Annotated in this window: 50 protein-coding genes, 3 tRNA genes and 5 pseudogenes (1 of these 58 cut by a window edge); 29 read left to right on the plus strand and 29 right to left on the minus strand. The window is 59.9% G+C overall.

Features of this window, described 5'->3' with window-relative positions:
• Positions 1-12: 12 nt before the first annotated feature.
• From BLW24_RS17435 to BLW24_RS17445, 3 genes and pseudogenes are all read left to right on the plus strand, one after another.
• Positions 13-735, plus strand: a complete 723-nt coding sequence (locus BLW24_RS17435; protein WP_244161188.1) for a PA1041 family peptidoglycan-binding anchor lipoprotein — start codon at positions 13-15, stop codon at positions 733-735.
• A gap of 157 nt (positions 736-892) precedes the next feature.
• Complete coding sequence (locus tag BLW24_RS17440; protein ID WP_394238893.1) at positions 893-1,234, plus strand: DUF1145 domain-containing protein; 342 nt, start codon at positions 893-895, stop codon at positions 1,232-1,234.
• A pseudogene (locus tag BLW24_RS17445) lies at positions 1,227-1,978 on the plus strand (collagen-like protein). Before BLW24_RS17440 ends, BLW24_RS17445 begins: the two are co-directional and overlap by 8 nt.
• A 52-nt stretch (positions 1,979-2,030) precedes the next feature.
• Here BLW24_RS17445 and BLW24_RS17450 read toward each other — a convergent pair.
• A complete protein-coding gene (locus BLW24_RS17450) occupies positions 2,031-2,495 on the minus strand; it encodes a CopD family protein (protein ID WP_090384837.1) in 465 nt (154 codons plus the stop codon).
• 191 nt (positions 2,496-2,686) lie between these two features.
• Here BLW24_RS17450 and dinG point away from each other — a divergent pair, with 191 nt between their 5' ends.
• Positions 2,687-4,831, plus strand: a complete 2,145-nt coding sequence (gene dinG / locus BLW24_RS17455) for an ATP-dependent DNA helicase DinG (protein WP_090384842.1) — start codon at positions 2,687-2,689, stop codon at positions 4,829-4,831.
• A 146-nt stretch (positions 4,832-4,977) separates the two neighbouring features.
• Here the strand turns inward: dinG and BLW24_RS17460 are convergent, their stop codons facing one another.
• Entirely contained in the window at positions 4,978-5,958 is a 981-nt protein-coding gene (locus tag BLW24_RS17460) for an IS5 family transposase (RefSeq protein WP_090375222.1), read from the minus strand.
• 215 nt (positions 5,959-6,173) lie between these two features.
• Positions 6,174-7,154, minus strand: a complete 981-nt coding sequence (locus tag BLW24_RS17465) for an IS5 family transposase (protein ID WP_090375326.1) — start codon at positions 7,152-7,154, stop codon at positions 6,174-6,176.
• A gap of 276 nt (positions 7,155-7,430) precedes the next feature.
• Between BLW24_RS17465 and BLW24_RS17470 the strand changes: the two genes are divergently transcribed.
• The 4 genes from BLW24_RS17470 (at position 7,431) to pdxH (ending at position 12,363) form a co-directional block, all read left to right on the plus strand.
• A complete protein-coding gene (locus BLW24_RS17470; protein ID WP_167360389.1) occupies positions 7,431-9,566 on the plus strand; it encodes a beta-agarase in 2,136 nt (711 codons plus the stop codon).
• A gap of 118 nt (positions 9,567-9,684) precedes the next feature.
• A complete protein-coding gene (locus tag BLW24_RS17475) occupies positions 9,685-10,830 on the plus strand; it encodes a serine hydrolase domain-containing protein (protein WP_090387782.1) in 1,146 nt (381 codons plus the stop codon).
• 193 nt (positions 10,831-11,023) lie between these two features.
• Positions 11,024-11,611: an OmpA family protein gene (locus tag BLW24_RS17480; protein WP_244161189.1), complete on the plus strand. Its 588-nt coding sequence runs from the start codon at positions 11,024-11,026 to the stop codon at positions 11,609-11,611.
• Between the two features lie 104 nt (positions 11,612-11,715).
• A complete protein-coding gene (pdxH, locus tag BLW24_RS17485; RefSeq protein ID WP_090384848.1) occupies positions 11,716-12,363 on the plus strand; it encodes a pyridoxamine 5'-phosphate oxidase in 648 nt (215 codons plus the stop codon).
• A 7-nt stretch (positions 12,364-12,370) separates the two neighbouring features.
• On the opposite strand, the gene BLW24_RS17490 is transcribed toward pdxH, so the two are convergent.
• A complete protein-coding gene (locus BLW24_RS17490) occupies positions 12,371-12,607 on the minus strand; it encodes a hypothetical protein (protein WP_090384850.1) in 237 nt (78 codons plus the stop codon).
• A gap of 175 nt (positions 12,608-12,782) precedes the next feature.
• Here BLW24_RS17490 and BLW24_RS17495 point away from each other — a divergent pair, with 175 nt between their 5' ends.
• From BLW24_RS17495 to BLW24_RS17540, 10 genes are all read left to right on the plus strand, one after another.
• Positions 12,783-13,244, plus strand: coding sequence for an outer membrane lipoprotein (locus tag BLW24_RS17495; RefSeq protein WP_090384856.1), 462 nt, complete (start codon positions 12,783-12,785; stop codon positions 13,242-13,244).
• A 327-nt stretch (positions 13,245-13,571) separates the two neighbouring features.
• Complete coding sequence (locus BLW24_RS17500; protein WP_090384863.1) at positions 13,572-16,364, plus strand: monovalent cation/H+ antiporter subunit A; 2,793 nt, start codon at positions 13,572-13,574, stop codon at positions 16,362-16,364.
• 1 nt (position 16,365) lies between these two features.
• Entirely contained in the window at positions 16,366-16,695 is a 330-nt protein-coding gene (locus BLW24_RS17505) for a Na+/H+ antiporter subunit C (RefSeq protein ID WP_090384871.1), read from the plus strand.
• Complete coding sequence (locus BLW24_RS17510) at positions 16,692-18,197, plus strand: monovalent cation/H+ antiporter subunit D (RefSeq protein WP_090384874.1); 1,506 nt, start codon at positions 16,692-16,694, stop codon at positions 18,195-18,197. The genes BLW24_RS17505 and BLW24_RS17510 overlap by 4 nt, the downstream gene beginning before the upstream one ends.
• Complete coding sequence (locus BLW24_RS17515) at positions 18,194-18,697, plus strand: Na+/H+ antiporter subunit E (RefSeq protein WP_090384876.1); 504 nt, start codon at positions 18,194-18,196, stop codon at positions 18,695-18,697. The genes BLW24_RS17510 and BLW24_RS17515 overlap by 4 nt, the downstream gene beginning before the upstream one ends.
• On the plus strand, positions 18,682-18,951 hold the full coding sequence (locus BLW24_RS17520) for a K+/H+ antiporter subunit F (RefSeq protein WP_090384879.1): 270 nt from the start codon (positions 18,682-18,684) through the stop codon (positions 18,949-18,951). The genes BLW24_RS17515 and BLW24_RS17520 overlap by 16 nt, the downstream gene beginning before the upstream one ends.
• A gap of 23 nt (positions 18,952-18,974) precedes the next feature.
• Positions 18,975-19,307 (plus strand): Na+/H+ antiporter subunit G, encoded by a 333-nt coding sequence (locus tag BLW24_RS17525; protein WP_090384882.1) that lies wholly within the window; start codon positions 18,975-18,977, stop codon positions 19,305-19,307.
• A gap of 151 nt (positions 19,308-19,458) precedes the next feature.
• Positions 19,459-20,364, plus strand: coding sequence for a DMT family transporter (locus tag BLW24_RS17530; protein ID WP_090384885.1), 906 nt, complete (start codon positions 19,459-19,461; stop codon positions 20,362-20,364).
• Between the two features lie 10 nt (positions 20,365-20,374).
• Positions 20,375-21,508 carry a PLP-dependent cysteine synthase family protein gene (locus BLW24_RS17535; protein ID WP_090387783.1) on the plus strand — a complete coding sequence of 378 codons (1,134 nt, stop codon included), beginning with the start codon at positions 20,375-20,377 and terminating at the stop codon, positions 21,506-21,508.
• A gap of 41 nt (positions 21,509-21,549) precedes the next feature.
• Positions 21,550-22,101 (plus strand): hypothetical protein, encoded by a 552-nt coding sequence (locus BLW24_RS17540; RefSeq protein ID WP_090384893.1) that lies wholly within the window; start codon positions 21,550-21,552, stop codon positions 22,099-22,101.
• 31 nt (positions 22,102-22,132) lie between these two features.
• On the opposite strand, the pseudogene tnpC reads toward BLW24_RS17540, so the two are convergent.
• Positions 22,133-23,490: pseudogene (tnpC, locus tag BLW24_RS17545) on the minus strand (IS66 family transposase); the annotation flags it as partial.
• A 78-nt stretch (positions 23,491-23,568) separates the two neighbouring features.
• Here tnpC and BLW24_RS17550 point away from each other — a divergent pair.
• Entirely contained in the window at positions 23,569-24,660 is a 1,092-nt protein-coding gene (locus tag BLW24_RS17550; protein ID WP_090376034.1) for an IS630 family transposase, read from the plus strand.
• 13 nt (positions 24,661-24,673) lie between these two features.
• Here BLW24_RS17550 and BLW24_RS17555 read toward each other — a convergent pair.
• Together BLW24_RS17555 and tnpB are read right to left on the minus strand one after the other, a co-directional pair.
• A pseudogene (locus BLW24_RS17555) lies at positions 24,674-24,874 on the minus strand (IS66 family transposase); the annotation flags it as partial.
• A gap of 18 nt (positions 24,875-24,892) precedes the next feature.
• Positions 24,893-25,288, minus strand: a complete 396-nt coding sequence (gene tnpB, locus BLW24_RS17560; protein ID WP_244161054.1) for an IS66 family insertion sequence element accessory protein TnpB — start codon at positions 25,286-25,288, stop codon at positions 24,893-24,895.
• Between the two features lie 34 nt (positions 25,289-25,322).
• Here tnpB and BLW24_RS17565 point away from each other — a divergent pair, with 34 nt between their 5' ends.
• Positions 25,323-25,667, plus strand: a complete 345-nt coding sequence (locus BLW24_RS17565) for an OmpA family protein (RefSeq protein WP_167360390.1) — start codon at positions 25,323-25,325, stop codon at positions 25,665-25,667.
• Between the two features lie 41 nt (positions 25,668-25,708).
• Here the strand turns inward: BLW24_RS17565 and BLW24_RS17570 are convergent, their stop codons facing one another.
• Positions 25,709-27,328 carry an NAD(P)/FAD-dependent oxidoreductase gene (locus BLW24_RS17570; protein WP_090384911.1) on the minus strand — a complete coding sequence of 540 codons (1,620 nt, stop codon included), beginning with the start codon at positions 27,326-27,328 and terminating at the stop codon, positions 25,709-25,711.
• Positions 27,329-27,464: 136 nt separating this feature from the next.
• A complete protein-coding gene (gene gap, locus BLW24_RS17575; RefSeq protein WP_090384915.1) occupies positions 27,465-28,472 on the minus strand; it encodes a type I glyceraldehyde-3-phosphate dehydrogenase in 1,008 nt (335 codons plus the stop codon).
• Positions 28,473-28,675: 203 nt separating this feature from the next.
• On the opposite strand from gap, the gene BLW24_RS17580 reads away from it, so the two are divergent.
• Positions 28,676-29,767, plus strand: a complete 1,092-nt coding sequence (locus BLW24_RS17580) for an IS630 family transposase (RefSeq protein ID WP_090375546.1) — start codon at positions 28,676-28,678, stop codon at positions 29,765-29,767.
• Here the strand turns inward: BLW24_RS17580 and BLW24_RS17585 are convergent.
• From BLW24_RS17585 to BLW24_RS17600, 4 genes are all read right to left on the minus strand, one after another.
• A complete protein-coding gene (locus tag BLW24_RS17585; RefSeq protein ID WP_244161190.1) occupies positions 29,712-30,431 on the minus strand; it encodes a COG3650 family protein in 720 nt (239 codons plus the stop codon). The genes BLW24_RS17580 and BLW24_RS17585 overlap by 56 nt on opposite strands.
• 131 nt (positions 30,432-30,562) lie before the next feature.
• Positions 30,563-30,892 carry a YegP family protein gene (locus BLW24_RS17590; protein ID WP_090384918.1) on the minus strand — a complete coding sequence of 110 codons (330 nt, stop codon included), beginning with the start codon at positions 30,890-30,892 and terminating at the stop codon, positions 30,563-30,565.
• 151 nt (positions 30,893-31,043) lie between these two features.
• Positions 31,044-31,328, minus strand: coding sequence for a hypothetical protein (locus tag BLW24_RS17595; RefSeq protein ID WP_244161191.1), 285 nt, complete (start codon positions 31,326-31,328; stop codon positions 31,044-31,046).
• Between the two features lie 435 nt (positions 31,329-31,763).
• Positions 31,764-32,744, minus strand: a complete 981-nt coding sequence (locus BLW24_RS17600) for an IS5 family transposase (RefSeq protein ID WP_090384923.1) — start codon at positions 32,742-32,744, stop codon at positions 31,764-31,766.
• A 199-nt stretch (positions 32,745-32,943) separates the two neighbouring features.
• Between BLW24_RS17600 and BLW24_RS17605 the strand changes: the two genes are divergently transcribed.
• Positions 32,944-33,633: a transposase gene (locus tag BLW24_RS17605; RefSeq protein WP_090384928.1), complete on the plus strand. Its 690-nt coding sequence runs from the start codon at positions 32,944-32,946 to the stop codon at positions 33,631-33,633.
• Positions 33,634-34,053: 420 nt separating this feature from the next.
• Here BLW24_RS17605 and BLW24_RS17610 read toward each other — a convergent pair whose 3' ends face one another.
• Positions 34,054-35,082, minus strand: coding sequence for an IS30 family transposase (locus BLW24_RS17610; protein WP_090375993.1), 1,029 nt, complete (start codon positions 35,080-35,082; stop codon positions 34,054-34,056).
• Between the two features lie 37 nt (positions 35,083-35,119).
• On the minus strand, positions 35,120-35,275 hold the full coding sequence (locus BLW24_RS26020) for a hypothetical protein (RefSeq protein ID WP_167360391.1): 156 nt from the start codon (positions 35,273-35,275) through the stop codon (positions 35,120-35,122).
• 173 nt (positions 35,276-35,448) lie between these two features.
• Between BLW24_RS26020 and BLW24_RS17615 the strand changes: the two genes are divergently transcribed.
• Complete coding sequence (locus tag BLW24_RS17615; protein ID WP_090384933.1) at positions 35,449-36,417, plus strand: integron integrase; 969 nt, start codon at positions 35,449-35,451, stop codon at positions 36,415-36,417.
• A gap of 98 nt (positions 36,418-36,515) precedes the next feature.
• Here the strand turns inward: BLW24_RS17615 and rimO are convergent, their stop codons facing one another.
• The 5 genes from rimO to BLW24_RS17640 all read right to left on the minus strand — a co-directional run bounded on the left by rimO (position 36,516) and on the right by BLW24_RS17640 (position 39,140).
• A complete protein-coding gene (gene rimO, locus BLW24_RS17620) occupies positions 36,516-37,838 on the minus strand; it encodes a 30S ribosomal protein S12 methylthiotransferase RimO (protein ID WP_090384937.1) in 1,323 nt (440 codons plus the stop codon).
• Between the two features lie 142 nt (positions 37,839-37,980).
• Entirely contained in the window at positions 37,981-38,532 is a 552-nt protein-coding gene (locus BLW24_RS17625; RefSeq protein WP_090384941.1) for a cytochrome b, read from the minus strand.
• Between the two features lie 135 nt (positions 38,533-38,667).
• Positions 38,668-38,744, minus strand: a tRNA-Met gene (locus tag BLW24_RS17630).
• A 122-nt stretch (positions 38,745-38,866) separates the two neighbouring features.
• Positions 38,867-38,943, minus strand: a tRNA-Met gene (locus BLW24_RS17635).
• 120 nt (positions 38,944-39,063) lie between these two features.
• A tRNA-Met gene (locus BLW24_RS17640) sits at positions 39,064-39,140 on the minus strand.
• A 205-nt stretch (positions 39,141-39,345) separates the two neighbouring features.
• On the opposite strand from BLW24_RS17640, the gene BLW24_RS17645 reads away from it, so the two are divergent.
• A complete protein-coding gene (locus BLW24_RS17645; protein WP_090384947.1) occupies positions 39,346-39,561 on the plus strand; it encodes a hypothetical protein in 216 nt (71 codons plus the stop codon).
• 23 nt (positions 39,562-39,584) lie between these two features.
• A complete protein-coding gene (gene dinB, locus BLW24_RS17650; RefSeq protein WP_090384954.1) occupies positions 39,585-40,646 on the plus strand; it encodes a DNA polymerase IV in 1,062 nt (353 codons plus the stop codon).
• A 73-nt stretch (positions 40,647-40,719) separates the two neighbouring features.
• On the opposite strand, the gene rhlB is transcribed toward dinB, so the two are convergent.
• From rhlB to BLW24_RS17675, 5 genes and pseudogenes are all read right to left on the minus strand, one after another.
• Positions 40,720-42,165, minus strand: a complete 1,446-nt coding sequence (rhlB, locus tag BLW24_RS17655) for an ATP-dependent RNA helicase RhlB (RefSeq protein ID WP_090387784.1) — start codon at positions 42,163-42,165, stop codon at positions 40,720-40,722.
• Between the two features lie 104 nt (positions 42,166-42,269).
• Complete coding sequence (locus BLW24_RS17660) at positions 42,270-43,433, minus strand: dipeptidase (RefSeq protein WP_090384960.1); 1,164 nt, start codon at positions 43,431-43,433, stop codon at positions 42,270-42,272.
• 128 nt (positions 43,434-43,561) lie between these two features.
• Positions 43,562-44,500 (minus strand): annotated as a pseudogene (locus tag BLW24_RS17665) (GGDEF domain-containing protein).
• 197 nt (positions 44,501-44,697) lie between these two features.
• A pseudogene (locus BLW24_RS17670) lies at positions 44,698-46,599 on the minus strand (acyl-CoA synthetase).
• 22 nt (positions 46,600-46,621) lie between these two features.
• Positions 46,622-47,281 (minus strand): alpha/beta hydrolase, encoded by a 660-nt coding sequence (locus BLW24_RS17675; RefSeq protein ID WP_090387785.1) that lies wholly within the window; start codon positions 47,279-47,281, stop codon positions 46,622-46,624.
• 477 nt (positions 47,282-47,758) lie between these two features.
• Here BLW24_RS17675 and BLW24_RS17680 point away from each other — a divergent pair, with 477 nt between their 5' ends.
• From BLW24_RS17680 to BLW24_RS17695, 4 genes are all read left to right on the plus strand, one after another.
• Positions 47,759-48,787, plus strand: a complete 1,029-nt coding sequence (locus tag BLW24_RS17680) for an amino acid ABC transporter substrate-binding protein (protein ID WP_090384964.1) — start codon at positions 47,759-47,761, stop codon at positions 48,785-48,787.
• A 101-nt stretch (positions 48,788-48,888) separates the two neighbouring features.
• Positions 48,889-50,073: an amino acid ABC transporter permease gene (locus tag BLW24_RS17685; protein WP_090384969.1), complete on the plus strand. Its 1,185-nt coding sequence runs from the start codon at positions 48,889-48,891 to the stop codon at positions 50,071-50,073.
• A gap of 9 nt (positions 50,074-50,082) precedes the next feature.
• The gene (locus tag BLW24_RS17690) at positions 50,083-51,183 is read left to right on the plus strand and encodes an amino acid ABC transporter permease (RefSeq protein WP_090384974.1); all 1,101 of its coding nucleotides are present in this window, start codon (positions 50,083-50,085) and stop codon (positions 51,181-51,183) included.
• A 25-nt stretch (positions 51,184-51,208) separates the two neighbouring features.
• Positions 51,209-51,973, plus strand: coding sequence for an amino acid ABC transporter ATP-binding protein (locus BLW24_RS17695; RefSeq protein WP_090387786.1), 765 nt, complete (start codon positions 51,209-51,211; stop codon positions 51,971-51,973).
• Between the two features lie 77 nt (positions 51,974-52,050).
• On the opposite strand, the gene BLW24_RS17700 is transcribed toward BLW24_RS17695, so the two are convergent.
• The 4 genes in view from BLW24_RS17700 to BLW24_RS17715 are tightly spaced (at most 35 nt apart) and all read right to left on the minus strand, a layout consistent with a single transcriptional unit that may run on beyond the window.
• A complete protein-coding gene (locus BLW24_RS17700) occupies positions 52,051-52,455 on the minus strand; it encodes an META domain-containing protein (RefSeq protein WP_090384979.1) in 405 nt (134 codons plus the stop codon).
• Positions 52,452-52,892, minus strand: coding sequence for a hypothetical protein (locus tag BLW24_RS17705; RefSeq protein ID WP_090384982.1), 441 nt, complete (start codon positions 52,890-52,892; stop codon positions 52,452-52,454). Before BLW24_RS17705 ends, BLW24_RS17700 begins: the two co-directional genes overlap by 4 nt.
• Before the next feature lie 27 nt (positions 52,893-52,919).
• A complete protein-coding gene (locus tag BLW24_RS17710) occupies positions 52,920-53,912 on the minus strand; it encodes a 2-hydroxyacid dehydrogenase (protein WP_090384991.1) in 993 nt (330 codons plus the stop codon).
• A gap of 35 nt (positions 53,913-53,947) precedes the next feature.
• On the minus strand, positions 53,948-55,791 hold the 3' portion of the coding sequence (locus BLW24_RS17715; RefSeq protein ID WP_090384994.1) for a response regulator. Its footprint extends 907 nt past the window's final position; 1,844 of the gene's 2,751 nt are visible here — the last part of the coding sequence; the start codon falls outside the window, past its right edge; its stop codon occupies positions 53,948-53,950.

Genomic DNA, 55,791 nt, shown 5'->3' on the forward strand with positions numbered 1-55,791 from the left:
AGAGTTAGATCCATGATGGGGGTGGCCCTCATTCTCTTGGTCAGCAGTGTTCTTTCAGGTTGTGTCACAACTTCCAGTACGGGAGAAACGCCGCTCAACCAAGGGAACTGGCCCCTGTGCAGTGCAATTGGCGGTCTGACCGGTGCAGGTCTGGGCGCAATCGAAAGTTCTACGTGGGCAGCAGGTGGTGCCGTGGCCGGTGCGGTCATTGGTACGCTGATTTGTTACGCCCAGGATGGCGATGAAGACGACGACGGTGTGTTTGATCGCCGCGATCGTTGCCCAGGTACTCCTCCTAATACGCCGGTGCATCACAACGGCTGTCCGATCAAGGAATATGCCAGTACGCCTGCTGAAGCAGAGCCTGAGCCCATCGAAATGGTGGAATCGGTTCGGGTAGAACTGGATGTGAAGTTCGATTTCAACAAATCCGACGTCAAAGAAGACAGTCAGGCCGACATCAAGAGCCTCGCTGACTTTATGAAGCAGTACCCGCAAACCACTACGACCGTTGAAGGACATACTGACGCCGTAGGCAGTGATGCCTATAACCAAGGGCTGTCTGAGCGGCGTGCCAATGCGGTGCGTGATGTGCTGGTCAATCAGCATGGCATCGACAGTGGCAGGGTTTCCTCTGTTGGATACGGTGAGTCGCGGCCGGTTGCTGATAATGACAGCGAGTCCGGACGGGCAATCAACCGCCGTGTTGAAGCGGAGGTCGAAGCACAGCCATAGCTGATGTGATGCGCTGGCAGGCCGTTGCGAACCTAGCTCTTTGGTTCGCAACGGCCTGCCAGCGAGAGAGTGGTTTTAACCCAGTAAAAGCTGTGAAGGCATTTGGCCTCCATGGTTTTTACTGGTCTTCTGGCAGCACACTCCCAAAGCAGATAAGGTGCAGCAAAATAAAAAACTGCCGGGGGCGGATATGAAGACATTTCTGACGTTGGGTAAGGTGCTGACGGCATTGTTCTGGGGCGTTGTACTGGCAAATCTGCTGCAACCCTTTGCACAACCTTTCGCGCTGCTGTTGAACGGCGCCGGGGCTTTTATTCTGCTGATCCATGCGCTTGAGCTGTGGTTCTTTGGCAAGCGCATTGCCGCTTGCCCCAAGCCTGTTCAAGAGCGTGTACAGGTCATGCTATTTGGTGTTTTTCAGTTGCTTGGGTTGCCAGCCGAGCAAGCGGCTGTAGCCGAGCCTGAGCAAATGCTGCAGATGGAGGCCGAAAATGCGTAAGCTGCTCGTCCTCGCTGCGTTATTCAGTCCACTGGCATTGGCTCAGGCGGTGATTGAAGTCGACTCCCATGCGGTTATGCGCCTACCAAGCAATACCAGCGTATTACTGCTGGATCGTCTGGAAATTGCCGATCATGGCACCTTGTTGATCCCCCCCCGGTCTGACCGAAATTCGTGTGGCGCAGCTAACTCTGGGGCGCGATGCGCGACTGGCGATTGCTCCCAGTGATCAGGTATTGCGCCTCGAAGTGGACGCTGCCGAGATTGCCAGTGGTGCTCAGATCAGTGCGCGCGGAGCCCAGGGCAGTGCTGAGAAGCCGGCGTTGCCTGAGCCTGCGTTTGCAGTCTGTGACCCTGGAAAGCCTGGTGCTGGATGCCCGCGGTGGTACAGGTGCGCCTGGCTATGCCGGTCTAGCTGGTGCCGATGGCAAACCAGGTGGTTGCACTTGGGGTGAAGCCAGTCGCGGCCATGATGGTTTGAACGGGGGTGATGGCCAGCCGGGTGCTGCCGGTGCGCAGGTGCGCCTGGAAGTCCCGCAGGGCTTTCCGGTTGAGCAGTTGAAGGTGCGTCTGGATGGCGGCAACGGCGGTCAGCCGGGCGCGCCTGGTGCGGGCGGTCAAGGTGGCGTGAGCAAGGGTTGCTGGTTGTACAGCACCGCTGGTGCTCGCGATGGCAAGCCAGGGCAGCCAGGACGTGGCGGTGAGCCAGGTCCGGCAGGTGCCTTGAATATCGTGCAGTTCTGAGCCGCTTTGAATGCTAGCCGCTGCCCCAAGAGCAGCGGCTGCTTGAGCGCTTTTAGAACAAGGGACGGATACCGGCGATTGCCACCACCAGCAATCCCAGCAGCAGGTTGATGCCAGCCAGTCGGCGAATACGCCCAAGCACGGCGCCGCCATTCGGCCAATCCTCTGCCGCCACAGCGCGGCGCAGTTCAGGTAGTTGCAAGGCCTGAATCCGTAGAAACAGCGCCAGCATGGCGATATACAGCCCCATCATGATGTGCACGTAGCGCGGCGCCGTATCGAAGCCGCTGAAGCGCAGGTGCAACATGCCTACGCCGGTGACCGGCAGCACAATCACCGCCGCCCATACCCAGTAGAAAAACCGCGGAAAGACTTCCAGCCAGAGTTTTAGACGAGCTGGGGCTTCCAGTACCGCGACGGCTGCCGGGCGCAGGATCATCCATGCGAAGAACATACCGCCCACCCAGACTAGGGCGGCGAGTAGGTGCAGGCTGTAGACGAAGGCGTAAGGGGTCATGCAGGCACTCCTGTTGGTTAAGAGTCTATTTCCGATCTGCGCGCGTCGGCCCTGCGGTGCTAGAAAAAGGCTCTAGCTCGCGAGATCGTAAACAGGTTCTAAGCGGTTCAGCGCTGGATCGATTAGCGCGCTATGATAGCCGCCGATTGCAAACACTGAAAATTTATCCAGCCTTTTCGCGCCAAGATCCCATGCTCAGTACCGAACTCAAGTCCCAGATCCAGGGCGCCTATTCCCGTTTTCTCGAAGCCAAGTCGCTCAAGCCGCGTTACGGCCAGCGCCTGATGATTGCTGAAATCGCCAAGGTGCTGGGGGCGATCAAGGCTGACGACGAGGGCCGGCGCCTGGGTGACCCCGCAGTGGTGGCTGTTGAGGCCGGCACCGGTACGGGCAAAACCGTGGCCTACAGCCTGGCGGCTATTCCCACTGCCAAGGCAGCAGGTAAGCGTCTGGTGATCGCCACGGCCACCGTGGCCCTGCAAGAGCAGATCGTGCACAAGGATCTGCCAGATCTGATGCGCAACAGCGGGCTGAATTTCAGCTTCGCCCTGGCCAAGGGGCGGGGTCGTTATCTGTGTCTATCCAAGTTGGATATCCTGCTGCAAGAAGGCCAGGCGCAAAGCGCCACCGCCCAGCTGTTCGAGGAAGAAGGCTTCAAGATTGATGTGGATGAGCAGAGCCAGAAGCTGTTCACCACGATGATCGAAAAACTTGCTGGCAATAAATGGGACGGCGACCGCGACAGCTGGCCGGAAGAGTTGGAAGACACACGCTGGTCGCAACTGACCACCGATCACAGCCAGTGCACCAATCGCCATTGCCCGAACTTTCAGCAATGTGCCTTCTACAAGGCACGCGAGGGCATGGGCAAGGTTGATGTGATCGTCACCAACCATGACATGGTCCTGGCCGATCTGGCGCTGGGCGGCGGGGCGGTGCTGCCGGATCCGCGCGACACCCTCTACGTGTTCGATGAAGGTCACCACCTGCCGGACAAGGCCATCGGCCATTTCGCTCACTTCACCCGTCTGCGTTCGACTGCCGATTGGCTGACTCAGATCGACAAGAACCTGACCAAGCTGTTGGCGCAGAATCCGCTCCCCGGGGATCTCGGCAGGCTGATCGAGCAGGTGCCGGAACTGGCGCGGGAGCTCAAAACCCAGCAACAATTTATGTTTGCCGCTTGCGAGCAGGTGGCCGATTTCAAACCAGGCGAAGATATGCAGGGCCGCGAGCGGCCGCGCCATCGGTTTATCGGCGGTGTGGTACCGGAGCATCTAACCGAGCTGGGTCTGGAGCTGAAAAAAGGTTTTTCCAAGCTCAATGATCTGTTCACCGGCGTGACTGAGCAGCTTAAAGAAGCGATGGATGGTGAGGGCGCTGTCGGTATTGCCAGTCACCAGGCCGAGGAATGGTACCCGCTGTTCGGCAGCCTGCTGGCGCGGGCCAAGGGCAATTGGGAGCTGTGGTTGGCCTTTACCGCTGAAGATCCGGAGGAAAGCCCGCCGATGGCACGCTGGCTGACCCTGGCCGACAGCGGTGCGCTGTTCGATATCGAGGTCAATGCCAGCCCCATCCTGGCCGCCGAAACCCTGCGGCGTAATCTGTGGAATGTCGCCTATGGCGCCCTGGTGACCTCGGCGACCCTGACGGCGCTGGGTACCTTTGATCGCTACCGTATGCGCGCGGGTTTGCCGAAAGTGGCGGTTACCACGGTGGTGCCGAGCCCGTTCCATCACGCCGACGCCGGTGTGCTGCGGGTACCCAACCTGAATGCTGATCCACGTGATGCGGTGGCCCACACGGCGGCAATCATTCGCGATCTGCCTGATCTGGTTGAGGGCTCCCGGGGCACCCTGGTGCTGTTTTCCTCGCGCAAGCAGATGCAGGAGGTCTTTGACGGCCTGGAGCGCGACTGGCGCAAGCGGGTGTTTATCCAGGGCAACCTGTCCAAGCAGGAAACCCTGAACAAGCACAAGGCGCGGGTGGATTCCGGCGAGGAAAGCGTGCTGTTTGGCCTGGCCAGCTTTGCCGAGGGCGTCGACCTGCCGGGTGCCTACTGCGAGCATGTAGTGATCGCCAAGATACCCTTCGCCGTGCCGGACGATCCGGTGGAAGCGGCCCTGGCCGAGTGGATCGAAGCGCGTGGCGGCAACCCCTTTATGGAGATTGCGGTGCCGGATGCGTCGCTGCGTCTGGTGCAGGCCTGCGGCCGGCTGCTGCGTACCGAAGCGGATCGCGGCATTATCACCCTGCTGGACCGGCGCGTGGTCACCCAGCGCTACGGTAAGTCGATTCTCAATGCCTTGCCGCCGTTTCGTCGGGAAATCAGCTAGGGATCCTCTGAAGTAGCCATGCGTTTCAGGCCGACTTCAGCCTCCGCTGATTTTGAAAGCGGAAAATCGATCAAAAACGATCATATCATCCGCTTATTTTTGTGTTTTTAGCCGCCGCGAGCACCTCGCGGCGGCTATTGCCCATATTACGGGCGCACCTCTCCTGCAGTTGCCAGTAAATGTCTGCGTGCCATCCACAGGTTCGACAGCGCAAACAGCGTGACCAACTGCGCCGTGTTCTTGGCCAGGCCGCGGAAGCGCGTCTTCACATAGCCGAACTGCCGCTTGATCACCCGAAACGGGTGCTCGACCTTGGCGCGCACCTGGGCTTTGGCCTTCTCGATCTTGCGCTTGGCTTTGTATAGCGCGCTGCGCTTATCGAGTTTCTTGTAGGTGCTGCGGCGTGCCGCCACCTGCCAGATAACCTTCCGACCCTCATGCTCCGGACGCTTTTCCACACCGGTGTAACCTGCGTCGGTACAAACCACGTTCTCGTCGCCATGCAGCAGCTTATCCACCTGGGTGACGTCCGCCACGTTGGCCGCCGTGCCCACCACGCTGTGCACCAGTCCAGACTTGTCATCCACACCGATGTGGGCCTTCATGCCGAAGTAGTACTGGTTGCCCTTCTTGGTCTGGTGCATCTCCGGGTCGCGTTTACCGTCTTTGTTTTTGGTCGAGCTGGGCGCATTGATCAACGTCGCATCGACGATGGTGCCCTGGCGCAGGGACAGGCCGCGATCCCCCAGGTAGCCGTTGATCACAGCCAAGATGCCAGCCGCCAGTTCGTTTTTTTCCAGTACGCGACGGAAGTTGAGGATGGTGGTTTCGTCAGGGATACGCTCCAGGCTCAACCCGGCGAACTGCCGCAGAATGGTCGTTTCGTACAGCGCCTCTTCCATCGCAGGATCGCTGTAACCGAGCCAGTTTTGCATCAGATGAACACGCAGCATCGCCATCAACGGGTACGCCGGGCGACCGCCTTCACCCTTGGGGTAATGTGGATCGATCAGGGCAATCAAGCCCTTCCACGGCACCACCCGATCCATCTCGATCAGGAACAACTCTTTGCGGGTCTGCTTGCGCTTGCCGGCGTACTCGGCATCGGCGAAGGTCATCTGCTTCATCGGAAAACTCGGTGGGTGGCGTCCGGGCATTTTGCCAAAATCAGGAAGACTTATTCAGAGTTTCCCTAGGGATCCTCTGAAGTAGCCATGCATTTCTGGCTGACGTCAGCCTCTGCTGATTTCGAAAGTGATAAATCGATCAAAAACGATCAGATTACCGGCTCATTTCTGTGTTTTTAGCCGCCGCGAGCACCTCGCGGCAGCCATTTCCAGCATTACGGGCGCACCTCTCCTGCATTCGTCAGTAAATGTCGGCGCGCCATCCACAGATTTGACAGCGCGAATAAAGTCACCAGTTGCGCCGTGTTTTTGACCAGGCCACGGAAGCGCGTCTTCACATAACCGAACTGACGCTTGATCACCCGAAACGGATGCTCGACCTTGGCTCGCACTTGGGCCTTGGCCTTCTCGATTTTGCGCTTGGCTTTGTACAGCGCGCTGCGCTTACCGAGTTTCTTGTAAGTGCTACGCCGTGCTGCAACCTGCCAGATCACTTGACGGCCCTCATGCTCGGGGCGCTTCTCGACACCGGTATATCCGGCATCGGCCCCCACCATGTTTTCCTCGCCGTGCAGCAGCTTATCGACCTGGGTGACATCCGCCACGTTGGCGGCAGTACCCACCACGCTGTGCACCAAGCCAGACTCGTCATCCACCCCGATGTGCGCCTTCATGCCGAAGTAATACTGATTGCCTTTCTTGGTTGAGTGCATCTCAGGGTCACGCTTACCGTTCTTGTTCTTGGTTGAACTCGGCGCGTTGATCAGCGTGGCATCGACGATGGTGCCTTGGCGCAGCGACAAACCACGGTCACCCAGGTAGCCATTGATCACGGCCAGGATGCCGGCAGCCAGTTCGTGTTTTTCCAGCAAGCGGCGGAAGTTGAGGATGGTGGTTTCGTCAGGAATGCGCTCCAGAGTCAGCCCGGCAAACTGGCGTAGGATGGTGGTCTCGTACAGCGCCTCTTCCATCGCCGGATCGCTGTAACCGAACCAGTTTTGCATCAGATGCACTCGCAGCATCGCCATCAGCGGATAGGACGGTCGGCCGCCTTCACCCTTTGGATAATGCGGCTCGATCAAAGCGATCAACCCTTTCCATGGCACTACCCGATCCATCTCGATCAGGAACAATTCTTTGCGGGTCTGCTTGCGCTTGCCGGCGTACTCGGCGTCGGCGAAGGTCATCTGCTTCATCGGAAAACTCGGCGGGTGGAGTGCGGATATTTTGCCAAAATCAGGAAGTCTTTTTCAGACCATCCCTAGCAGTCCATCTGGTAGGCAACTCGCCGCACGGTATCGGTTCCTAATGCGTGTGGACAATGCCTTGGTCAGCTACAGGGCCTGGATTTTGCCTCGGGCAGTATCGCCCGGGGCGGTTGAAACAATGGGGGAGTGTGGTTCGTGAAGGTCAAGCGCAGGCTGCAAACGGCTGTTCTGGTATCAGCGCTCGTGGGGTTTGCCAGTGCAGCCATGGCGAAAGAACCGCAGGAACTGTTCAATTTTGTCCGGCCAATGGATGCCGTGCAGGTCACGACGCAGGATGCCGATCTACCCAACCGCATTGGCGAGCCGACTCCGCAAGGCGAAGTGCTGCGGCGAGTGACCTTCCATGCTGCTGAACAACCGAGCCTAAAGCTGACCCCGCAAGACGGTAGCTGGGACTGGTCGCAGCAAACGCAGGTGAGCCTGCGTGTGCAGAACGCCATGGACTGGGCGCTGACTCTGGATGTGCTGATTGAGAGCACTGACGGCCAGCGCTTGAGTACGCGTATTGCCTTGCCTGCCGGCCCTGCGCAAACCCTGTTGATTCCCTTGCAGGCTACTTCGCCCCGCGATCAAGGCATGCGTGCCGGTGCGCCGATGCCCTGGACGCACAAGGGTCAGCGCCTGCTGCTGGCGGATACGGTCACGGGTACGCTGGACCTGAGCAAGGTCAGCTCGGTCACTCTGTCCATGCCGCAGCCGAAGTCCGCGCAAGATATTCTGATCAGCCAGTTTGGCGTAAACGGCGAGCAACTTTCGGCGGCGGCCTATGCCGCTATCGTTGACCGTTACGGCCAGTACACGCGCGCTGATTGGCCGGGCAAGGTTAAGAGCTACGAGCAACTGCAGCAGGCGGTGGCTCAGGAGCAGAAACAATTGCATACCTGGCTGGCCGAACGCCCTGCGCAGGACAAGTTTGCCGGTTGGACCAGCGGGCAGCCGTTTGAGGCGAGCGGTTTCTTCCGTACCGAGAAGCGTGATGGCCGCTGGTTTCTGGTAACTCCTGAAGGCCATCCGTTCTACTCGCTGGGCGTCAATGCGGTCACCGCGCAACAGAGTGCTACTTACGTCGAGGGGCGTGAGGCGATGTTTACCGGGTTGCCGCAACCGGGTGAGGCGCTGGCGGCTTATTTCGGTACCTCCGACAGCCGTAGCGACACCGGCGCCAACCAGGGGCGGGCGTTTGCCAGCGGGCGCTGGTTCGATTTCTACCAGGCCAACTTGCAACGCAGCTATGGTCAGATTGATCCGCTTGCCTGGCGCACGCTGAGCCAGGACCGCCTGCAGGCCTGGGGTTTCAACACCCTGGGTAACTGGAGTGACGCAGCTTTTGGCGGCGATACGCGCATGCCATTCAGTATTCCACTGTCGATTCATGGCGATTACGCCACCATCAGCACCGGCGTCGACTGGTGGGGCGCGATGCCTGATCCATTCGACCCGCGCTTTGCCATGGCCACCGAACGCGCAGTGGCGATTGCCTCGCGCGACCATCGTGACAATCCCTGGCTGCTTGGTTATTTCGCCTATAACGAACTGGCCTGGGCCGGCCCTGCGGAAGACCCCAGCAGCCGTTACGCCCTGGCCTACGCCACGCTGCGTCTGACCACCGATGTGCCGGCCAAGCGTGCCTTCCTCAAGCAGCTGCGCGACAAGTATCGCAATCAGAATGGGCTGTCTCGCGCCTGGGGTATCGAGCTGCCAGCCTGGGAATTGATGGAAGATCCGGGTTTTCAGGCGCCGCTGCCAAGCGCCGAGTACCCGGCCATCGAGAAGGACATGCAGGCATTCTTGCGCCTGTATGCCGAGACCTACTTCAAGACCATTGCCGATTCGCTCGAGTGGCACGCGCCCAATCACCTGCTGCTGGGGGGGCGTTTCGCCAGCAGCATCCCCGAGGCGGTGAATGCCTGTGCGACCTTCTGCGATGTGTTGAGTTTCAACTTCTATACCCGTGAGCCGCAGCATGGGTATGACTTTGCTGCCCTGCGCCAGCTGGACAAACCGTTGATGGTCACCGAGTTCCACTTCGGCTCGCGTGACCGTGGGCCGTTCTGGGGCGGAGTTGCCGAGGTTTATAAGGAAGAAGAGCGCGGCCCGGCCTATGCGCATTTTCTGCGCAAGGCCCTGGAAGAGCCGCAAATCGTCGGCGTGCACTGGTTCCAGTATCTCGATCAGCCGGTCACCGGGCGTTTGCTGGATGGTGAAAACGGTCATCTGGGTCTGGTCGCCATTACCGATCGGCCTTGGGACGGCTTTGTCAAAGCCGTGCGCAAAGCCAACCGCGATGTGCCGAGAACGCTGCTCAAGTCTGTAACCGCGCCAGTTCCAGCGGCTCCGTAAAAGGCTATTCGCCAAGCTGATAGTAGGATTACCAGCCTTGTGCTGGGTTCACCGCAGGCGTCAGAGCTGAAACAATCTGTCGAAGATTTGGCCGAGTACTTAAGAAGGGGGTAGGGTGGTGCAGATACAGGGTTATTTCGACCTCAAGTTCGAAGCGCTGAGAGATGCCTTTGCGGCACTGTTCGACGAGCCACAAGAGCGCGGCATGGCGCTCTGCGTGCAAATCGGCGGCGAAACCGTGGTGGATCTGTGGGCCGGGGTTGCCGACAAGGAGGGTCAGCAGGCCTGGCACAGCGACACCATCCTCAACCTGTTTTCCTGTACCAAGACCTTTACTGCAGTGACCGCGCTGCAACTGGTGGGCGAGGGCAAGCTCGAGCTGGATGCGCCGGTCCCACGCTATTGGCCCGAGTTCGCCGCCGCTGGCAAGGACAGGATCACTCTGCGCCACTTGCTCAGCCATCAGGCCGGGCTGCCAGCCTTGCGCGAGATGCTGCCGGCTGAAGCCTTATACGATTGGCAGGCGATGACCACGGCTCTGGCTGCCGAACAGCCGTGGTGGCCATTGGGTGAGGGCCATGGTTATGCGCCGATCACCTATGGCTGGCTGGTGGGAGAGGTGTTGCGCCGAGTCGAGGGGCGCGGGCCGGGCGAGTCCATCGTTGCGCGTACGGCCAAGCCCCTAGGACTGGACTTTCATGTTGGCCTGGCGGATGAAGAGTTCGATCGGGTGGCAATCATCTCCCGTGGCAAGGGCAACTTCGGCGATGCAGCAGCCCAGCGCCTGCTCAAGACCATGATGAGCGAACCAGCGGCCATGAGCACGCGGGCCTTCACCAATCCACCGTCGATCATGACCAGTACCAATAAGTCCGAGTGGCGGCGCATGCAGCAGCCGGCGGCGAACGGTCACGGCAATGCCCGTAGTCTGGCCGGTTTCTACAGCGGTCTGCTGGATGGTCAGTTGCTGGAAAGCGAGTTGCTGGCCGAGCTGACCCGTGAGCACGCGGTAGGCGAAGACAAGACCCTGCTGACCCGCACCCGCTTTGGTCTGGGCTGCATGCTTGATCAGCCTGAGGTGGCCAACGCCACCTACGGCATGGGCCCGCGTGCCTTTGGCCATCCTGGCGCTGGCGGTTCTATTGGTTTTGCCGACCCGGAGCGGGACGTGGCGTTTGGTTTTGTTACCAATAATCTAGGACCGTTCGTCTTGATGGACCCCCGTGCGCAGAAACTTGCGCGTTTGTTAGCTGATTGTTTATAGCCGGCTCGGCTAGACTGCTGCGCAACATGGCATGGTCCGCTTCTGAGCGGGCCACTGACCCGCTCCTTTTTTGCTTATCACGTGTGGATACCTGATGCTCGCTAACAAAACTCTCGTCATCGCTCTGTGTGTACTGATCAGCGGTTGTAGCCTTTTCGAGAAATCCGAAAAGCCCGCGCCGAAGGTGGTGCCAATGCCGCCACCAGCAGTTACTCAGGCCTGGCTGGATGTGTACGAGCCGAAGGTGCGTGAAGCGATCAAAGGCACCCATTTCGAGTTTGAACGTCGCGAAAACCTGCTAGTCGTTACCGCGCCGGTGCTGGGTTCGTTCAACCCGGACCGTCCTCATATGATGTTGCCGACCACCCTCGGCCCGCTGAGCCGCATGGCCAAACTGCTGGAAAGTGATGAAACCATCGGTGTGCTGATTCTCGGCCACGCCGACAGCAGCGGTGAAGTAAGCGCCAACCGTGAACTGAGCCACCAGCGGGCTCGTGCGTTCACCTCGATTTTCCGCCTCAGCGGTCTCAAGCAGAACCGTCTGATGGTCAAGGGCCTGGGCTCGGACATGCCGCGCGCCGCCAACGACAGTCAGCAAGGCCGTGCGTTGAACCGCCGAGTGGAAATCCTCCTGACCTCGAAAGCCACCCTCAACGCGTTGATTTCCAAGTACAGCCAACCTGCACCGGCACCCGTCACTGCAGTAGCCGCTGTCAAGCCTGCCGCTGACAAGAGTGCGAAAACTGTAGCCAAGGCTGATAAGCCAGCCAGCAGCCAGTAAGACGCTGTGCCAATAGCCGCTAGGCAGCGGCGTGTTGCCGCAGATCAAGCCAGATAGAGCGCTCGCGGGTAAGCTAGGCAGTACTTGTTCGAGAGGATTTGCCGATGACTCAAACCCTGGCTGATATGCGCCGTGACTACACCCGCGATGGCTTGAGCGAGGCGCAAGCGCCGCTTGAGCCCTTTGCACTGTTCGAGCAATGGTTTGCCGATGCAGTGAAGACCGAGCAACTGCCGGTCGAGCCTAATGCCATGACCCTGGCGACCGTCGATGCCCAAGGGCGTCCGCATTGTCGGGTGCTGCTGCTCAAAGGTCTGGATACGCGCGGCTTTACCTTCTTCAGCAACTACGACAGTGCCAAGGGCCAGCACCTGGCCGCCAATCCCTTTGCCGCCATGACCTTCTTCTGGCCCAGCCTGGAGCGGCAGGTGCGTATCGAAGGGCGCGTCGAGCGGGTGAGTGCCGAAGAGTGCGATGCCTACTTCCAGGTGCGTCCGCTGGGCAGCCGATTGGGTGCCTGGGCTTCGCCGCAGAGCCGGGTGATTGCCGACCGTGCCGAGCTGGAAGGCCTGCTGGCAGAAACCGAGCAGCGTTTTCTCGATCGCGCGCCACATTGCCCGCCGCACTGGGGGGGCTATCGTCTGCTGCCGGAGCGTATCGAGTTCTGGCAGGGCCGTTCCAGCCGTCTGCATGATCGCCTTAATTTTTGTTTGCAGGGCGCCGCCTGGCTGCGTGAGCGCCTGGCGCCCTGAGTTCGCTTCAGTCGCCGGAGTATTGCGCGGCAGCTTGCTCCAGCCAGGCGGGCAGGTCGCTGCGCTTGATGCCGGCGGCCTGCGCCTCAGTCAGGCGAGCAAGCATATAGTTGCGTTTGGCCGTTGAGTCGCCAGCCAGTGACAGCGCCAGGTCGCGATCCATCCAGCGTTTGATTCGCACATACAACCACCAGTGGAAGTACAGCCCGGCAATACTGGTGATGGCGACGATAAAGTAATCCATAAATCCCCCAAGCCAAGTCTTAGCTTAGGCTGATTGGAGGCCGTGACTGCACGCGGCGAAGTGTCGCGCCGGGCTCCTGCGCTGCAGCTTGGGTAAAGTTTTGCCGCATATTGGCGGGTGACAGCGGCGCTGCCCAGGCGTTTTAATGAGCACCTGCCTAACTGGAGAAACAATCATGCGTAAACCCTTTCTGTTGGCTGCCTCGTTTGCCGCGCTGGCCCTGTTGGGTGGTTGCGCCTCCAGCCTGACCGGCGACACCTACTCGCGTGATGAAGCACGCACTGTGCAGACCGTGCGTATGGGCACCATCGAAGCGTTGCGTCCAGTGAAGATCGAAGGCACGAAAACCCCAATCGGCGCCGGTGCCGGTGCGGTAATCGGTGGCGTGGCCGGTAGCAGCGTCGGTGGCGGCCGTGGCAGTGCGGTAGCCGCAGTGATCGGTGCAGTGGCCGGTGGTCTGCTGGGGGCGATGACCGAGGAAGGTCTGACCCGTACCCAGGGCGTGGAAATTACCGTGCTGGAGGATGACGGCAGCATGCGAGCCTACGTCCAGGCGGTCGAAGAGAATCAGATATTCCGCGTCGGTGAGCGTGTACGGATCATGACCGTGAATGGCACCAGCCGCGTTACTCATTGAGTTCCTAGGAAGCCGGATCAGTTCTGACTGATCCGGTTTTTTATTGTCTTTTTTCCAGACAAACCAGATGTTTATCGGTGTTTCGCAGGTTTTTCAGGCAAGCTCGCGGAATACTCAGCGTTTAGTAATAATTCTATCCATGACGGCCGGCCGATAGTTATGGATAATCGCGCACGCTTTTGCGCCGACGGGCTTTCGTCGGCGCGCGGTGCAATACTTTTGCGCGGGTTGCAACGCAGGCAAACGCCTGTGGTTGACCGCCAGTGAGCAGGTTAGGGAGTCAGCCGGGGACGGGTACGTGCCGGGTTCGTATTAAGGGGTTTTTCTATGACGCTTGCGCTGATCATCGCCTTGCCATTTCTCGGCATCTTTCTGCCGCTACTGGCCGAGCGCCTGGGCCGTTCCGCCTGCGCCGCAGCGGCAGGGGTCGCGCCACTGACGGCGCTGGTAGTGCTGCTCTCGCAGCAGTCTGCGGTGTTCGCCGGTGAGCTGCTTAAGGTCAAGCTGGAGTGGTTGCCGGCGCTGGGCCTGAATCTCAGCCTGCGTCTGGATGGCTTGGGCTTTCTGTTTGCTCTGCTGATTCTCGGTATTGGCCTGCTGGTCATTCTCTACGCACGCTACTACCTGTCGAAGAAGGAGCCAATGGGGCGCTTCTTCGCCTTTCTCCTGTTGTTCATGGGCGCCATGCTCGGCGTGGTGCTCTCGGAAAACCTGCTGCTGATGTTGATGTTCTGGGAACTGACCAGCCTGTCGTCGTTTTTGCTGATCGGTTTCTGGGGCGCTCGTTCGGATGCCCGCAAAGGCGCGCGCATGGCCCTGGCCGTGACCGGCGGCGGTGGCCTGGCGCTGTTCGCCGGGATTCTGTTGATCGGCCATATCGCTGGCAGTTTCGAGCTGTCCCAGGTGTTGGCGGCCGGTTATGCGATTCGCGCCCACGAGCTGTACCCGTTGGCGTTGATTCTGGTGCTGTTGGGGGTGTTCACCAAGTCGGCGCAGTTCCCGTTCCATTTCTGGTTGCCCCATGCCATGGCCGCGCCGACGCCGGTGTCGGCCTATCTGCACTCGGCGACCATGGTCAAGGCCGGGGTGTTTCTCCTGGCGCGTCTGTACCCGGCGCTGGCGGGGTCGGAGTGGTGGTTCTACCTGGTCAGCATCACTGGCCTGGTGACCTTGCTGGTCGGCGCCGGGATGGCACTGTTTCAGCATGACCTCAAGGGCTTGCTGGCCTATTCGACCATCAGCCACTTGGGTCTGATCACCTTGCTGTTCGGCCTCGATACGCGCCTGGCGGCCGTGGCGGCGGTGTTCCATATCATCAACCACGCCACTTTCAAGGCCTCGCTGTTTATGGCGGCGGGGATCATCGACCACGAAACCGGCAGCCGCGATATGCGGCGCATCAACGGTATGTGGAAGTACATGCCGCATACGGCCGTGCTGGCCATGGTGGCGGCCTCGGCGATGGCCGGGGTGCCGCTGCTCAACGGCTTCCTGAGCAAGGAAATGTTCTTTACCGAAACGCTCAACCAGCACCTGCTGGGCAGCTTCAACTGGGTGATCCCGGCGGCGGCAACTCTGGCCGGGGTGTTCTCGGTGGCCTATTCGCTGCGTTTTATCCACGACGTTTTCTTCAACGGTGAGCCGGTCGACTTGCCGCATTACCCGCCGCATGAGCCGCCGCGCTATATGAAGGTACCGGTGGAGATTCTGGTGTTCCTCTGCCTGCTGGTGGGGATTGTCCCGGCCTACACTGTGGCGCCGCTGCTGGCCGCAGCCGCAGCCGCCACCCTGGGTGGTGATGTGCCGAGTTACAGCCTGGCAATCTGGCACGGCTTCAACCTGCCGCTGCTGATGAGCTTTATTGCCTTGTTCGGCGGGATTCTGGTGTACGTGTTCCGTCAGCCGCTGTTCCGCTGGTATGCCGGGCTGCCGAGCGTAGATGCCAAGTTGATCTTTGAACGTGGTGTAGTGCTTGTGATCCAGGCGTGTTCCGCCGTGACCCGGTGGTTAGAAAATGCTTCGCTGCAGCGTTACCTGGCTCTGTTACTCGCGGCAGCGTTAATCGTGGTGACCCAGGGCTTGAGTTCGTTGCCACAAATCAGCGGACCGCTGGCCATGGCGAAGATCGACGGCATCACTGCCTTGGGCCTGGGCATCATGGCCCTGGCCGCACTTGTGACGGTTATCTTCCATCGCCAGCGTCTGGTCTCATTGCTGATGCTCAGCGTGGTCGGGCTGATGGTGGCTCTGGCGTTCGCCCGCTATTCGGCGCCGGATCTGGCCCTGACCCAGCTGTCAGTGGAGGTGGTGACGATCATCCTGCTGATGCTCGCGCTGTTCTTTCTGCCGGCGCATACCCGTGTCGAGTCGAGCAGCCTGCGCGGTCTGCGCGACTTCACCCTGGCGGTGGGCAGCGGGGTGATGGTGGCGATGCTGGTGTTCGCCGTGCTGACGCGGCCTTACGACAGTATTTCGGCGTTCTTCCTGGAGAACAGTGTGCCGGGCGGCGGCGGCACCAACGTGGTCAACGTGATTCTGGTGGACTTCCGCGGCTTCGACACCATGGGCGAGGTCACCGTGCTGGCGATTGCCGCCGTAGGCATCTTCGCGCTGCTCGACGGCCTGCGCCTGTTCCAGCCGAAGGTCGATGCGCAGGGCCGCAGCTGGGCGCGTGACCGCCACCCATTGATCCTAGCCACCCTGTCGCGGGTGCTGTTGCCGATGGCGCTGCTGGTCTCGGTGTTTATCTTCCTGCGTGGCCACAACCTGCCCGGTGGCGGTTTTATCGCCGGCTTGGTGACGGCCGTGGCGCTGATCCTGCAATACGTCGCCAGCGGCGTGCAGTGGACGCAGTCGCGCCTGCCGCTGAATTATCAGGGCATGGCCGGCCTCGGTGTATTGGTTGCCGGTCTGACGGGCCTGGGCAGTTGGCTGTTTGACCGGCCGTTCCTGACCTCGGCCTTCGGTCATTTCCATATCCCGCTGATCGGTGAAATTGAGCTAGCCACCGCCATGTTGTTCGATCTGGGCGTGTACCTGACGGTTGTCGGTGCGACCCTGCTGATTCTCGCCAACCTGGGCAAGTTGACCCAGGAAAAAGCTGTAGAAGAGGTGCTTTGAGATGGAAGCCATATTTGCCGCGACTCTGGGCATCCTCACCGCCAGCGGCGTGTACCTGCTGCTGCGCGCCCGGACCTTCCCGGTGGTGCTGGGGCTGACGCTGATTTCCTATGCGGTAAACCTGTTCCTGTTTGCCATGGGCCGCTTGCAGAGCGGCGTGGTCACGGTGATCGGCCAGGGCAACCAATACGCGGACCCGCTGCCTCAGGCGCTGGTGCTGACCGCCATCGTGATCGGTTTTGCCATGACGGCCTTCGTGGTGGTGCTGGCGCTGCGCAGCGTAGGTGAAACCCAGACCGACCATGTTGACGGCCAGGAGCCTGCACAATGAATCACGGCTTGATTCTGCCCATTCTGCTGCCAATGTTTGCCGGCAGCCTGTTGCTGCTGGGCGCGGGCCTGAGCCTGCGGGTCAAACGCAGCTTGTCACTGGTGGCAACTCTATTGCTGCTGCCGTTGAGCGGCTATCTGCTCTGGCTGGCCGATCAGGGCGTGCTGCAGGTGTATGCCGCCGGTAACTGGGCGGCGCCGTTCGGCATCATCCTGCTGCTCGATCGGCTGAGCGCCTTGCTGCTGGTGGTTACGGCGGTGCTTGGCAGCTTCGCCTTGTTGTATGCGGTGCGTGGCGACGATGAGCGTGGGCAGAGTTTTCATGCGCTGTTCCAGTTCCAGCTGATGGGCATCAACGGCGCCTTCCTCACCGGCGATCTGTTCAACCTGTTCGTGTTCTTCGAGATTCTGCTGATCGCCTCCTATGCGCTGCTGGTGCATGGTGGCGGGGCAGAGCGGGTGCGTGCGGGGTTGCATTACGTGGTGCTGAATCTGGTGGGCTCGGCGTTCTTCCTGCTTGCGGTCGGCGTGCTGTATGGCATCACCGGCACCCTGAACATGGCTGATATGGCTATTCGCGTGGCCGCTGCCGGGGCGGATGATGCGGCGCTGCTGGGCGCTGCCGGGTTGTTGCTGCTCGTGGTGTTCGGCCTCAAGGCGGCATTTCTGCCGCTGTATTTCTGGCTCCCCAAGGCCTATGCCTCGGCCACTGCGCCGGTCGCGGCGCTGTTTGCGATCATGACCAAGGTCGGTCTGTATTCGATCATCCGCGTGTACACGCTGATCTTCGGCGATGAGGCCGGCAGCCTGGCCAATATGGCGGGCGACTGGCTCTGGCCGATTGCCCTGCTGACCCTGGCACTGGGCGTGATTGGCGCGCTGGCGGCGGTCAGCCTGCAAGGTCTCTTGGCCTATCTGGTGGTGGTGTCGGTCGGCACCGTGCTCGCCGGTATTGCCATCGGCACCGAACAAGCCCTGGCCGGTGCGCTGTATTACCTGGTGCACAGCACCTGGGTTTCCGGTGGGTTGTTCCTGCTGGCCGACCTGATTGCCCGCCAACGTGGCGTTAAAGAAGCGCTGCTGGTGCAGGGGCCGGCGCTACAGAATCCGCACCTGCTCGGCGGCCTGTTCTTTTTCGGTGCGATTGCCGTGGCCGGCCTGCCGCCGCTTTCCGGGTTTATCGGCAAGCTGCTGTTGCTGCGCTCGCTAGAGCCGGGTGTGCAGGCGCTAATGCTGTGGCCGGTGGTACTGGGCGGCGGCTTGCTGACCCTGATTGCCCTAAGTCGCGCCGGCAGCATGCTGTTCTGGCGCGTTGGCCTGAGTCAGCTGGACAGCGCCGAGCTGGATTACGGCCGGCTGCTGGCCTGTGCTGGCTTGCTGCTGCTCAGCCTGCTGCTGATGGTCGGTGCTGCGCCGCTGCTCAGTTATGTCGAGGCCACGGCCAGCCAGCTGCATGACCTGGCGCTGTACCGGCAAATCATCGAATCGGGAGCTGCACGATGAAAGCACGTCGCTGGTTACCCCATCCGCTGCTGAGCCTGTGCCTGCTGCTGGTCTGGCTACTGTTGATGAATGACTTGAGCCTGGGCCACTGGCTGCTCGGCGCGCTGCTCGGCTGGGCGATTCCGCTGCTGACCCAGGTGTTTTGGATCAACCCGCCACGGGTCTACAAGCCGCTCAAGCTGTGCCTGTTTCTGCTGCGCATTCTTGGCGATATCGTCATGGCCAACCTGCAGGTGGCCAAACTGATCCTCGGCTCGCCCGCCAAGCTGCGCCCGGCCTTCGTGGAGATTCCCTTGCTGCTGGAAGATGAGCTGGCCCTGACCATGCTCACCAGCATCATCTCCCTGACCCCGGGCACGGTCTCTGCCGACCTCAGCGATGACCGCAAGATGTTGCTGGTGCACGGCCTGGATGTGCCGGACGCCGACGTCTTGGTGGCAGAAATCAAACAACGCTACGAAGCACCCTTGCTGGAGGTATTCACATGCTCGCCTACGTGATTCCGCTGTGCCTGCTGATCATCGGCCTGGCCCTGGTGCTGACCATGGCGCGCCTGATCATCGGCCCGGACCTACCCGACCGCATCCTTGCCCTGGATACCCTGTATATCAACGCGATTGCCATGCTGGTGCTGTTCGGCATCTGGCTGGGTTCGGACCTGTATTTTGAAGCGGCCCTGCTGATTGCGGTTATGGGGTTTATCGGCACGGTGGCGGTGGCCAAGTATTTGCTGCGCGGCGACATCATTGAGTAACAACGTTCTACGGAGACTGCTGAATGGATACCTGGATCGAAGCGCTGGTGGCGCTGTTTCTGCTGATCGGCAGCCTGTTCGCCTTGATCGGTGCGATTGGCCTGTACCGCCTGCCGGATTTCTTTATGCGCCTGCACGGCCCGACCAAGGCCAGCACCCTGGGTGTGGGCGGCATGGTGATTGCCTCGCTGATCTACTTCAGTTTTCGCGGCGAGGGCGTCAGCCTGCATGAGCTGTTGATCGCCCTGTTTCTGTTTATCACCGCACCGGTCAGCGCCCATATGCTGGCCAAGGCCGCGTTGCAGCAGAAGCTGCGGATCAATGAGCAAACTCGCGGTAAGCCCTGGGAACAATAAGGTGCCGGTTGCGTCGCGCTTCCTGTGGGAGGGGCTTTAGCCGCGTCGGCTGTCTCGTCTCGAACCACCCCGCACAGTTCGCGGCGCTGACTGTATCTGTCGGCAGCGCGCCGGTCTCTCTACACTGCAGCCTTTAGCTAGGGGCTTGGGTATGGGTGAGCGGGCAAGGGGCATCGCGGTGATCTGCCTGGTGATCGCCATGGCGCTGTGGGGCAGTTCCTTTATTGCGCTCAAGCTGGCCTTTGCCGAGCTGCCGCCGCTGTGGGTGATTTTCGGCCGTATGGCCCTCGGTAGCTTGGTGTTCTTGCTGGCTTGGCGCTGGCGTGGGCAGATGCACTACCGCGCCGGTGACTGGAAGTACCTGTTGGGCTTGGCGGCCTGCGAACCCTGTCTGTACTTTCTCTTTGAAGCCCTGGCGCTGCAGCACACCAGCGCAGCGCAAGCGGGCATGGTCACGGCTTTGCTGCCGCTGCTGGTGGCGGTGGGTGCGTTTATCTTCCTGCGCGAGCGGATCAGCCGCATCACCCTTGCGGGCTTTCTCCTGGCGTTGATCGGCGCCGTATGGCTTAGCTTGGCCGGTAGCGCCGATGAGCATGCCAGCAACCCGATTCTCGGCAACTTCTACGAGCTGCTAGCGATGCTCTGCGCCATGGGTTACACCCTGTTGCTCAAGCATTTGTCATCACGCTATTCGCCCTTTCTGCTCACCGCCATGGTGGCCTTTGTCGGCACTATTTTCTTTCTACCCCTGGCGCTGTTCAGTGCACCTTTGCCAACCAGCGTCAGCCCCATGGGCCTGGGCGCGGTGGCGTACCTAGGCATATTGGTCACGGTGGGCGCTTACGGGCTGTACAACTTCGGCGTCAGCCGCTTGCCGGCCAATCAGGCGTCGGCCTTTACCAACCTGATCCCGGTGTTCACCCTGCTGTTCGCCATACTGCTATTAGGCGAAAGCCTGAATACCTTGCAGATAGTGGCCGCTGCATTGGTGTTTGCCGGTGTCTTACTGAGTCAGTGGCAGGGAGCGACGCCCATGCCTGCTGGTGTTCTGGATTGAGGACAAAGTGATGAGTGATACCCGAACCTGGGCGCGTGAAGCGATCCGCATCATCGAGGCGGACTTTCAGCGCAGCGCCGACACCCACCTGATTCCCCTGGCGCTGCCAGGCTTGCCGGGTGTCGAACTGTATTTCAAGGATGAGTCCAGCCATCCCACTGGTAGTCTCAAGCATCGCCTGGCGCGTTCGCTGTTTCTTTATGCGCTGTGTAACGGCTGGCTCAAACCCGGCGCGCCGGTGATCGAGGCGTCCAGCGGCTCCACGGCGATTTCCGAGGCCTATTTTGCCCGCTTGCTGGGGTTGCCGTTTATTGCGGTGATGCCGGCCAGCACCTCGAAGGAGAAGATCGCGCAGATCGCTTTTTACGGCGGGCAGAGCCATCTGGTACAGGACCCGACGCAGATCTACGCCGAGTCTGAGCGCCTGGTGCGTGAGACCGGTGGGCATTTTATGGATCAGTTCACCTACGCCGAGCGCGCCACCGACTGGCGCGCCAACAACAATATTGCCGAGTCGATCTTCCAGCAGCTGCGCAGCGAACGTTTCCCTGAGCCAAGCTGGCTGGTGTCCAGTCCTGGCACCGGCGGTACTCTGGCCACGCTGGGGCGTTATGTGCGTTACCGCCGCCACAGCACTCAGGTGTTGTGCGCTGATGCCGAGCGTTCGGTGTTCTTCGATTACTACTGCACGGGTGATGCCAGCTTGTGCCTGAACCATGGTTCGCGTATCGAAGGCATCGGTCGGCCCCGGGTCGAGGCGTCCTTTCTGCCGTCAGTGATCGATGCCATGTGCAAGGTGCCAGATGCCTTGTCTCTGGCCGCCATGCATTACTTGGCGCAGCGCCTGGGCCGGAAAGTGGGTGGCTCCAGCGGCACCAATCTGATTGGCGCATTGCTGGTGGCGCAGCGGATGGTTGCGGCGGGTGAGTCCGGCTCGGTGGTGGCGATTCTCTGCGATGGTGGCGAGCGCTATGCCGACACCTACTACGATCAGGCGTGGCTCAGCGCCCAGGGTTTCGAGCTGACTGGGTTAATCGCAGCGGTAGCGGATTGCGCCGAGCGCGGTGTTAGCTTGCCGGGTGACTTGCCCGTGGGGGGGGTAGGCGGCTGCTCGGTAGCGGCTGGTCTAAAGTCACTGCTGTAGGTGGGCGCACGCCGCGCCCCGAATGCAGCAGGAGAAATGCCATGGGAATTGCGCGCAGCTGCTTGCACATGCTGCTGTGGTCGGTTGTTGGGCTGAGCGTAGCGGTGCTGGCAGCCGATGACACGGCGTGGTCGAAGGACCATCCGCTGCTGTCTCGCTACCCGAACTCGCATATCGTCGAGTACGAGCAGAACTACAATGCCGCGCAGTTCGCCACCGGTACTCAGGACGGCGTACCACAGCGCCAGACCGTGGAAGGCGATGCCACGCAGATTCGCTATTTCCACAACGCGGTAGACAGCCAGCCGAGCCCGCTGCAGTTGCTGCGCAACTACCAGAATGCGATCAAGTCGATCGGCGGCGAAGTAGTCTACGAGCGTCTGCCCCAGGATGGTGATGGCGGCGAAACCACGCTGAAGGTCACGACTGGCGGTAAGCAGGTGTGGGTGCGCTTGGAGCCGGAAATCTTCAGTGCACCGACGCAGAGCTACAAGCTGGTGATCGTCGAAGTGGCGGCCATGCAGCAGGTGGTGACTGCCAATCAGTTGCTTGATGAACTCAACCGCAACGGCTTTATCGTAAGCGCTCCATAGACCCCACCTCCCTCTGGAGAGGTTTTGCGTTTTACAGTGGCGTCGTTGGTTGGCAGTTCCAAGGCAGCAGCGCTTCGTAGGCTTCAACGCTGTTGGCCAGCGGCAGGCGTTCGAGGACATGGCGCAACCAGGCGTAGGGCTCCTGGCCATTGGTCTTGGCGGTTTCCACCAGGCTGTAGAGTTGGGCGCTGGCGGTCGCGCCTTTCGGCGTGTCGCTGAACAGCCAGTTCTTGCGACCTATGACGAAGGGCCGGATCGCGCGCTCGGCAGCGTTGTTATCGATCGGCAGGTGGCCAGCCTCGATGTAGCGTTCGAGTCGGCTCCAGTTGCTCGCCAGGTAGTTCACTGCTTTGCCCAGGGCATTCTGCGCCGTGACCTGCGGCTGGGTTTTCTCCAGCCAGGTCTTGAGCTGATCGAGGAGCGGTAGGCTGTGCTGCTGGCGGCCCCGGTAGCGCTGTTCATCGCTGGCATCCTTAAGTTCGCGCTCGATGCCGTAGAGCTTGTTGATCATCCCCAACGCGATGTCGGCACGCCCGGTTTTGCCCTTCGGTTGCACCTTTTGCGCTTCGACGAACTTGCGCGCGCATGCGCCCAGCAGGCCAGGCGTTCAACACCTTGTTGTGCGGCCACGGCGTTGTAGCCGGCGTAATCGTCGGTCATCAGGTAGCCGCGATAACCGTCGAGCAGGCGCAGCGGCACCTCCTGCGCGCGGCTGGTTGTGTAGTCGAAGAGGATCACCGGTTTGCCAGGCGGGCCACCGGTCTGCACCCACATCCAGGAGTGGCTGCTCGGATCGCGCCCAGGCTCCTTGAGCACCTGCACGCGGGTTTCATCGCAGTGGATCACCGGACTGTCCAGCAGCCTGTCGCGCATCAGGTTGAGCAACGGTTGTAGCAGTTCGCCGCACTGGATCACCCTGCGCGCCAGGGTCTGCCGGGGGATGTCGATGCCATGGCGACTGAGCATCTTTTCGAAGCGATACAGTGGGATGCCGTCGGCGTATTTGCTGGTCAGCAGCATCGCCAGCACGCTCGGGCTGGCCAGGCTTTTCTCGATCAGTTGGGCCGGTTTGTCAGCGGTGACCGGCGCGCTTTCGCAGGCCTTGCAGGCATAGGTCTTGCGAATGTGGCGGATCACCTGAACCTGCATCGGGATGATTTCCAGCTGCTCGCTGGTTTCTTCGCCTATGGCCTGCTTGCGGCAACCGCATTCGCAGGTCAGTTCGTGTTCGGGCAGTTCGTGGATGACCTCGACACGCGGTAGTTCGGCCGGTAACGGCTTGCGCTTGCCGCGGCGCTTGGTCGGCGCAACGACTTCTTCCTCGACCTCAGCGGCCGGAGCTTCAGCCGCCGCTTCGGCCAGGCTTTCCGCTTCGTTGAACATCTCTAGTGAAATGTCTGTAAAATTCGTTAATCTAATGCCGGGCCAGTATACTGCGCGCTCTATCGTCATGAATTGAGCTCCCATATGGCCCGGCCAGCAGCCCCATTCTTCTTGAGTCCCAGTGATGCCGACATGCTGCAAGGCTGGTTACGCATGGGATCGCTGCCTCAGAGCATCGGCCAGCGGGCCAGAATTCTGTTGCTGCTGGCCAACGGTCTCACGCCCAAGGAGATCAGCGAGCAGCTGCAAGTCTCTGCGCCAGTGGTCTTCAAATGGCGTAAACGCTACCAGGAGACCGGTCTGGAGGGGCTGAGTGACCTGCGGCGCAGTGGAGCGCCTCGCAAGCTCAACGAAGCGAAGATCAAGGAAATCCTGACGCTGACGACCCAGCGAGTCCCGCGCGAAGCTACCCACTGGAGCCTACGGTTGATGGCCAAGTACGCTGGGGTCAGCATCTGGCAGGTCGCACAGGTGTGGGCTGCTGCCGACCTCAAGCCGCACCGGTTGAAAACCTTCAAGATCAGTAACGACCCGCACTTTGCAGACAAAGTGGTCGATGTCGTCGGGCTCTATTTGAATCCGCCCGACAACGCCCTGGTGCTATCTGTTGACGAAAAAACACAGATCCAGGCGCTGGACCGCACACAGCCCATGCTGCCGCTCAAGCCCGGGCAGATTGAGCGGCGGACGCATGACTATAAGCGCCACGGTACGGCCAGTCTGTACGCAGACTTTGACATCCTGACGGGTAAGGTCATCGGCCGTATCACCCAGCGGCACAGGGCCAAGGAGTTTTTGGAGTTCCTTCGACAGATCGACCGCAGCACTCCCGCCGAGCTGGACCTGCATGTAATTCTGGACAACAGCTCGACTCACAAGACCGCTGCCGTCAGGGAATGGCTGGAGAAGCATCCCCGTTTCAAGCTGCACTTCACACCGACCAGCGCCTCGTGGCTGAACGCCGTGGAGGGCTGGTTTGCGCAACTGGAAAGACGGGCGCTTTATCGTGATGCCTTCAGCAGCGTGGCTGACCTGAGAGCGGCGATACGTCGCTTCATTGAGGCTCATAACGAACATTCGGCTAAGCCGTTCCGCTGGAGCAAAACGGCTGAGTCGATTATCAGCTCCGTGCATCGAGCAAAGCTGGCTGTAATTCGGAATGAGTTATTGGATTAACCAGACAGGCCACTAGCTGCGGTGAATCCGGGTCGCTGCTCTGCTCGGATTTACGGCCGAACAGGCGCTGGATCAACAGCGCGTTTTGTTCGCGCAGGCGCTCGATCTGCCCATCCTTGTCCTTGGCCAATTCCTGCGCCGACGACAACACCTCAGCGAGCAATTGCTTGAGCGCGGCGGGGTCATCAGGAAGGGTTTCGGGCACAGAAATCATGCCGTGGATTATACCGGCTCAGGTGACGAACCTAGGGGTCAAAACCTGGTGCGGCCGGTTGCGCCACAGGTCGATACCGTCCAACAACCAGTTCAACTCCTGGGCCGTCAGCACGATCGCATCTTCGCCAGGTTCCGGATGCGACTTGAAGCGTTCAGCCTCCAATCGCTTGAGCCACAGGCAAAAGCCGTTGCGCTCCCAATACAAAATCTTCACCCGGCTGCGCGCGCGGTTGAGGAAGACGAACAGCACCGGGTCGAACACCGCCACCTTGATATCCAGCTCGACCAGGGCGGCCAGGCCATCGATGGATTTTCGGAAATCCACCGGCTTGGGGTATAGATAGACTTTTTCGACTTTGGCGTCGGGGCGCATCATGACGGCTGGCTCCAGAAAGAAATTGGAGCTCAGCATTGGCTGGCCTGCGGATCATTTGTAGATGAGGTTTATGGAGCGCTTACGCTTTATCGCCCTATATATCAACTTCGATACTGGTAAAGCTGAGCTCAAGGCCGATGGTCAGGCCACGGTGGCGGAGATTGTCAGCATGCTTAAAACCGCGCCGGATCTGCGCCTGGCCGTCGAAGGCCATACTGACAGTCAGGGTCAGGCCGAGGCCAACAAGCTGCTGTCTGAACAGCGCGCACTGAGCGTGATGAATGCCATAGTCGCCGCCGGTATCGAGGTGCAGCGACTGACTGCTGCGGGCTTCGGCCAGGAACGGCCAGTGGCGGACAATCGCAGTGAAGAAGGGCGGGCGAAGAATCGCCGGGTTGAGTTGGTCAAGCTGTAGTCCGCATGCTGCCTGGCTTGCAGGCAGCTGCGGATGATGGCCTAGGCTGGTTCGGCAATCCCCAGCATGTCTTTGATCAACGCTTCGGCCACGCGAATGCCATCCACCCCGGCGGAGAGAATACCGCCGGCGTAACCGGCACCTTCACCAGCCGGGTACAGGCCGCGAACGTTGAGGCTCTGCATATCCGCGCCACGGGTGATGCGCAGTGGCGAAGAGGTGCGGGTTTCGATGCCAGTCAGCACCGCGTCATGCAGGCCGAAGCCCTTGATCTGCTTGCCGAAGGCCGGTAGCGCTTCGCGGATCGCCTCGATGGCGAAATCCGGTAGGGCCAGGGCCAGATCGCCCAGCTTGATACCCGGCTTGTACGACGGCTCGACGCTACCCAGCTCTGTAGAAGGTTTGCCGGCGATAAAGTCGCCAACCAGTTGCCCCGGTGCTTCGTAGGTGCTGCCGCCGAGCAGATAGGCCTGGGACTCCAGACGTTCCTGCAGTTCAACACCGGCCAGCGGACCGCCGGGATAATCCTGCTCAGGGGTGATGCCGACGACGATGCCGGCGTTGGCATTGCGCTCATTGCGCGAGTACTGGCTCATGCCGTTGGTCACCACGCGGTTCGGCTCCGAGGTGGCGGCGACCACAGTGCCGCCCGGACACATGCAGAAGCTGTAAACCGAGCGGCCGTTCTTGGCGTGGTGCACTAGTTTGTAATCCGCCGCGCCGAGCTTGGGATGGCCGGCGTATTTACCGAGGCGTGCGCGGTCGATCAGTCCTTGTGGGTGCTCGATACGAAAGCCTACCGAGAACGGTTTGGCTTCCATAAATACCTCGCGCTTGTGCAGCATGCGGAAGGTGTCACGCGAGCTGTGGCCTAGGGCCAGGATCACCTGGCGGCTGAGAATCTGCTCGCCGCTGTCGAGCACCACGCCCTTAAGCTGGCCATCCTCCATCAGCACATCGCTGACGCGCTGCTGAAAGCGCACTTCGCCGCCCAGCGCTTTGATCTCTTCGCGCATGGTGGCGACCACGCCGGTGAGGCGGAAGGTGCCGATATGTGGCTTGCTGACGTAGAGAATTTCCTCTGGCGCGCCGGCCTTGACGAACTCCTGAAGCACCTTACGCCCGTAATGCTTGGGATCCTTGATCTGGCTGTACAGCTTGCCGTCGGAGAAGGTGCCGGCACCGCCCTCGCCAAACTGCACGTTGGACTCAGGGTTGAGCACCTTCTTGCGCCACAGGCCCCAGGTGTCCTTGGTGCGCTGGCGCACTTCGGTGCCGCGTTCCAGCACGATGGGCTTGAGCCCGGCCTGGGCGAGAATCAGCGCGGCGAAAATTCCGCAGGGGCCAAAGCCGACTACCAGCGGGCGCTCTGCGAGGTTCTCAGGCGCCAGGCCGACAGGTTTGTAGGTGGTATCCGGGGTGACGCTGATATGCCGGTCATCGCTGAACTTGGCCAGCAGCGCCGCTTCATCGCGCAGCTCGCAGTCGATGGTGTAGATAAAGTGCATCTCAGTGGATTTCTTGCGCGCGTCGTAGCTGCGCTTGAACAGGGTGAAGTCGAGCAGCTCGCTGTCGGCAATCCCCAGACGCTGGACGATGGCCGGGCGTAGTGCCTCGTCGGGGTGGTCCAGGGGCAGCTTGAGTTCGGTGATACGAAGCATGAGGGACGATCCATTTTCAGGGCCGGAGGCAACCCGGCAGCTTTAAAAGGCGGCGATTATACGCCTGATCTCGGGCTAAAGGCCGCTGCCGATCAACGGCAGCGGCTCGCCATGTGGCAGCACTCAACCCTGAGTGCTAGCGCGCCTCAGGCTTTACCCACGCCAGCATCACATCAAGCATGCGGTTGGCGAAGGCCCACTCGTTGTCATACCAGGCCAAGACCTTGACCAGATCGCCCTGCACGCGGGTGTGGCTGAGGTCGACCACGCAGGACACTGGGTAGCCATTGAAGTCGCTGGACACCAGCGCCAGCTCGTTGCATTCCATCACCCCAGGCGGCAACTGCAAGGCGCCGGCCTTTAGCGCGGCGTTGATCGCTTCGCGGCTGGTCGGGCGTTCGCTGGTAAAGGTCAGGTCGACCAGTGAGACGTTGGGCGTTGGTACGCGTATCGATAAACCATCCAGGCGGCCGATCAGCTCCGGCATGACCAGGCCGATGGCTTTGGCTGCGCCAGTGCTGGTGGGGATCATCGACAGCGCGGCGGCGCGGGCGCGGTAGAGGTCGCTGTGGGTCTTGTCCAGCAGGTTCTGGTCATTGGTGTAAGAGTGGATGGTGTTGACCAGCCCCTGACGAATGCCCACGGCTTCGTGCAGTACCTTGGCCATCGGTGCCAGGCAGTTAGTGGTGCAGGAGGCGTTGGACACGATCTGCTGATCGCCCAGCAGTTGATGGTTAACGCCATAGACCACGGTCAGGTCGGCGCTGTCCAGCGGGTGAGAGAGCAGCACGCGCGGGCTGCCGGCGCTGATGTGCTGTTCGACCTGTTCGCGCTTTTTCAGTTTGCCGGTGCATTCGAGAACCAGATCTACCGCGTGCTCACGCCAGGGCAGGTTGGTTACTTCGCGCTCACGCAGCAGCTGGATCGGGTGGCCGTTTGCCAGCAGGGTATCGCCGTCCAGGCTGATCTCCCCAGGAAAGCGGCCGAAGGTGGAGTCGAAGCGGGTGAGGTGGGCGAGGGTGCTTTGCTCACCTAGGTCATTGATCGCGGTGAGGTGAATCTGCTGCTCCATTTTGCGCTCGAACAACGCGCGCACCAGGCAGCGACCGATACGTCCATATCCATTGATAGCAATGCGCAGCATAACGATATCCCTTTGGCTGTCTTCCTTTGCAGCTTAGGCCAATCGTCTAGCAAGCGGCTGATCTATCTCAGCTATCTGCGCATTGGTCGGTGTATCCACGCTCAGTCGTTACGCGCGCCACCTAATGAACTGTCTGTAAAATTCGTTAATCCAATGCCGGGCCAGTATACTGCGCGCTCTATCGTCATGAATTGAGCTCCCATATGGCCCGGCCAGCAGCCCCATTCTTCTTGAGTCCCAGTGATGCCGACATGCTGCAAGGCTGGTTACGCATGGGATCGCTGCCTCAGAGCATCGGCCAGCGGGCCAGAATTCTGTTGCTGCTGGCCAACGGTCTCACGCCCAAGGAGATCAGCGAGCAGCTGCAAGTCTCTGCGCCAGTGGTCTTCAAATGGCGTAAACGCTACCAGGAGACCGGTCTGGAGGGGCTGAGTGACCTGCGGCGCAGTGGAGCGCCTCGCAAGCTCAACGAAGCGAAGATCAAGGAAATCCTGACGCTGACGACCCAGCGAGTCCCGCGCGAAGCTACCCACTGGAGCCTACGGTTGATGGCCAAGTACGCTGGGGTCAGCATCTGGCAGGTCGCACAGGTGTGGGCTGCTGCCGACCTCAAGCCGCACCGGTTGAAAACCTTCAAGATCAGTAACGACCCGCACTTTGCAGACAAAGTGGTCGATGTCGTCGGGCTCTATTTGAATCCGCCCGACAACGCCCTGGTGCTATCTGTTGACGAAAAAACACAGATCCAGGCGCTGGACCGCACACAGCCCATGCTGCCGCTCAAGCCCGGGCAGATTGAGCGGCGGACGCATGACTATAAGCGCCACGGTACGGCCAGTCTGTACGCAGCCTTTGACATCCTGACGGGTAAGGTCATCGGCCGTATCACCCAGCGGCACAGGGCCAAGGAGTTTTTGGAGTTCCTTCGACAGATCGACCGCAGCACTCCCGCCGAGCTGGACCTGCATGTAATTCTGGACAACAGCTCGACTCACAAGACCGCTGCCGTCAGGGAATGGCTGGAGAAGCATCCCCGTTTCAAGCTGCACTTCACACCGACCAGCGCCTCGTGGCTGAACGCCGTGGAGGGCTGGTTTGCGCAACTGGAAAGACGGGCGCTTTATCGTGATGCCTTCAGCAGCGTGGCTGACCTGAGAGCGGCGATACGTCGCTTCATTGAAGCTCATAACGAACATTCGGCTAAGCCGTTCCGCTGGAGCAAAACGGCTGAGTCGATTATCAGCTCCGTGCATCGAGCAAAGCTGGCTGTAATTCGGAATGAGTTATTGGATTAACCAGACAGGCCACTAGGTAGGCGCAGCCTCGCAGGACTTCGCCGTTGAGGCGTAATTCAGCGCTCAGGTGCTGTACCGCGCCACTCATGCTGTCGACGCAGCGCTGGCGGGCGACCCAGAGATCAAGGCGTTGGCCATTGGCTTCGCTGCTGAGGTTGAGGCGGCCTTCGGGCAATTGCTCTTCCAGGTACGGCAACGCCTGTGGTTCCTGGCCTGGACGATTGAGGATCAGGCCCTGATTGCTTACCGCGATATTCCAGTCCGGCTCATGTCCGCTGGCGCGCAGGAGGGTACGGGCGAAGTTGATATCCGTGCAGCCATGGCCTTCAGCCTGTACGCGGTACACCTGGTTCGGTACGAACTGGCCATCCACACCTTGCTGCGCATTGGCCTGTAGCTGGCCGCGCATATCAACATAGAGCGTTGTGTAGCCGTCAGCGAAGAGTGCGCTGGCATCGCTGCTCAGTTCGGCTGTGCTGTCTTCCTTGAGGATAAATTGACGTTGTTCCTGGCAAGGGCGAAACAGCAACTGGCCCGCATTCAGGCTCAGCTCGCCCTGCATGCGTGTCTGCCCAATTACCGGCTCGGCGGGTTTTTCGGTAAACACTTGGCAACTGGCGAGCAGTGGCAACAAGGCAAAACAAAAAGGGCGGCTGAAACGCATCGTAGCACTCCTGAAAAGTGCGCTCACGTTACCTAGGCCCCTGGCGTATCACAAGGGCATGCCGCCGCTGGCGACGGCATTTTCAGCAGCAGTCAGAACGGTTGAACCTGCTGGCTGACGTGCCCTGAGTGTTAGTCAGTCTTGATGGTGGTCGTAGGGCCATTGGTCTTGACCGACTCAATACCGCCCTCACGACTGGCCGCAGCCTTGTACATCTGGCTGGTGCCAATCACCTGATGGTTGGCCGCCTTGAGGTTGAAGTAAAAGCGTCCGTCACTGGCATCCTTGCGCTCGTAACGCTCATCGGCGGGCGAGTTCTTCTGCACCGAAGCAATGCCGCCTTCGGCAGCCGCGCGAGTTTCGTATTGTTCACTGCGCAAAATTACCTCGGCATTGCCTGCCTTCAGCACGAAAAAGAACCGGCCTTTATCGTTCTTCGAAAGTTCATACCAACCAGCCATGGCGGCCTCCATCAAATATAAGGGAAGGGGTAGAACAGCGATCAACGTAACCACACGTGCGTGATCGACGGGCAAAAGCATAGCAAGGGCGTGTGACAGTGTTTTGCGAGCAGCTATTTAGACAGAGCTTGAATGGGTTGCTTGCTCTGAGTTAATCGCCGGACAAATCCGACTCCTGACCTGGGTCGCCCAAGAGGAATGTGTCGCCATTGCTTGCGGTCAACGTAGCGGTACCCAGATTGCGGATAACCCAGTGCCATTGGCCATAGCGGGTCTGCAACGTGCCGCGCGCAGTGCAGGGGCCGTAGAGGAAAAAGTCATGCTGCTGACGTGCGGAAATAAGCACCGCGCGCGCAAAGAAGGCCTGTACCTGAGCCGGTTCGATCACAAACTTGGCGCAGCCTTCAGACGGTGGGCCGATCCCCTGTTCCTGCACGTGGATTCTGGTGATTGTACCTATGGGGGATGCTGAGCAGGCCAGCGGGAGCAATAGCATTGATAACAGTAGGCCGGCGACTATTCGACAGGGTTTATGTGTTGGGATAGATGCTAGTTGTTTGGTCATTGCCGTGGGTAACGTTTAGGTTAAGGGGCGGGCTCTGCCCGTCCCAGAGAGCAAAGCGAACGATTTGAATGCTGTATGCATTAACACTCACACTCTATGGCTTATATGGTCTAATATTTTTGCATTGTAAGCATTTAACCTTTCGGCGGAATGGCCAAAGGGATGGTCTGAAGTAGCCATGTATTTCTGGCTGACTTCAGCCCCCGCCGATTTTGAAAGCGGCAAATCGATCAAAAACGATCAGATTACCCATTCATTTCTGTGTTTTTAGCCGCCGCGAGTAGCTCGCGGCAGCCATTTCCCGCATTACAGGCGCACCTCTCCTGCATTGGTCAGTAAATGTCGGCGTGCCATCCACAGGTTCGACAGCGCGAACAGCGTCATCAGTTGCGCCGTGTTCTTGGCCAAGCCACGGAAGCGTGTCTTTACATAACTGAACTGACGCTTGATCACCCGGAACGGGTGCTCAACCTTGGCGCGCACCTGGGCCTTGGCCTTCTCGATCTTGCGTTTGGCTTTGTACAGCGGGCTGCTCTTACCCAGCTTCTTATAGGTGCTGCGGCGGGCAGCAACCTGCCAGATCACCTCGCGCCCATCATGTTCGGGGCGCTTTTCGACGCCGGTATAACCCGCATCGGCGCACACCACGTTTTCCTCGCCGTGCAGCAACTTGTCGACCTGAGTGACATCCGCCACGTTGGCCGCCGTGCCTACCACGCTGTGTACCAGCCCCGACTCGTCATCCACGCCAATGTGCGCCTTCATGCCGAAGTAGTATTGGTTGCCCTTCTTGGCCTGGTGCATCTCTGGGTCGCGTTTGCCGTCCTTGTTCTTGGTCGAACTCGGCGCATTGATCAGCGTGGCATCGACGATGGTGCCTTGGCGCAACGACAGGCCACGGTCGCCAAGATAGCCATTGATGACGGCCAGGATGCCGGCAGCCAACTCATGTTTCTCCAGCAGACGACGGAAGTTGAGGATGGTGGTTTCGTCGGGGATACGTTCCAGACTCAGCCCGGCGAACTGCCGCAGGATAGTGGTCTCGTACAGCGCTTCTTCCATCGCCGGGTCGCTGTAGCCGAACCAGTTCTGCATCAGGTGCACACGTAGCATCGCCATCAGCGGATAGGCCGGCCGACCGCCTTCACCCTTGGGGTAATACGGTTCGATCAGTGCGATCAAACCCTTCCACGGCACCACCCGATCCATCTCGATCAGGAACAACTCTTTGCGGGTCTGCTTGCGTTTGCCGGCGTACTCGGCATCGGCGAAGGTCATTTGCTTCATCGGAAAACTCGGCGGGTGGCGTCCGGGCATTTTGCCAAAATCAGGAAGTCTTATTCAGAGTTTCCCTAACGTTTGGTTAAGGGGCGGGCTCTAGCCCGTCCCAGTGAGCGAAGCGAACGATTTGAATGCTGTAATGGACTCTCCCCGCGCCACAGTTCTATACCCAGAACCGCGGTGACTGAACAAAGGGAGAGGCGCGATGAAACGAATTGCGGTTGATCTGGCCAAGTCCGTTTACCAAGTTGCCGAGAGTGTCCGTTCCGGCCAGGTGGTGCAGCGCAAGCGGCTGAACCGAGAGGCGTTCAGGCGATATATACAGGAGCAAACTGAGCCGGTCGAGTGGGTGATGGAGGCTTGCGGCACGGCCCATTACTGGGGGCGCGTGGCACAGGCACTGGGCCATTCGATAAAGCTGATCCACCCGCGCTATGTACGCCCGTATCGACGCCGCAACAAAACCGACCGTAATGACTGTGATGCGATGCTGGAGGCCGCGCGCTGCAAGGATATCTATCCGGTGCCGGTGAAAACCCATGAGCAACAACTTGCCAGTGGTCGTCAACTCAGCGCCTGGCTGGGCCTGACACCACGCGAATTCAGTAGCGGCGACCGGCGCAAGTTGGGTCACATCAGCCGACAGGACAACGTCTATGTGCGCACCTTGTTAATCCACGGCTCGCGAGCGGCCTTGCTGGCAGCACAGCGCTGTCAGGCTCGCTCACCGGAAAAACTGACCCAATTGCAACGCTGGGCCGTCGAGACGGCAGCCCGTATCGGCCACAACAAAGCGGCTGTAGCCCTGGCCAACAAGTTGGTCAGGATTTGCTGGGCCGTGTGGTGCCATGAGCGGCGTTTCAGTGGTAACTGGCAAAGCCTAAAGCCCGCCTGACGGCGGGGTAATCAGAAGGGAGAGATGGTTTTCTTGTGGTTGTGGTGAGCAGCAGCACTGTCGGAACAGGCGAGTCCTGCAGCGGAATAAGGCCGATAACAATCATGATCCGCGTGATCGATTGAACGCTTGGCCCCCGCTGCGCGAACTACAGAGTGGCCAGGGCGGTGAGCCCAAAACAGGCCGGATATACGAATGCAACCGCGCTGACGACAGGTGCAAAAGCAAAGCTTTGCTCACTACTTGTGGGGAGAGTCCATATACAATTGTTATGCGGTGCATTAATGCTGGCTACTTAATCCGGCGTGTACAGATAGTTTAGATAACGGTTTTGATAAAAATATCGAGCGTTTCATGAGATTCAAAAAGCTCTGGCCAAACCTCATGCCCTGGCGGTTGCAGGAGCTGAGTGCAACACGGTTATTGAATTGACGCTGGCGCATCATGCCGCATAGCCATGGCTTCTTGCATTACTTCGCTCATGACTTCGATCGGGCACTTGAAGTCGAAGCGCTTACGCGGCCGCATATTCAGTTGCAGTGCAATGGCATCCAACTGTTCTTGGCTGTGTCCCGACAAGTCTGTGCCCTTGGGCAGGTACTGGCGAATGAGGCCGTTGATGTTTTCGTTGCTGCCGCGCTGCCAGGGGCTGTGTGGGTCGCAGAAGTAGATCGCTATGCCGGTTCTCTGGGTGATCTCGGCGTGCCGCGCCATCTCCCGGCCCTGGTCGTAGGTCATGCTCTTACGCATCGCCAGCGGCATACGATTGAGTGCGGCGCTGAAACCTTCCATCGCCGAGGTCGCCGTCGCATCGTTCATCTTGATCAGCATCAGGTAGCCACTGGTGCGTTCTACCAAGGTGCCGACCGACGAGGCGTTGGCCTTGCCCTTGATAAGGTCGCCCTCCCAGTGGCCCGGCATCAGGCGGTCTTCAATCTCCGGCGGGCGCACGTGAATACTGACCAGCTCCGGGAGCTGGCCACGTCGATCCACGCCGCCAGAGCGCGGCCTGCGCGTCGTCTTGCTTTGGCGCAGGCAGATAATCAGCTCCTTGCGCAGCTCGCCGACCGGCAAGGCATAGATCGCGGTATAGATCGTCTCGCGACAGACGTAGGCATCTCTGAGGCTGGGTATGTTCATGCTGCGCAGCTTGCCGGCAATCTGCTCGGGAGACAAACGCTCACGCAGCATATGGGTCACCAACTCGAAGCGTTCACTACCGGGCAGCAGCTTTCGCTTGGGCCGGCAGACTTGGCGCCGGGCTCTCATCTGCTGCTGCGCCGCACGGGCCGAGTAACGACCGCAGACCTCTCGATTACGGCGCAACTCGCGACTGATAGTCGAGGGGGATCGGTTGATCAGGTGGGCAATCTTGCGCAGGCTAAAGCCTTGGGCATGACCGATTTGAATAGTGGCGCGCTCTTCAACGCTGAGTTCGGAATAAGACATAGGGGCAGCACCGTATCGGAAAGATCAGGTGTTGCACTCAGTTTTTGCCGCCGCCGGAGGAAAAATCAAAAAACAGCGACTTCCAGCGAAACCAAACAGCGCTGTTCGCCTTAACAGCAGTTAAGCGATAGCGCTGTTTGGTTTCGCTTAATAGCATATTTTTCGTTTTTTGGTCACCTTGATTCCATGTCATTTACGTGTCCATCTACGCCGATATCCCTATCGTTGGGTAACTATAATTAGGCGACATTGTTGTCGCATAAAACACCTGAAGGTGTCTGATAACGTTCCTTGTCGTTCTGCAAGTCCTTGTCTAGCTTGGAGTAGGTCGCGACAAAAGCGACATTACTCAGGGAGCAACGCGACATGGATGACGGCAAGCCAAAATTGTTGGTGCAGGTGCGCCAACAAATCCGTTTGAGAAACTATTCGATTCGTACCGAGGCTGTCTATGCCGAGTGGGTGAAACGCTACATACGGTTTCATCGTTATCGGCATCCCGCGGAAATGGGCGCTGCGGAGATTGAGGCGTTTTTGACTCATCTGGCCGTCGCCAGGAATGTATCAGGCTCTACGCAGAATCAGGCATTGGCGGCGCTGTTGTTTCTTTATAAGCATGTTTTGGATGTGCAATTGCCTTGGCTCGATGACATCGTCCGCGCCAAAAAGGCAAAGCACTTGCCCGTTGTGCTGACTCGTGATGAGGCGGCGCGGGTGTTGGCAGAGTTGTCGGGTGTGCAGTGGATTGTGGCAAATTTACTTTATGGTGCTGGGCTGCGCTTGTTGGAGGCACTTCGGCTGCGGGTCAAGGACGTCGATTTTGCCCGTGGCGAAGTTCTGGTGCGTGATGGTAAAGGGCAGAAGGATCGCGTGACCATGTTGCCGCAGCGCTTGGTATTGCCGCTGCAGGAGCATCTGCTGAACGTCGCTGTTTTGCATCGCGCCGATCTGGCTGAGGGTTTTGGTCGCGCCAACTTGCCGTTCGCACTGGCGCGTAAGTATCCGAACGCTGCCGCAGAGTGGGTGTGGCAGTTTGTCTTTCCGTCAGTCAATCGCTCACAGGATCCGCGTTCCAAGGGGATCTTCCGTCATCACCTGCATGAGAAAACCATCCAGCGTGCGGTACGTAAGGCGGTCAGGCGTGCTGGAGTTATCAAGCCGGCGACGCCACATACTTTTCGCCATTCTTTTGCGACTCATCTGCTGGAAAGTGGCCAGGACATCAGCACGGTGCAGGAATTGCTCGGTCATGCGGATGTGAAGACGACGCAGATTTATACCCATGTGCTCAATCGCGGCGGTTTGGGGGTAATTAGCCCGCTTGATCGAGTGTGAGGGCGGGGGCGAAGTCGCGACTGCTCTTCTGTTGAGATGGATAGTAAAAGCCCCGCATTGTGCGGGGCTTTATGGTTTTGCGCTGACGTGCGTGGCGTTTAGATCAGCTCGGCCCACATGTCGTATTCATCGGCGTCGATGATGCGTACGCGGACTTTATCGCCCGGATTGACGTCGGTGCTGGCAATAAACACGCTGCCGTCGATCTCTGGGGCATCGGCGTAGCAGCGGGCAACGGCGCCTTGGTCGTCGATTTCATCAATTAGCACGTCCATTTCCGTGCCGACCTTGAGTTGCAGGCGGGCGGTGCTGATGGCTTGCTGGTGGGCCATGAAACGGTCCCAGCGATCCTGCTTGACGTCATCCGGTACCGGGTTGTCGAGCAGGTTGGCGGGGGCGCCTTCTACTGGCGAGTACTGGAAGCAGCCCACGCGGTCGAGTTGCGCTTCGGTCAGCCAGTCGAGCAGGTACTGGAAGTCCTCTTCGGTTTCGCCGGGGAAGCCGACGATAAACGTCGAGCGGATGGTCAACTCCGGGCAGATTTCGCGCCAGGCTTTGATTCGCGCGAGTGTCTTGTCTTCGAAGGCTGGGCGCTTCATCAGTTTGAGCACTTTCGGGCTGGCGTGCTGGAAGGGGATATCCAGGTACGGCAGGATTTTGCCGGCGGCCATCAGAGGGATCAGTTCGTCGACGTGCGGGTAGGGATAAACGTAGTGCAGGCGTACCCATACGCCCATGCTGGAGAGCGCTTCACACAGTTCGGTCATGCGGGTTTTCACCGGCTGGCCGTTCCAGAAGTCGGTCTTATACTTCATGTCCACGCCGTAGGCGCTGGTGTCCTGGGAAATCACCAGCAGCTCTTTGACGCCGGCTTTGACCAGGCGCTCGGCTTCGCTGAGTACTTCACCAACCGGGCGGCTGACCAGTTTGCCGCGCATCGAAGGGATGATGCAGAAGCTGCAGCTGTGGTTGCAGCCTTCGGAAATCTTCAGATACGCGTAGTGGCGCGGGGTCAGCTTGATGCCTTGTGGCGGCACCAGGTCGATCAGTGGGTTGTGGTCCTGGCGCGGTGGTACAACTTCATGCACGGCGTTGACCACTTGCTCGTACTGCTGCGGGCCGGTCACCGAAAGTACGCTGGGGTGTACGTCACGGATGCTGCCTTCTTCTACGCCCATGCAGCCGGTGACGATGACCTTGCCGTTTTCCTTGATCGCTTCGCCGATCACGTCCAGGGACTCAGCCTTGGCGCTGTCGATAAAACCGCAGGTGTTGACCACCACCACGTCGGCGTCCTGATAGGTCGGCACTACTTCATAACCTTCCATGCGCAGCTGGGTCAGGATGCGCTCGGAGTCCACCAGCGCCTTGGGGCAACCGAGTGATACAAAGCCGACTTTCGGCGTGGCGGGGGTGGACATGGCGTTAACCTCAGGCGTGTACGGATGGATGCCGGGCGCTTGACGCGCCTCTGATCAAAAAGTGCGCAATTCTAGCGGCGACGCTGGCGATTGACCAGCGCTGAGCGTCGCCTTGATAGGGGGGGCTGTTTGCGTAGCTGAGTCAGGACTGCTTGCTAGGTAGGATGCGGGTCAAGGTGTTGTCGCGTACGACAAAATGGTGGAGTAATCCTGCGGCGGCGTGCAGGCCAATCAGCCAGTATCCGGCGCTGCCTGCCAGCTCGTGCCATTCCTTTATGGTGCCGGCCAGCTCCCGGTTCTTGTCGACCAGTGGCGGCAACTCCAGGCCAAAAAATGGGATGGGTTTGCCAGCAGCGCTGAGGATCAGCCAGCCGGCCAGCGGTGCGCCGATCATCAGGCCGTAGAGTGTCAGGTGCATCAGTTTTGCCGGGATGGCTTGCCAGCTGGGTAGTGCGGGTTGGATTGTCGGCGTCGGGGCGATTACACGGGCCAGCAAGCGCAGCCAGACCAGGGCGAAGACTGCGAGGCCGAGCATAAAGTGCCACTGCTTGAGCAGCTCGCGAGTATCGCTGCCTTTGGGGAAATTGCCTTTGAGTTCGATACAGGCGTAGACGCCAGCAATCAGGATCAGCATCAGCCAATGCAGGGCGATGGACAGGCTGCCGTAGCGCGATTCAGTGTTCTTCCAGGACATGGTGGCGTGGGTTCCGGGCGGTAAGTGAGGATCGGCTCCAGTTTAGATAGGCAAACCGTGCGCCTTGTTGCGCCTGATCACTTAAATCACGCACAAACAAAAAGGCCACTCGATTGAGTGGCCTTTTTGAGTATCTGGTTGCGGGAGCCGGATTTGAACCGACGACCTTCGGGTTATGAGCCCGACGAGCTACCAGACTGCTCCATCCCGCGCTGGCCATTCTATATAGAAATCGCGCGCTGTCAACAAAATAGTGTTTTTAATCAAGTGCTTAGCTTGCGCGAGCGGTAGAAGCAAAAAAGGCCACTCGATTGAGTGGCCTTTTTTGAGTATCTGGTTGCGGGAGCCGGATTTGAACCGACGACCTTCGGGTTATGAGCCCGACGAGCTACCAGACTGCTCCATCCCGCGCCGGCCATTCTATACAGGAACGGTGCTTTGTCAATTGATTAGTGGTTTTTAATCAATAACTTAAATCGGTTGGGCGAAAATGCAAAAAGGCCACTCGATTGAGTGGCCTTTTTGAGTATCTGGTTGCGGGAGCCGGATTTGAACCGACGACCTTCGGGTTATGAGCCCGACGAGCTACCAGACTGCTCCATCCCGCGGCGCCAATTCTAGCGTCTAAATGCTCCTTGTCAACCTAAAGGTGGCTAGAAGTTGTTTTTATTCAGATGCTTAGCCGTGAGCTAGCGAGTTTTGCGCTGCAGAGCCCTGTGCTAGAGCCTGATTGGGTGGACAGCTTGGCTTTTGGCATAGCCCGCAACCGGGCTGTTGGGCTAGAGTCCGTGCCCATTGAATGGGAGGAAAGTTATGAGCGTTGAATGCAAAGCCTGTGGTGCTCAGGTGTCAGGCGATGCCAAGAGTTGTCCAGGTTGTGGGGCCGCCGTATCGGCGAAGACCAAGTTGGTGCCGTTGGCGGCTTTTATGCTGATTGTCATCCTGATCATCCAGTCTTATATAGGCAAGTCTGAGGATGCAGCGAGCGAAGCCAAGCCAGCAGCGCCTGTAAGTTCAGCCGAGCAGTAGCCGCAGGAACGGTGGGCTTGGCGATGAGCAGCCGCAAGATCATTCACGTGGACTGTGATTGCTTCTACGCAGCAATCGAGATGCGTGATGATCCGAGCCTGTCCAGCAAGCCGTTGGCTGTTGGGGGCTCGGCAGATCGGCGTGGGGTGATTGCCGCCTGCAATTACGAGGCGCGTAGTTATGGTGTGCGCTCGGCGATGGCTTCCGGCCAAGCGCTGAAATTGTGTCCCGACCTAGTGATCGTCAAGCCGCGGATGGATGCCTACAAGGCGGTGTCGCGGGAGATTCTGGCGATCTTTCGCGATTACACTGAGCTGATTGAGCCCTTGTCGCTGGATGAGGCTTATCTGGATGTAACCGACAGCCCGCACTTTGCCGGCAGCGCCACGCGTATCGCTCAGGATATTCGCAGGCGGGTCTCGCAGGAGTTGCATATCACTGTCTCTGCGGGCGTGGCGCCGAACAAGTTCCTGGCCAAGATCGCTAGCGACTGGAAAAAGCCTAACGGCCTGTTTGTGATTACCCCAGATCAGGTTGAGGACTTTGTCGCTGCCTTACCGGTGAGCAAGCTGCATGGCGTAGGCAAGGTCACGGCTGACAAGCTCGGGCGTTTGGGCATTCGTACCTGCAGCGATCTGCGCGAGTGGAACAAGCTGGCGTTGGTCAAGGAGTTCGGCAGCTTCGGCGAGCGCTTGTGGGGGCTGGCGCGCGGGATTGATGAGCGAGTCGTGCATAACGACAGTCGGCGCCAGTCGGTCAGCGTGGAAAACACCTTTGATAAGGATCTGCCGGATCTGGCCGCCTGCCTGGAACAGTTACCCGCGCTGCTGGAGCAACTGGCCAAGAGAATGGAGCGGCTGGATGCGAGTTATCGGCCAGATAAACCCTTCGTCAAGATCAAGTTCCATGACTTCAGTCAGACCACCCTGGAGCAGGGTGGGGCGCGGCGTGATCTGGAGAACTATACGCGGCTGATGAGCGCCGCCTTCGCTCGCGGCAACAAGGCGGTGCGTCTGCTCGGTGTTGGTGTGCGGTTGCATGACTTGCGCGGCGAACACGAGCAGTTGGAGTTATTTGCACCCTGACGGCTGCTGTATAAGACGCTGAAAATAAAAAAGGCGAAGCCCCAGGGCTTCGCCTTGTTTAGTTGCGCATGTATCAGTGCTTGCGCGGTACTGGCTTGAGCAGCTCGTCCGGCGGCATTTCCCAGGCGATCTTGCGGCCCAGCAGGGCCTCGATGGCGGGCAGGGCGTAGGCGTCGTCTTCGCCGGCAAAGCTGATCGAGGTGCCGCTGGTGCCGGCGCGACCGGTGCGGCCGATGCGGTGCACATAGTCGTCCGGGGTTTCCGGCAGGGTGAAGTTGATCACGTGGCTGATGGCGTCGACGTGGATGCCGCGGCCGGCTACGTCGGTGGCGACCATCACGCGGATCTTGCCTTCACGGAAGCCTTCCAGGGCGCGGATGCGCTTGTGCTGTGGCACATCGCCGGACATCTGTACGGCACTGATGCCGTCGCGGGTCAGGCGTTCCTCGATGCGCCGCACTTCGTCCTTACGGTTGGCGAAGACCATCACCCGGATCCAGTCGTTCTGCGTAATCAGGTTGTACAGCAGCTTGTACTTGTCGCTGCCAGCCACGGCATAGACGTGCTGCTCGACGGTATCGCTGGCAACGTTTTCCGGTTCGATCTCGACGATCGCCGGGTCGGTGGTCCACTGCTTGGCCAGGTTCATCACGTCGTCGGTGAAGGTTGCGGAAAACAGCAGGGTCTGGCGTTCGCCCTTCATCGGGGTCTGGCGGATGATCTGTCGCACTTGCGGAATAAAGCCCATGTCGAGCATGCGATCGGCTTCGTCGAGCACCATCACCTCGACCATATCGAGGTGTACTTCGCCGCGCTGGTTGAAGTCCAGTAGTCGGCCGGGTGTGGCGACCAGAATGTCGCAGAAGCGCGATTCGAGCTGCTTAAGCTGCTTGTCGAAGTCCATGCCGCCGACAAACTGCATAACGTTGAGGCCGCTGTACTTGGTCAGCTCGGCGGCGTCCTTGGCGATCTGTACCACCAGCTCGCGGGTCGGTGCGATGATCAGCGCGCGCGGCTCGCCCATATAGCGTTCTTTCGGCGGCGGGGTCTGCTGCAGCTGGGTGATGATCGAGATCAGGAAGGCGGCGGTTTTGCCCGTGCCGGTCTGGGCGCGTCCGATGGCGTCGCGACCACTGAGGGTGTAACCCAGTACCTGCGCCTGGATCGGCGTGCAGTAGGGAAAGCCCAGGTCATGGATCGCATGCATCAGCTCGGGGGAGAGCTTGAAGTCATGAAAGCGGGTCTTGCCCTCAGTCGGCGCTACGGCGAAGTCTTCCAGTTTCCAGGTGTCGACTGGTTTGGCAGGGCGTTCGCGGCGTGGTTTCGCCGGTTTTACTTTGCTCTGTAGCGGTTTTTCAGCGGTTTCAGCAGTGCGCGGCTTGGCGCTGCGGCTGCGGCTGCGTTGTTCGGTGCGTTCGTCCTGCTGGGAGCGAGGCGCGCTGGACGCTGTAGACGGACCTGCTGGGCTGGGCTGCTCGCCCTCGGCTTTGCCGAATATCTTCTTGAGTGCTTTGAGCACGGTCATCTCATCAATTGGTTAAGGAGTGAACGGCCGCCAGTGTAAAGCAAGAAGCCGGCGCGGCGAAGTGCCACGCCGGATAGCGGCGCCTGGCTGGTTTTTACTCAATCTTCCGGGAGGTTGGCAAGCAGCAGGCGCTGCACATTGCCGCCCATGATCGCGGTAATTTCGTCGTGGCTGAAACCGGCCTTGAGCAGGCCTTCAGTCAGTTGCGGCAGGCCCGTTACGTCAAACGGCGCATGGATGGTGCCGTTGAAGTCCGAGCCCAGCGCTACGTGCTGCACGCCAATCTCGTCTGCTGTGTAGCGCATTGCCTTGACGATAGCCTCGACCGAGGTGGCGCATACGGCGGCATCCCAGTAACCGATACCGATTACTCCGCCAGTGGCGGCGATAGCTTTCAGGTGCTCGTCGCTGAGATTGCGCGGGCCTTTGCAGGTGCCTTCGACGCCTGTGTGGGAAACCAGGATCGGGCGCGTGCTAATGGCCAGTACGTCCTCGATCAGTGGGCGCGAGGCGTGGGCCAGGTCGATCAGCATGGCCTTTTCTTCCAGGCGCTTGATCACTTGCCGGCCCAGTGGGGTCAGGCCGCCTTTGTCCAGGCCATGGGCCGAGCCGCCGATTTCGTTATCAAAGAAGTGGGTCAGGCCGGTGATGCGAAAACCGGCGTCATAGAGTGCGTCGACGTTCTCCAGTTTGCCCTCGATCGGCTGCAGGCCTTCGGTGGCGAGAATTGCCGCTACACGCTGCGGGTCTTTCTGCCAGGCGCTGACAAAGTTGGCGAGGTCGCTGCGAGTTTTGATCAGCACCAGGCGGCCGTCACTGTTGGCGCTGGCCTCATTGAGCTTCTGTGCCTGGTACAGCGCGCGTTGCAGCAGGCTGCTCCAGGTTTCCTTGGGCCAGCGCTGGGCCATGGCCAGCAGGGTGATGTTGTCGGTTTCGCCGCTGTTACGCTCATAGTTGATACCGCGCGGCGTCTTGGTCACGGTGGAGAACACCTGCAGCCCCACATGGCCTTCGAGCATGCGCGGCAGGTCGGAGTGGCCGAAGTCATAACGGTTGAGCAGGTCGCGTTCCCACAGCAGCACGTCGTCATGCAGGTCGGCGATAAACAGCTGTTGATGCAGCTGCTTGGCCGGCTCGTTGGTGGGATAGGGGGCGGGGGACTCGACGCTGTTCATCTTGCGGTCAAGCAAGGAGGGCAGGGCAAACACGCTGCCCGCAGCGATCAACAGGATTACCAGCAGAGTGATCAGAATTTTGCGCATAAGAAGGTGCCATCAGGGCGTTGTTGTTATGCGCAGCACTCTAGCAAGAGTGAGTAGGAAATGTGATTGGGTGGACTGCAGTACGGGGACTTTACGCAGCAGGGCCGACGCGCAGCAGACCGTGAGGATTAGCCGCAGAGGCAGTCGCGGCCTTGCTGCTTGGCCTGATACAGCGCGCTGTCGGCGCGGGCGATCACGCCTTGCAGGCTGTCCTTGGGTTACATCTGCGCCAGTCCGATGGACACGGTCACTCCCGGCAGCACGCCAATCGGTGAGTGGAACGAGCTGACAGTGCGCAGCGCCAGGCGCAGCCGCTCGCCGATGCTACGGGCCTCATCGATGCCGATTTCCGGTAGCAGGATGACGAATTCTTCACCGCCATAGCGGGTCAGGCTGTCCTTGGGGCGCAGCTGATTGCGCAGGGTGTGCGCTACTAGGCACAGGGGATAGTCGCCGGCGAGGTGGCCGTGTTGATCGTTGTAGGCTTTGAAATGGTCGACATCAAGCATCAGCATGCACAGTGGCTTGCCGTTGAAGGCACTGCGGGTGCTTTCGCGTTCGAAGATATGTTCCAGCCAGCGGCGGTTATAGGCGCCGGTGAGGGCGTCGATATTGGCCGTATGTTCGCTGTCGAGAATGATTCGGTTGCCTTTGCGCACACGGTCGCAGAGCAGCTCGAGCATGTTCTGCATCAATTCTGGCGATTGCTGGAATAGGTTGAACAGCGATTCGCGGTGCAGGCGCAGCACACAGCAGGGCTCGGTCGCCACTACATAGGCAGACGGGTGCTCATTGTCGATAAAGCTGATTTCGCCAGCGCAATCGCCGACGCTCAGAGTGCTGACAGCCTGGCTGTCGAGCGAGCCGAGATAGACCTTGAGTTGACCCTTGAGCAGCAGGTAGAGGTACTGATTGCGGTTGAAGGGTGACAGCAGTACTTCGCCGCCTTCCAGATCGCAGGCGCGGAATACCTTGAGCAACTGGCTGATGCTGCTGGTGGCGACATTGTTGAACAGTCGCAGATGGCGAAGTTGCTGCAGGTCAGCCTGCCATTTGGCGTTTTTCATTGGATCGGCAGGTGTGACGGTTGTGGGTTGGGGATGTTGGGCATCGCTAACGCTCCCTGCATTAAGGGCGAACACCATGCCTGAACATATTCCGCTGCCTGTGGCCTGACAATCCTTGTCAGACGCACGGGCGACCAGTGGTATTGAAGTTGAATGGTTGGTCACAAATCTGGCGCGATCCTTGCGCCGACACTTGCTTACTTGGTGGGGTGCAGTTCTATGGCGACTGCAAAGCCGGCCAGGCGTTGGCTCACCGCGTTAGCCAGTGCTGCCTGATCTGCTGGCAGATAGATGTGGGCGACCTGACCGCGTTTGTCGTCACTGAGTACTTCCACGCGCAGGCGTGCGTCCAACTCTGCCAGCGCAGCTTGGTAAACGCGCGCAATGGCATCGAAGCGCAGCGCTGGTTTGAAGTTTTTACCCACGGCGGTCAGCGGAATGGCGTCGATGATCCAGGCGTCCTTGGGGATCGCCGCGCGCTCGGGAATGTGTTCGGCAGCATGGGCCAATAATTCGGCTTCGCTGACCTGCACGCCGGGCTTGAGTTGCACGTAGACCACGGGCAGCTCGCCGGCTTTCTCATCAGGCTTGCCGACCGCAGCGGCCATGGCTACTGCGGGGTGCTTGTGCAGCGCTTCTTCGATCATCTGCGGGTCAATATTGTGGCCGCCACGGATGATCAGATCCTTGCTGCGCCCGGTCAGCCAGATATAGCCATCGGCATCCACGCGGCCCAGGTCGCCGGTGTTGAACCAATCGCCGTCGACCCAGATGCCGGCATTCTTGCTGCTTTGCAGGTATCCCTTGAACACCGTGGCACCACGGATGCACAGGTTACCGATTTCATTGCGATTGGCCTCTCTTAGATAGTTGCCCTGTTCGTCGAGGATCTTGATGCTCACCTCGCAATAGGGCATCGGCAGGCCGATGGAGCCGGGGCGGCGCTCGCCAGCAGGCGGGTTGGCGCAGCTGCCGCAGGTGCCTTCGGTCAGGCCGTAGCCTTCGATCAGGGTCAGTCCGGTTTTGCTTTCGAACTGGCGGATCAGCTCCACCGGCATCGGTGCGGCACCGCACAGCGCGTATTTCAGCGAGCTGAGGTCATGACCTCAGCTCGGTATCTGCAGCAGGCCGGCGTAGATGGTCGGTACGCCGCTGAAGAAACTGACCTTGTGGCGTTCGATGATCTTCCAGAAATTGCCAATCAGGTTGGGATTGCGATAACCCTGTGGGGTGGCCAGCAGCACTTCGGCGCCGCCGATAAAAGCGGTGAGGCCGGTAACAATCACGCCGTTAACGTGAAACAGCGGCAGGCCGCAGAGGGTGACATCACCCGGCGCGAAGCCGGTGACCAGATTCATGCTGTAGGCCATGGCCACTTCGTTGCCGTGGCTGTGCGGCGCGAGCTTAGGTGTGCCAGTGGTGCCGCCGGTGTGGAAGTAGCTGGCGATGTCATCCGGCGCTATCACGCGGCCGCTTTCCAGGTGATCATCCGGGCAGCTGGCGATCAGTTCATCGAAATCCAACACACAGTCCGGCAATGGCCCGCGCTGCGCCTTGATGGCGCTGCGTTGTGGCTCCGGCAGCAGGTTGGCCATGTCCACACAGATAATCGCCTTGAGCGCAGGCAGTTGCTCGCGCAGGCCTTCGACCTTGGCCCACAGGTCGGTGCCGGGGAAGGGCGCGAGGGTAACCAGCAGCTCGGAATCCGAGGCCTGGATCAGTTCGGCGATATGTTCCGGGTCGAGCAGTGGGTTGATCGCGTTGACGATCCCGGCCGCTTCGCCGCCCCAGATGGTGAAGTGGGTGTGCGGCAGGTTCGGCAGCAGAAACGATACCGCCTTACCTGGGCGTAGGCCCAAGCGATGAAAGGCGTTGGCGGTCTGGGTGATCTTGCCCAGCAGTTGCCCATAACTGAGGCGGTAAGCCGCCTCGTCTGCCGTGCCCTGGAGGATAAACGAGAGTGCCGGTGCATCCGCTTGCCGCGCTGCACTGCGGCGGATCAGCTCATAGGTATTGGCCGGCAGGTCGCGTTCGGCCAGTGGGGTTTGCTCGATCAGCTGGATATCGCACAGGGTCTTGATCGTAGGGATGGCAGGCATAAATGTTTTCGCTCGTAGACAGTCAACTGGTGAACCGTTGCTCCAGCCAATCGGCGATGTCGCGGATTTCCTCATTCACCACTTCGTGGCCCATCGGGTAATCACGCCATTGCACGCTGACGCCAGAGGCACTCAGGTAGTCATGGGCCGCGCGGCCCATGGCCGGCAGAACTATGTCGTCGAATGTGCCATGCAAACACAGGGCCGGCAGTTGTTTTTTTGTATCCGCCAGCTGGATGTCGTCGCTGAAGGTCGGTGCATAGGTCGATAGGGCGATAACTCCGCCGAGGGCGAACTGCCAGCGCAGGAAGGCGGTGTGCAGCACCACCGCGCCGCCCTGGGAGAAACCGGCGAGAACGATGCGCGCAGGATCAATGCCGCTGTCACGCTGCGCTTCGATCAGTGCGATCACTTGCTGCGCCGAGGCTTCCAGCTGCTCGCGGTTGATCGCCCGGGCCGGACTCATGGCCAGAATGTCGTACCAGCTGGGCATGGCGTAGCCGCCGTTAATGGTTACCGCCTGGGTCGGCGCTTGTGGCAGAACGAAGCGGGTGCTGTGCAAGCGCTTCTGCAGCATCTCGGCTACCGGCATAAAGTCGTAGCGATCGGCACCCAGGCCGTGCAACCAAATGACGCACGCGTCTGCGGCAAGTGTGGGCTGAAGAATCAAGGGTTCGCTTATCTGAAGCTCCGCTGTGGTGCGCGCGCGCTGATTTAGTGCGCGAGAAATTTTAGGGGTGGCGATTCTAGAAAGAAGTTGTCGCCAGGGTGCAAGTTTTGCTCTTGACATGTCCGTATGGTGCTCAAAGCGCGGCGCTGGTACGGGCCTTGCTATACACCCTAGAGACTGATGACGTTGCCGGGTCGTGGTAACACTGCCACCAAACTGGGCACGGAGCAGACTGAAATGCCTTTGCTGGCGTTTCACAGGTTCGCCAGGCGCTGCATGCTGTGCGACAAGTCACTTGCTATCTGTCTCTGGCCCATTCAAATAATGGGCGGGTAAGAGTTTATGGCCGCTGGAGCAATCGGCAACTAAACTCGCGCTAAGGTTTGATCCCCGGTTGAGTGTGTTGCTGCCGACACAGTCAACGAGCCCCATAAGGGTACGGTGGTAGAACCGAGACTCCAAACACAACAAAAGCAACTGGAGGTTTTAATGAAGATGGTGAAATCCACATTGGCAGTACTGACCACCGCCGCTGTTCTCGGTGTCAGCAGTTTTGCTCAAGCAGGCGCTACTCTGGACGCGATCCAGAAGAAAGGTTTCGTACAGTGCGGTATCAGCGATGGTCTGCCTGGCTTCTCCTACGCCGATGAGAAGGGTAACTACCTGGGTCTCGACGTTGACGTATGCCGCGCAGTTGCTGCCGCAGTATTCGGTGATGCAACCAAGGTCAAGTACAGCCCGCTGACCGCCAAGGAGCGCTTCACCGCGCTGCAGTCTGGCGAAGTCGACATCCTCTCGCGCAACACCACCTGGACCAGCTCGCGTGATTCGGGCCTGGGTCTGAACTTTGCCGGCGTCAACTACTACGACGGTCAAGGTTTCCTGGTTAACAAGAAGCTTGGCGTTTCCAGCGCCAAGGAACTCGACGGCGCAACTGTCTGCATCCAGGCAGGTACCACCACCGAGCTGAACCTCTCCGACTACTTCCGCGCCAACGGCATGAAGTACACCCCGATCACCTACGATACCTCCGACGAGAGCGCCAAATCGGTTGAAGCTGGCCGTTGCGACGTGCTGACCTCCGACCAGTCGCAGCTGTACGCACAGCGCATCAAACTGGCCGATCCGAACTCCTACGTGGTACTGCCGGAAGTGATCTCGAAAGAGCCACTGGGCCCGGTCGTACGCCAGGGTGACGAAGAGTGGTTCGACATCGTGCGCTGGTCGCTCTATGCGATGGTCAACGCTGAGGAGCTGGGCGTGACTTCGGCCAACGTCGAAGAGCAGGCCAAATCCACCAAGAACCCCGATGTAGCGCGTCTGCTCGGTGCTGAAGGTGAGTTCGGCAAAGATCTGAAACTGCCGAAAGACTGGGCCGTACAGATCGTCAAGCAAGTGGGCAACTACGGTGAGAGCTTTGAGCGCAACGTCGGTACCGGCAGCGAGCTGAAGATTGAGCGTGGCCTCAACGCCCTGTGGAACAAAGGTGGTCTGCAGTACGCACCGCCGGTGCGCTGACCGTCCGTTGCCAGCCATTCGTCCTGAGTGGCTGGCATTGTTCTGATTGATGTGAACCTCATGCCCGCTAATGCGGGCATGAGGGTTCCAAGAGGGCTTCTATGCAAACCACTGCAAATGTCCCGTGCCCCGGTGGATCGGTCTGGACCGACCCCAAGGCGCGTGCCTGGCTATTTCAAATTCTTGCCGTTATCGCCGTTGTGGCGCTCGGCTGGTTTCTGTTTGACAACACCCAGACCAACCTGGAAAAACGCGGGATCACCTCCGGTTTTTCCTTTCTCAATAACAGCGCCGGTTTTGGCATTGCCCAGCACCTGATCGACTACGACGAAAGCAACTCCTATGGGCGTGTTTTCGTGGTGGGCCTGCTCAACACCTTGTTGGTGTCGGTGATTGGTATTGTCCTGGCGACGCTGTTGGGTTTCCTGTTGGGTGTGGCGCGTCTGTCGCCGAACTGGTTGGTCAGCAAACTGGCCACCGTGTACATCGAGACGTTCCGTAATATCCCGCCGCTGCTGCAAATCTTCTTCTGGTACTTCGCTGTGATGCTCTCCCTGCCAGGGCCGCGGCAGAGCATGGGCGTTGGCGAGACGTTCTTCCTTAACAGCCGTGGCCTGTATATGCCGGCACCGAGCCCGGGGGACAACTTCAGTCTGTTTGCCGGTGCGGTGATTGTCGCAATCATCGGCGTGGTTCTGTTGTCGCGTTGGTCGAAGGCACGTTTTGAAGCCACTGGTCAGCTGTTCCCGGTATCGCTGGGAGCGATTCCGCTGTTGCTGGTCTTGCCTGGCCTGGCTGTGCTGTTGGGCGGTAATCCGCTGCAGTGGAGTGTGCCGGAGCTGACGGGCTTCAACTTCCGTGGCGGCTGGGTGCTGATTCCTGAGCTGATGGCCTTGACCCTGGCGTTGACCATCTACACCGCAGCCTTTATCGCCGAGAACGTACGTTCCGGGATCATGGCGGTCAGCCACGGGCAGACCGAGGCTGCGCGCTCTCTGGGGCTGCCCGCAGGCAAGACCCTGCGTCTGGTGATCATTCCGCAGGCGCTGCGGGTGATCATTCCGCCGCTGACCAGCCAATACCTCAACCTGGCGAAGAACTCTTCGCTGGCCGCCGGTATCGGTTATCCGGACATGGTCTCGCTGTTCGCCGGTACGGTACTCAACCAGACTGGGCAAGCGATCGAGGTGATTGCCATCACCATGAGTGTGTACCTGGCGATCAGTATCAGCATTTCCATGCTGATGAACTGGTACAACAAGCGCATTGCGCTGATCGAGCGGTAAGGAGCAGCCATGCAAACTCATACGTTCAAACCTGATCTACCGCCACCCGCGCTCAGCGTCGGTGTGGTCGGTTGGCTGCGCGCCAACCTGTTCTCCAGCTGGTTCAACACCCTGCTGACGCTGTTTGCAGCGTATCTGGTGTGGCTGATGGTGCCGCCGCTGATCCAGTGGGCCTTTATTGATGCCGACTGGACCGGTACCACCCGTGCCGACTGCACCAGCGGTGGGGCCTGCTGGGTGTTTGTGCAGCAGCGCTTTGGCCAGTTTATGTACGGTTTTTACCCGAGCGAGCTGCGTTGGCGCGTTGACCTGACTCTGTGGCTGGCGGTCATCGGTGCTGCACCGTTGTTCGTGCCGCAGATGCCGCGCAAGGCCATTTATGGCCTGGCTTTCCTGGTGGTCTATCCGCTGCTGGCATATTGGCTGCTGCACGGTGGCTTCTTCGGTCTGTCGACCGTGTCCACCAGCCAGTGGGGCGGCCTGATGCTGACCCTGGTGATTGCCGCTGTGGGTATTATTGCCGGCGCCTTGCCGCTGGGCATTCTGCTGGCGCTGGGACGCCGTTCGGATATGCCGGCGATCCGGGTGATCTGCGTGACCTTTATCGAGTTCTGGCGCGGGGTACCGTTGATTACCGTGCTGTTTATGTCCTCGGTAATGTTGCCGCTGTTCCTGCCCGAGGGCCTGAGCTTCGACAAGCTGATGCGTGCGCTGATCGGGGTGATCCTGTTCCAGTCGGCCTATATCGCCGAAGTGGTGCGCGGTGGCCTGCAGGCGATTCCCAAAGGTCAGTACGAGGCCGCTGCGGCCATGGGCCTGGGCTACTGGCGGATGATGGGGCTGGTGATTCTGCCGCAAGCCCTGAAGCTGGTTATTCCCGGCATCGTCAACACCTTTATTGCGCTGTTCAAGGACACCAGCCTGGTGATCATCATCGGCCTGTTCGACCTGCTCAACAGCATCAAGCAAGCCACCACCGATCCGGCTTGGCTGGGCATGGCCACTGAAGGCTATGTGTTCGCCGCGCTGATTTTCTGGATTTTCTGTTTTGGTATGTCCCGCTACTCCCAACATCTGGAGCGCAAGCTGGACACCGGCCACAAGCGTTAGGAGCCACGCCATGAATGAAGCAAGCATGAGTGAAGCAAACAAACAGCCGGTAGCGGCTGCCGGCATGATCCAGATGCAGGGCGTGCACAAATGGTACGGTCAGTTTCATGTGCTCAAAGACATCAACCTGAATGTGCAGGCCGGTGAGCGTATTGTGTTGTGCGGGCCCTCCGGCTCGGGCAAGTCGACTACCATCCGCTGCCTCAACCGTCTGGAAGAGCACCAGCAGGGGCGTATCGTGGTCGATGGCACCGAGCTGACCCACGACCTCAAGCACATCGAAGCGGTGCGTCGTGAAGTCGGTATGGTGTTCCAGCACTTCAACCTGTTCCCGCACCTGACCGTGCTGCAGAACTGCACCCTGGCGCCGATGTGGGTGCGCAAGATGCCCAAGCGTCAGGCGGAAGAGATTGCCATGCACTTTCTCGAGCGCGTGCGTATTCCGGAGCAGGCCAACAAGTACCCAGGCCAGCTCTCTGGCGGCCAGCAGCAGCGTGTGGCGATTGCCCGTGCGCTGTGCATGAAGCCGAAGATCATGCTGTTCGACGAGCCGACTTCGGCTCTCGATCCGGAAATGGTCAAGGAAGTGCTGGATACCATGATCGGCCTGGCTGAAGATGGCATGACCATGCTCTGCGTAACCCACGAAATGGGCTTTGCCCGCACCGTGGCGAACCGGGTGATCTTTATGGACAAGGGCGAGATCGTTGAGCAGAACGAGCCCGACGCCTTCTTCACCAACCCGCAGAACGAACGCACCAAGCTGTTCCTCAGTCAGATCATTCACTGAGTTTCAGTCGCAAATAAAAAGGGAGCCTTCGGGCTCCCTTTTTATTTGCGCATGGGTAGCAGATTCGAGACGGGCTCTTATTTGCTCTCAGGCCATAGGCGCAATGGCTTGCCTTCGGCGGGCCACAGCTGCAGCTGTTCGGTGGCGGAGAAGTCCCAGCGCTCTACCTTGCTCAGGCTGTCGAGAAAGCGCGCTTCCTGCTCCATCAGCGCCGGTGCGCACATCTTGCGGGTGCTGCCGGCGGCGCTGAAACTGAGCTTGTCACCTTCCAGGGTGTAACCGGCAAACCAGTGGTTGCAGCCGGCGTTGCCATAGGCGCGGCCGTCGTCACCCAGGGTGATAGTCAGGTGGCTGCGGTCGATCAGCGGGCGTTCGCCGATCAATTCCACCTGATAGCTGTGCTCGGTTTCCAGCTGAGGTGTTGGTGTGGCGCAGCCCACGAGACCGGCAGCCAGCAGGCTGATAGTCAGTGCACGTTTCATATAGCCTCCTTGTTGATGCATTTCGGGCACAGGTGCTTGGCGTTTTTCGATTGCCAGCCCAACTCCTTGATCCGTGCTTCGGCGGCCTGCGCCTGGGCCTTTTTACCGAGTGCGGCGTCGACGGCGAATTCGAAGTCCAGCTGCGCGTTGCAGCTGTCACAGTTGGCCTGCCAATTGAATATCGCCAGCTCCTTGAAGGCCGGGCCGGTGGCCACGGCGACCCACTGGCCACGCGGGTTGATCAGGTGACGAACCTTGTCGGCCTGCAGGCGCATGGACAGCTCACGGCTGCCCTTGAGGGTAACCAGCAGGGTGTCGCCACTCTGGATTGAGCCGCCATTGCCGGTGACCTGGTAACGGCCCGGTGCCAATGCGCGGCATTCGATCAGGGTGTGCTCGGGGTTGAGCAGGTTGTAGCGAAAGTCGTGTTCAGCCATGGAGCCTCCAAATAGGCCTAAATGCTATCACGCGGCAGGAAGCAGCTGATTGATCGGTGCATTTCCCAGCCAGGCGGCGATATTGTCGCGGGTGGTGCTGGCAATCGCCGCCAATGCTTCGTGGGTTAGAAAGCCCTGGTGCGCGGTAATCAGTACATTGGGGAAGCTCAGCAGGCGCGCCAGCACATCATCCTGCAGCGGCTGTTCGGAGCAATCCTCGAAGAACAGCTCGGCTTCTTCCTCATAAACATCCAGGCCCAGATAGCCCAGTTGCCCACTTTTCAGCGCGCCGATCAGCGCCGGGGTGTCGATCAAGGCGCCGCGCCCGGTATTGATCAGCATCACGCCGCGCTGCATCTGCTGCAGCCGTGCGGCGTTGATCAGGTGGTGAGTAGCGGCGTTGAGCGGGCAGTGCAGGCTGATGATGTCGCTGCTTTCGAGCAGTTGATTCAGCCCCACCTGCCGCGCGCCGGCGGGTAGCTCGGCGATGGGCGCTGGGTCATGGATCAGCAATTGGCAGCCGAAGCCGGCCATGATCCGCGCGAAAGTCAGACCGATCTGTCCGGCGCCGATAATCCCGACCTGTTTAGCGTGCAGATCGAAACCGATCAGCCCATGCAGGGAGAAGTCGCCCTCGCGGGTGCGGTTGAACGCGCGGTGAGTGCGTCGGTTGAGGGTCATGATCAGCGCCAGGGCATGTTCGGCGACGGCATGTGGCGAGTAGGCGGGCACGCGTACCACGGTCAGGCCGAGGGCGTGCGCGGCGTGCAGGTCGACATGGTTGTAGCCAGCCGAGCGCAGGGCAATCAGCCGCGTACCGCCGGCCGCCAGTTGCTGCAGCACTTGGCCGCTAAGGTCGTCATTGATAAAGGCGCAAACCACCTTGTAACCGGCAGCCAGGCCGGCGCTGTCTGGCCGCAGATGGGCTTCCTGAAAACTCAGCTGCCAGTCGTCCGGGAAACCAGCAGCGCGAAAGCTCTGTTGGTCGTAAGGCTTGCTGCTGAACAAAATGATGCGCATGGGGCTCCTTGACGTGTGGCTTCGCAGCGCCTGACTCAGGCACTGACCTGGGCGTGCCGCGCCAATCGGTCGATGGCAGCATCCAGTTCATCCAGGGCTTGCTGGGATGCCGGATCATTCTGTTTCAGCAGGGTTTCGCTGCGCTGGCAGGCTGCACGTAGCTGCGGCACGCCGCAGTAACGGGTAGCGCCGTGCAGGCGGTGTACGCGCTCAATCAGACTGTTGCGTTCGCCACTGTCACGCGCCTGGCGAATGGCTTGACGATCGCCGGGCAGGCCGGCAAGCAGCATGCTCAGCATATCGGCGGCCAGGTCCGCTTTGCCGGCGGCCAGGCGCAGGCCTTCGTCGGCATCCAGCACGCTGAGGTTGTTATGCGTGGCGCTGATGCCGGTGTGTTCGCTGCTCTGGTTGCGCAGGGCCAGGCCGGTCCACTTGAGCACCACCTGGGCCAGTTGGCGTTCGCTGATCGGCTTGGTCAGGTAGTCATCCAGGCCGCTTTGCAGCAGGGCGCGCTTTTCGTTGGCGAGGGCGTGAGCGGTCAGTGCAACAATCGGCGCGGGGCTCTGGTTGCGCTCATTTTCCTGTTGGCGAATCGCTTCTGTGGCCTGACGACCGTCCATACCGGGCATCTGTACGTCCATAAAGATCAGGTCAAACGTCTGCTTAGCGGCTTTCTCCACGGCCTCATAGCCGCTGTTGGCGATGCTGACCTGGGCGCCCATATCGTCCAGCAGGGTTTGCACCAGCAGCAGGTTGGCTGGGTTGTCGTCGACGCAGAGAATCAGCGGCGGGCGGCTCGGGGCGCTTTGCTTGTTTTCCGCACGGTTCAGCCGCGGGCTAACCAGCTCGGCCAGGCCGCGCTGCAGCTTGCGGGTACAGGCGGGCTTGGCCTGCAGTTGGCTGTACGCATCCGGCAACAGGCTGTGATAGAGCGACTGTTCGGTGGTGGGGCACAGCAGCAGGGTTTTGCAGCCTAGGCGTTCGAGCTCCCAGATGCGCTGATCGAGGCGCTCTGGCGGCAAGGTCTGGGTGCTGACGCCGAGCACCGCCAGTTCGATTGGCTGGGCGCTATGTCGCGCTTCGGCCACGGCGCTGAGCAGGCTGTCGAGGTTGTCGAAGCCGCTGACCTGCAGGCCGCAGTCTTCCAGTTGATGTTGCAGCGCCTGACGCGCCAGGTCGTGGTGTTCCAGGGCGGCAGCATGACGGCCCAGCAATGGTGGTCGCGGCAGGTCTTCGGCATCGTCACGCGCCTTGGGCAGGCTCAGGGTGATCCAGAACTCCGAGCCTTCTTCGGGGGTACTGTCGACGCCGATCTCGCCGCCCATCTGTTCGATCAGGCGCTTGGAAATCACCAGGCCCAGGCCGGTGCCGCCGGCCTGGCGGCTGAGCGAATTGTCGGCCTGGCTGAAGGCCTGGAACAGCTCGCGCAGGTCGTCATCGGACAGACCGATGCCAGTGTCCTGCACGCTGATGCGCAGCTGCGCGCGGTCGGCGCTTTCGTCTTCGAGCATGGCGCGAATCACGATAGTGCCGGCGCGGGTGAATTTGATCGCGTTACTCGCCAGATTGGTCAGTACCTGCTTGAGCCGCAGCGGGTCGCCGATCAGCGACAGCGGCGTGTCGCGGTAGACCAGGCTGAGCAGCTCCAGCTGTTTGGCGTGGGCGGCAGGAGCGAGGATGGTCAGGGTGTCCTGCAGCAGGTCGCGCAGGTTGAACGGGATGTTTTCCAGCACCAGCTTGCCGGCCTCGATCTTCGAGAAATCGAGAATCTCGTTGATGATCGCCAGCAGGCTATCGGCGGATTTTTCAATGGTGCCCAGGTAATCCTGCTGGCGCGGCGTCAGTTCGCTTTTCTGCAGCAGGTTGGTGAAACCGAGGA

Source organism: Pseudomonas anguilliseptica (assembly GCF_900105355.1).
GTDB classification, from domain to species: Bacteria; Pseudomonadota; Gammaproteobacteria; order Pseudomonadales; family Pseudomonadaceae; genus Aquipseudomonas; species Aquipseudomonas anguilliseptica.

What these genes read in the sequence shown, in the direction of transcription:
- BLW24_RS17690 (WP_090384974.1), top strand. Translation starts at nt 50,083, where the DNA reads ATGCAAACTCATACGTTCAAACCTGATCTACCGCCACCCGCGCTCAGC.
- BLW24_RS17705 (WP_090384982.1), bottom strand. Translation starts at nt 52,892, where the DNA reads ATGGCTGAACACGACTTTCGCTACAACCTGCTCAACCCCGAGCACACC.
- BLW24_RS17625 (WP_090384941.1), bottom strand. Translation starts at nt 38,532, where the DNA reads ATGTCCTGGAAGAACACTGAATCGCGCTACGGCAGCCTGTCCATCGCC.
- BLW24_RS26020 (WP_167360391.1), bottom strand. Translation starts at nt 35,275, where the DNA reads ATGACATGGAATCAAGGTGACCAAAAAACGAAAAATATGCTATTAAGC.
- BLW24_RS17490 (WP_090384850.1), bottom strand. Translation starts at nt 12,607, where the DNA reads ATGGATTACTTTATCGTCGCCATCACCAGTATTGCCGGGCTGTACTTC.
- BLW24_RS17470 (WP_167360389.1), top strand. Translation starts at nt 7,431, where the DNA reads ATGGCGAAAGAACCGCAGGAACTGTTCAATTTTGTCCGGCCAATGGAT.
- BLW24_RS17585 (WP_244161190.1), bottom strand. Translation starts at nt 30,431, where the DNA reads ATGCGTTTCAGCCGCCCTTTTTGTTTTGCCTTGTTGCCACTGCTCGCC.
- BLW24_RS17610 (WP_090375993.1), bottom strand. Translation starts at nt 35,082, where the DNA reads ATGTCTTATTCCGAACTCAGCGTTGAAGAGCGCGCCACTATTCAAATC.
- BLW24_RS17600 (WP_090384923.1), bottom strand. Translation starts at nt 32,744, where the DNA reads ATGAAGCAAATGACCTTCGCCGATGCCGAGTACGCCGGCAAACGCAAG.
- BLW24_RS17505 (WP_090384871.1), top strand. Translation starts at nt 16,366, where the DNA reads ATGGAAGCCATATTTGCCGCGACTCTGGGCATCCTCACCGCCAGCGGC.
- BLW24_RS17710 (WP_090384991.1), bottom strand. Translation starts at nt 53,912, where the DNA reads ATGCGCATCATTTTGTTCAGCAGCAAGCCTTACGACCAACAGAGCTTT.
- pdxH (WP_090384848.1), top strand. Translation starts at nt 11,716, where the DNA reads ATGACTCAAACCCTGGCTGATATGCGCCGTGACTACACCCGCGATGGC.
- rimO (WP_090384937.1), bottom strand. Translation starts at nt 37,838, where the DNA reads ATGTCCACCCCCGCCACGCCGAAAGTCGGCTTTGTATCACTCGGTTGC.
- BLW24_RS17435 (WP_244161188.1), top strand. Translation starts at nt 13, where the DNA reads ATGATGGGGGTGGCCCTCATTCTCTTGGTCAGCAGTGTTCTTTCAGGT.
- BLW24_RS17615 (WP_090384933.1), top strand. Translation starts at nt 35,449, where the DNA reads ATGGATGACGGCAAGCCAAAATTGTTGGTGCAGGTGCGCCAACAAATC.
- BLW24_RS17465 (WP_090375326.1), bottom strand. Translation starts at nt 7,154, where the DNA reads ATGAAGCAGATGACCTTCGCCGACGCCGAGTACGCCGGCAAGCGCAAG.
- gap (WP_090384915.1), bottom strand. Translation starts at nt 28,472, where the DNA reads ATGCTGCGCATTGCTATCAATGGATATGGACGTATCGGTCGCTGCCTG.
- BLW24_RS17590 (WP_090384918.1), bottom strand. Translation starts at nt 30,892, where the DNA reads ATGGCTGGTTGGTATGAACTTTCGAAGAACGATAAAGGCCGGTTCTTT.
- BLW24_RS17500 (WP_090384863.1), top strand. Translation starts at nt 13,572, where the DNA reads ATGACGCTTGCGCTGATCATCGCCTTGCCATTTCTCGGCATCTTTCTG.
- tnpB (WP_244161054.1), bottom strand. Translation starts at nt 25,288, where the DNA reads ATGCTGAGCTCCAATTTCTTTCTGGAGCCAGCCGTCATGATGCGCCCC.
- BLW24_RS17530 (WP_090384885.1), top strand. Translation starts at nt 19,459, where the DNA reads ATGGGTGAGCGGGCAAGGGGCATCGCGGTGATCTGCCTGGTGATCGCC.
- BLW24_RS17685 (WP_090384969.1), top strand. Translation starts at nt 48,889, where the DNA reads ATGCAAACCACTGCAAATGTCCCGTGCCCCGGTGGATCGGTCTGGACC.
- BLW24_RS17535 (WP_090387783.1), top strand. Translation starts at nt 20,375, where the DNA reads ATGAGTGATACCCGAACCTGGGCGCGTGAAGCGATCCGCATCATCGAG.
- BLW24_RS17525 (WP_090384882.1), top strand. Translation starts at nt 18,975, where the DNA reads ATGGATACCTGGATCGAAGCGCTGGTGGCGCTGTTTCTGCTGATCGGC.
- BLW24_RS17605 (WP_090384928.1), top strand. Translation starts at nt 32,944, where the DNA reads ATGAAACGAATTGCGGTTGATCTGGCCAAGTCCGTTTACCAAGTTGCC.
- BLW24_RS17645 (WP_090384947.1), top strand. Translation starts at nt 39,346, where the DNA reads ATGAGCGTTGAATGCAAAGCCTGTGGTGCTCAGGTGTCAGGCGATGCC.
- BLW24_RS17450 (WP_090384837.1), bottom strand. Translation starts at nt 2,495, where the DNA reads ATGACCCCTTACGCCTTCGTCTACAGCCTGCACCTACTCGCCGCCCTA.
- BLW24_RS17480 (WP_244161189.1), top strand. Translation starts at nt 11,024, where the DNA reads ATGCCGCCACCAGCAGTTACTCAGGCCTGGCTGGATGTGTACGAGCCG.
- BLW24_RS17510 (WP_090384874.1), top strand. Translation starts at nt 16,692, where the DNA reads ATGAATCACGGCTTGATTCTGCCCATTCTGCTGCCAATGTTTGCCGGC.
- BLW24_RS17495 (WP_090384856.1), top strand. Translation starts at nt 12,783, where the DNA reads ATGCGTAAACCCTTTCTGTTGGCTGCCTCGTTTGCCGCGCTGGCCCTG.
- BLW24_RS17570 (WP_090384911.1), bottom strand. Translation starts at nt 27,328, where the DNA reads ATGCTTCGTATCACCGAACTCAAGCTGCCCCTGGACCACCCCGACGAG.
- BLW24_RS17515 (WP_090384876.1), top strand. Translation starts at nt 18,194, where the DNA reads ATGAAAGCACGTCGCTGGTTACCCCATCCGCTGCTGAGCCTGTGCCTG.
- BLW24_RS17580 (WP_090375546.1), top strand. Translation starts at nt 28,676, where the DNA reads ATGGCCCGGCCAGCAGCCCCATTCTTCTTGAGTCCCAGTGATGCCGAC.
- dinB (WP_090384954.1), top strand. Translation starts at nt 39,585, where the DNA reads ATGAGCAGCCGCAAGATCATTCACGTGGACTGTGATTGCTTCTACGCA.
- BLW24_RS17660 (WP_090384960.1), bottom strand. Translation starts at nt 43,433, where the DNA reads ATGCGCAAAATTCTGATCACTCTGCTGGTAATCCTGTTGATCGCTGCG.
- BLW24_RS17695 (WP_090387786.1), top strand. Translation starts at nt 51,209, where the DNA reads ATGAGTGAAGCAAACAAACAGCCGGTAGCGGCTGCCGGCATGATCCAG.
- BLW24_RS17460 (WP_090375222.1), bottom strand. Translation starts at nt 5,958, where the DNA reads ATGAAGCAGATGACCTTCGCCGATGCCGAGTACGCCGGCAAGCGCAAG.
- BLW24_RS17520 (WP_090384879.1), top strand. Translation starts at nt 18,682, where the DNA reads ATGCTCGCCTACGTGATTCCGCTGTGCCTGCTGATCATCGGCCTGGCC.
- dinG (WP_090384842.1), top strand. Translation starts at nt 2,687, where the DNA reads ATGCTCAGTACCGAACTCAAGTCCCAGATCCAGGGCGCCTATTCCCGT.
- BLW24_RS17540 (WP_090384893.1), top strand. Translation starts at nt 21,550, where the DNA reads ATGGGAATTGCGCGCAGCTGCTTGCACATGCTGCTGTGGTCGGTTGTT.
- BLW24_RS17700 (WP_090384979.1), bottom strand. Translation starts at nt 52,455, where the DNA reads ATGAAACGTGCACTGACTATCAGCCTGCTGGCTGCCGGTCTCGTGGGC.
- BLW24_RS17565 (WP_167360390.1), top strand. Translation starts at nt 25,323, where the DNA reads ATGGAGCGCTTACGCTTTATCGCCCTATATATCAACTTCGATACTGGT.
- BLW24_RS17680 (WP_090384964.1), top strand. Translation starts at nt 47,759, where the DNA reads ATGAAGATGGTGAAATCCACATTGGCAGTACTGACCACCGCCGCTGTT.
- BLW24_RS17550 (WP_090376034.1), top strand. Translation starts at nt 23,569, where the DNA reads ATGGCCCGGCCAGCAGCCCCATTCTTCTTGAGTCCCAGTGATGCCGAC.